Source organism: Gelatiniphilus marinus, from assembly GCF_042684345.1.
Lineage (GTDB): Bacteria > Bacteroidota > Bacteroidia > Flavobacteriales > Flavobacteriaceae > Gelatiniphilus > Gelatiniphilus marinus.
Map to the genome: position 1 here is coordinate 1 of NZ_JBHULK010000009.1, position 42,740 is coordinate 42,740.

Genomic DNA, 42,740 nt, shown 5'->3' on the forward strand with positions numbered 1-42,740 from the left:
GTTTTAAAAAGTCGTCGTTTAATAAATCGTCTTTGTTCATCGTGTATAAAATTTAAATTAATAAAAAAATATCGAGGGTTGCAACCCTCGATATTTTTAAACTTTACACACTTTGTGAGATACTACCATGTTATTGGACTTGACAACGTAGTTTGTTGCAACAAGCCCTGAATTTAATGAGCTAGTATCAGACCTGAAAACCTTTAAATTTGAAGAACCGCCAACAGTAAAAGTTATTGAGTCCACACAGGTTGTAACAATTGAAAAAGTTAAATCTGTTTTCCCACCTTCTTAAAGTTACTCGAGTTTGCAATTCGCTTCAAACTAAACAGAAAAAGCACGAAAAACAACACACTTATAAAACTTAACCACATTTATTCCAATTTCTAAATTCAAAACATTGAATTTAGCAAATATAAAACGATTGGAAACTGAAGATTGATTATAGCAAACATGTCCGTGTTAACGATTAAGGCATACTCAGACTCCGCTCAGTACAGGTTTGTTGGAGCTCGCCGACGCAGGAGGAAGCGACTGCCGAAAGCGCGACCCTTGTGGTAATGCTCTAATCTTTAAACCAACCCGAGTATTTTATATAATTGTTGGCGATTCGGTTTATTTCGCCAGAGATGAGTTCTTGACTAATATCCTTTACTTTTTTTGCTGGAACGCCCGCGTAAATACTGCCGGCTTCTACCCTCGTATTTTGTGTTACAACCGCGCCTGCCGCAATAATGCTGTTGCTTTCTACAATGCAATCGTCCATAATAATACTGCCCATGCCCACCAAAACATTGTTGTGAATGGTGCAACCGTGCACGATGGCATTGTGCCCAATAGAGACGTTATTGCCAATGTTTGTGGGCGATTTTTGATAGGTGGCGTGTATAACCGCGCCGTCTTGCACGTTTACTTTATTGCCCATTTTTATGTAATGGACATCGCCGCGAATTACGGCACTAAACCATACGCTGCATTGGCTGCCCATTACCACATCGCCAACAATGGTAGCGTTTTCGGCAATGTAACAATCGTTTGGTATTTGTGGAGATTTTCCGTTTACTGGTTTTATTATTGGCATGAGTTAGAATGTTTTTTAATTCCCGCGCAGACGGGAATCTCATAAATTGGAACTAAATTTACTAAAAACAAAACGATTTCGAGCAAAGCAAGAAAAAACAATAACAGAAAGAGATCTGTAATAATATTTAAAAGAGATTTCCGCCTTACTGAAACAAGTTCAGCATATGTTGCGGTAATGACAAAAAGGGTTATTTGAAATACGACAATAAGTTTGATTTTTTTGATGCAGAAACCATAATTTCCTTGCCATTGCTAAGTAATACGCTTCCGCCTTTGCCTTTCATGTATTTTACAACTTCGTTTACATTTACTACATACGATTTGTGAACACGAGCAAAACCACTATCCTTTAAAATAGCTTCAAAATATTTTAGTGTTTTACTTACTACTTTCTTTTTATTGGTGTTTATGAAGATTTCGGTGTAATTATCGTCGGCTTTACAATACAAAATATCGGCTGTATTAATAACCTCAAAACCGTTTTGCTGCGGAATTGTGATTTTACCATTTACCGTATTTGTTTTTGGAACTAATACTTGGTTTTGAAGTGCCTCTTCTTTGGTTTTTATTTCGGTAACATAATCGACTGCTTTTATAAGCTCGTCGATTGAAATGGGTTTCATTAAATAATATGAGGCGTGGGCGTTTAATGCGTCTATGGCGTAATGATTGTATGCGGTTACAAATACGGTTTCAAAATTGATGTCGCCTACTTTATCGAGTAAATCAAAGGCATTGCCATAAGGCATTTCTACATCGAGGAACACTAAATCTAAATCGTTGTTTCTAATTAATACCAAGGCTTCTTCAACATTTTCCGCTTCGCCCAAAACCGTAACATTTGGGCAGTATTTTTTGAGGTAATTCTTTAGAATTTTTCTGCTGGTTTCTTCGTCTTCGACTATGATTGAGCTTAGTTTCATACTGTTTTTTTATTATTTTAATTAGATTGACAATTGATAAACTTAATGTCAGTCTGAGCTTGTCGAAGACTTATCTCGTTTATCTGGTTGCCCAAATTTTGAATAATTCTTTGAGAACTCTATCAAATCGTCCCAATTTTCATCAATTAATGCTTTTTTCTTTTTTTGAGACCAACCTTTAATTTGCTTTTCAATTTTAATGGCTTCACTTGGGTTTGTGCATTGTAAATACCATTTTAGCTTAATTGGTCGTCTTGAAAATGTATAACCATCTGCTTTATAACCTGATTTATGTTGATTGATTCTTCGTTCTAAATCATTAGTCATTCCTGTGTAATAGGTACTGTCTGAACAAAGGAGAATATAAACGTAATAGTATTTCATTCTTATTTATGCATTAATTAATCGTGCTTCGACAAGCTCAGCATGACAAAGCGTTTCAATTTGTCTTTATTTATATCGTTTGACTATGATTGCGGTTAGTTTCATGTTTTTAATTTGCCACTAATTATTTTTTATTTTTTTCAACTCTTTGATTTGATTTTTTGTTCTTAAATATTCATTTGCAATGTTAAATCTTTCTTCTTCAACCAATGGCAGTAAATTCAAATCATTTATATATTTTTCTTTATCCTTACTACTCATTATTTTTAATTGTTTTATATATGCTTTTCCTTCCGAGCTATTTTTATAATAAATCAATCGATTAAATAATTCGCAACAAGGGTCGGTTTCTTTCTTGTGCCCTTTATAAAGTAATGGGAAAAGTCCACCCATTTTTTCTAAAACTATTTCGTCGTTCACCAAATATATTTCAATAACGGCATCAACAAATGCATTTTCATCATAATGGCCTTTAATTTTCTGAAATCCATTAGAATCTTTTTCATAATAATTGAAGAAAGTCTCATTTCCATTTTCCATTAAAGTTTTTGTTGATTCTATTTTGGCTGTTTTTTCATACGCCATAATAGTTTTATCAATCTCTTTAACCCAATCCTCACGATTATCTATAATTTCATTTTGACAAGAAACCAATAAAGCAATATATACAAATCCTAATATTTTAATTTTCATCAAATAATGTTTTTTTATTTATGTATAAATTGATTGCGCTTCGACAAGCTCAGCATGACAAAGCGTTTCAATTTGTCTTTATTTATATCGTTCGACTATGATTGCGGTTAGTTCCATGTTGACATTTCTTATTTTCTATTTCTATTATTTATTAGTCACTCGTAATCAAGATCGAATTTAAGCTCCCTCCTTTGGAGGGTTAGGGAGGCTTTTTTAATCCTTTTTAAGCGTTACAATTACTTTAGTTCCCGTATCATCTTCATCTTGAAAATCGGTAACAGAAACATCGACTTTATCTTTGTACATGGCGTTTAAAATGGATACGCGTTTTTTTATGTTCCCCATGCCTTTTGAGTTTTGCTTTTGCTGGTTTTTGGTTTTCAGGGCTTTCGATTTTTGGCGCCCAATGCCATCGTCGGTAATGGTTATTTTAATTTCATCGGGCTTGGTTTGGGCTATTGAAATGTTTAAGTGCCCTTTGGTTTTTTTGTACCGCAGCCCGTGCCAAACCGCATTTTCAATATAAGGTTGCAACAGCATGGGGGGAATTACAAAATCGTTTACATCTATATTTTCATCAACTGTAATGCTGTAATCAAATTTATCTTTAAACCTAAAATGTTCTAATTTGGTGTAAAGTTCCAAAAGCTCAATTTCTTTTTCCAAGGGAATAAAATCTTCTTCACTATTCTCTAAAACGGCGCGCATCAATAATGAAAAATCGGTTAAATATTTGTTTGCCGTCCGCTCGTCGTTTGAAGCGATAAAACTATTTACCGAGTTTAGTGCGTTAAAGATAAAGTGCGGGTTCATTTGGCTGCGCAGGGTTTTTAATGCCAACAAATTGTTTGCCAACCGCTGTTGTTTTATGTAATTGAACATTAAAAACGCGGTAACCAACAGCAATATTACGCCACCGATTAGAGAATAGATGATGAGTTTTTGCCGGCGCGCCTGCTCGATATTAAGTTGGTATTTGCTTTCGGACAAGGCCCTGTCGCTCTCCAAACTTAAAATCCGGTTTTGCTTGTTGACGATGTCTTTACTGAATCGGGCGGCTTGCGAAATTTCCTGCTCTTTTTTAGAATAGACCTTATCGACCAAATCGACGTATTGTTGGTAGGCGACCAATGCTTTATCGAACTCGCCGGCATCGCGATACACTTCAGATAATTTTCTGGTGGCATCTTTCTGGACGATTAAATCTTCTTTGTCGTCGGCTTCTTCAATGCTTTTTTCAAGATAGCTAATGGCTTGCCCAAAATCCTTTTGCAAAGCATAGGCATTGCCAATTTTATAGTTTTGTTTTTGTGGTGTTAAGGCGCTTTCGTTATCGAAAACCGAATCGGTTTCTATTTCGTTTATATCTTCTAAAGCTTGTTTTCTCAATTCAATTTCGCTGGAATAATCGCTTAAATTATTCTGAAAATCGGCGACTTTAATTTTCTCTTCAATGCCTCTTTTTTTGTTTTGGGTTTTAGCCAGTTTTAACGATTCGTTAAAGTAGCCCTTTGCTTTTTGAGACTCCCCTTTGGCATCATAAACCTGAGCTATTTTAGAATTTAAGTCGGTTACCTTTGGGCTTATCAAATGCTTTTTTGCCACGTTTAAACCCTCGGTATAAGCATCAATTGCCGCATTAAAGGTTTTGGTGTTTTGGTGCACATCGCCAAGGCCTTCATAAAGTGTTACCAATTCCCAATTAGAGAGTTCGGTTTTATCGATATCGTTGTAAGTAGCCAGACTTTCCTGGTAGTTTTTATTAAGCTGATAGGCTTTTGCCAATTTAATTTTAACGGTATTATTTGCTCTATTTTGAATGCTTATTCGGTAATTTGAAACGGCCAAATCGTACTGTTTCCAATACAAATACACATCGCCCAAAACCTCGTAGGCTTCGCTATTTTCTTTTACCGATCGGCTATTTTTTAAAGCATCTGCTATAAACTGAATACTCTTTTTGGCGTCTTTTTTTAAATACACTTCGGCAGAATCGATAAGCGATTTAAAGATTTGGACACTTCCTCTCGATTTAAAAAGTTTGCTTTTGTATTCATCCATTTTATTGGGTTGTACCTCAACTTTAATGCGCTCGCTACTTTTTATGGTGTAGTAAACGGTTTCAAAATCTTTGTGCCGAATGGTAAGCTCGTCGCCTTTTTTGGCTTCAATCCTAAACTCGCCCAAAGCATCGGTTGTGGTGTACGCGCCACCGCTAACCTCGATATTTACATCGGGGATGGGTTTATAAGTGTCGCTTTCAATTACAGCACCGCGTACCGTAAAACGTTTTTCTTGGTTTACAGCATCGTTGCGTTGCTGCCCAAACATAAAGCCCGTGCTAAAAACGAGGTATAAAAAGATTAAATATTTTACCAGTACATTCATTTGCAGTTTAATATCGATAAACTTACGCACTTTCTTTGTTATAATAAAATGAGGGTTTTAAAATACCGTTGTTTTTTAAGATGAAAAAGGGACGTTTGCGCATTTATAAGTTTCATTCACTCATTTAAAATACTGCCTCGCTCATTCGTCTTTTTTTAAGAAGAAAGTTGCTTTTAGTTTTGCGCTTATCAAAAAGTCCATCATGGGCATCATTAAATCAAAAAAACGAAAAATATTATGAAAACTTATTTTAAAACACTCCTTTTTGGCATGGCGCTAATTGGTTTTACAGCTTGCAATGCAAACAACAAAAAGACAAACACAGATTTAGCTCAAGCAGAAATAACAGTACAAAAACCCAGTAAACAGTACATTAAGGTGGCACTTTTATTAGATACCAGCAATAGCATGGACGGATTGATAGACCAAGCCAAAGCACAACTTTGGGATATTGTAAACGAGTTATCGTACGCCAAATGCGGCAACAATAAACCCAATTTGCAAATTGCTTTGTACGAATACGGCAACGACAGATTGAATGGCGACGAAGGGTATATTAGGCAGGTTTTAAGCTTTAGCGAAGACCTAGACGAAATTTCAAAAGAGCTATTCTCGTTAACCACAAATGGCGGTGAAGAATATTGCGGACAGGTAATACAAACCTCATTAAACCAATTAAATTGGGGTAAAAATCCTGACGATTTAAAGCTCATTTTTATCGCAGGAAACGAACCTTTCACGCAAGGAAAAATCAATTATAAAGACGCCTCAACAAATGCGAAAGAAAAAGATGTAACTATTAATACTATTTTTTGTGGCGATTACAGACAAGGCATCAATATATCTTGGAAAGATGGTGCAAGTTTAACCAATGGCGATTATATGGCGATAAACCAAAACAATGCCACGGTACATATTGCCTCGCCTTACGATGATGATATTTTAATTTTAAACCAAAAATTGAATAAAACCTATGTGATTTACGGTCAAGCCGGAAGTCAAAAAATGGCGCTTCAAGCCGAACAAGATACCAATGCTAGCTTGTACAGCAAAGCCAATGCAGTAAGCAGAACGGTAAGTAAAAGCTCGCATTTGTATAAAAACAAATCTTGGGATTTAGTAGATGCCGAAGCCGAAGAAGATTTTAAATACAATGATTTAAAAGCGAGTCAATTGCCAGAGGTTTTAAAAGGAAAATCGGAGGCTGAAATTAAAGCTTATGTGGCCAAAAAACGTATTGAGCGAAAGCGTATTCAAAAGCAAATCCAAGATTTGAACAACAAGCGTAAACTGTATGTTTCAAATCATAAAAAAGACACCAAAAACGGCTTGGAAAATGCGATGACCAAAGCCATAAAAGAACAAGCCAAGAGAAAAAAATATAGTTGGGATTAAAAAAAACTCGTCATTACGAAGGAAGTATGACTGAAGTAATCTTATAAATTCAAACTTGTTGTCTTAAAATATGCCGATAAGAATAAACAGATTGCCACGTCGTCCAGACAGCTCCCGATAGCTATCGGGACAGGGCTCCCTGTTAATGACAGTTATTACTTTACTTCAAAATTTAATTTACCGCAGGGCACCTACACTCGTACTTTTTCTTTTTGCAAGCAAAATTAAAGCCCAAGGTTAATTGATGAAACCCACCATTGGTAAAAACCACCGAGTTATTTTGATAGGTGTACGTGTAAGCAAACATAAATTGTTTGTAGTCAATGCCTAAAATAGGCGTGAATTGTTGTAGTCTTTGGCTTTTTACCGTATTGGAATTAATTAAATACTCAGCACCATCAAAACTTTGTCTGTACGATATGCCGCCCCAAACTTTACCAAAATCCATGTTTTTATAAACTTTAGCATTTAAATCTATTGCAGCTTCTTTGGTGCCGTCTTTATACTGGAACATTACCGAAGGCTCGTAGCTCCAATCGCTTCCTAATTTTCCAAACACACCACCAACCGAAAGCAAATAACGCCTTAAATTACTGGTAATTTCAACATCGTTGTTAACGCCGGCATTTTTCAACACGTTTTTAACTGTGGCATGCGCATAATAATCTAAAAAGTGGTACGAAAAGCCCAAATCGATGTTAAAATTGGTTTCGTTTTGCACAATACCATCAATAATAGGATCTGGCCCATCAAACAAAAAGGTGGTTTCGTCTAGCTTATATTGAATAAAACCCGCACTAATGCCAAATGAAAGCATATTTAAGTCGATTTCGTTTCTAGAAAACATAAGATGGTGAGCGTAGGTTGCATAAGCCCCGGTTTGCGAATGATATCCGTTTTTATCGGTAAACAAAATACCGCCAATTGCAGATGGGGTTTCTCCAATTCGCCCGTTTAAACTTAAAGTGGAAAGCCTAGGCGCATCTTCGTGCCCAAACCATTGCTGGCGCGAGGTTAACCTAACCTTAGAGCAATTGGCAATACCCGCCATAGACGGATGGATAAGGTAGTAGTTATCTGTTAAATAATCTGTATATATTGGTAAACCTTCTTGCGAAACTGCGGTGTGCGTTAGCAATACGCCAATGGCAACCATAATGATATTTTTCAATTTCATAAACTTTTTTACCAAGTAGGTTTTTTGGGGGTTTAATACAAACGTTTATATTTTCAATAAATTACATTAACAAATAAAAATACAAAACTCAAATATATGCATATCTTGGTTTTCTTTTAGTATTTTTGTAAAAAAATTAGCTAAAATGAACACTTTCAAGGTTTCTGTGCAAGAAACAGCAAACAATGCCATAGTAAAATTTGAGGTCAACCAGTTTATAACAAAACACCAAAGTTTTGAATTTAACAATATCGACGACGCAAAACCATCCCCGCTGGCCCAACAGTTATTTCATTTGCCATTTGTAAAAAAGGTTTACATGTCTAGCAATTTTGTAGCTATTGAGCGTTATGATATTGTAGAGTGGCCAGATGTACAAAACGAAGTTGCCCAACAAATTGAAACCTATTTAAACGATGGCGGCGTTGTAGTTGAAGATGCCAAAGCCCCAAAAAAAGTACCCGTAACGGTTTATGCCGAAAGCACTCCAAACCCATCGGTAATGAAGTTTGTGGCTAATAAAAAAATAGTAACAGCACTTTTTGAGTTTACCTCGATAGACGATGCTAAACTATCGCCATTGGCCACAGAATTGTTCCATTTTCCGTATGTTAAAAGTGTTTTTATTGACCAGAATTACGTGTCCATTACCAAATACGATAGGGCAGAGTGGCAAGACATCAATATCGAACTGCGCGAGTTTATTAGAAGTTATATTGAAAACGGAAAAGAAGTTGTTTTACCCGAAGCTGTCAATGCTTTAAAAAAATCCAACAACCAGCTCAATAGCCAGATTGAAAACCTAGACGACACTTCAAAAGAAATCGTTAACATTCTAGAGGAATATGTAAAACCAGCCGTAGCGAGCGATGGTGGCAATATTCAGTTTATTTCTTACGATGCTAAAAGCAAAAACGTAAGTGTTATGCTTCAAGGGGCATGCAGCGGTTGCCCATCGTCAACTTACACGCTAAAAAGCGGTATTGAAAATATGCTTAAACAAATGCTTCCGGGAAAAGTCAATACCGTTGAAGCCATAAACGGATAGATGGTTTTTTAAAGGCACCCTGATTAACTACCCTGTTTAAAAAAAAATAAGTATCTTTAAAACAGCGAGTTAACAATAACCTTTAAAAAATAAATTATGTCTGTATTAAAAGTAATCGAGATTTTGTCGAACTCAGAAAAAAGTTGGGAAGACGCCACTAAAAAGGCAGTAAAACACGCCTCAAAGAGTGTAAACAATATCCGTTCGGTATATGTTCAAGACCAAAGTGCCATTGTTAAAGATGGCGAGGTTACAGAATTTAGGGTAAACTTAAAAATCACTTTTGAAGTCAACTAAAAATATCGGCTTTATTTTAAAATTTAAGCGTTCGTAAATAGAACGCTTTTTTATGCTCAATTTTCGCTAACTTTGACACCATGAAGTACACTACAATAGCCCTGTTTTTTATCGTGTTAATAAGCTGTAAAGGACCGAATGCCGAAACCATGAAACATAAACACACAAACAATCTTATAAACGAAACGAGCCCGTATTTACTACAACACGCTCACAATCCGGTAAACTGGAATCCGTGGAATTCAAAAACCCTAACCCAAGCAAAAGAAGAAAACAAACTTATACTAATTAGTGTAGGCTATGCAGCTTGCCATTGGTGCCATGTTATGGAGGACGAAAGTTTTAAAGACAGTTTGGTGGCACAGGTTATGAATAAAAATTTCATAAATATAAAAGTTGATAGAGAAGAACGGCCAGATGTGGACCAAGTTTACATGAATGCCGTACAGCTCATGACGGGCAGTGGCGGCTGGCCACTAAACGTTATTGCATTGCCCGATGGCAGACCCGTTTGGGGCGGTACGTATTTTAAAAAAGAACAATGGATGGATGCTCTGGAGCAAATCTCTAAACTGTATGTTGAAAAACCCGATAAACTATACGAATACGCAGATAAATTAGAACAAGGCATCAAAGCTCTAGATGTGGTTACCTTGAATACCGATGCCCCTGTTTTTGAAAAAAACTATATAGACGAAGCACTAAACCATTGGTCTAAAAACTTTGATGATAATTACGGAGGGATGAATAGAGCACCAAAATTTATGATGCCCAATAATTATCATTTTTTGCTCAGATACGCCTATCAAACCAACGATAAAAAGCTACAAGACCATTTAAACCTAACCTTAACCAAAATTGCTTACGGTGGGGTTTTCGATCAAATTGGTGGTGGTTTTGCTAGGTATTCGGTCGATACGAAATGGCATGTGCCTCACTTCGAAAAAATGCTTTATGATAATGGGCAATTGGTAAGTTTATATGCCGATGCGTATCTAATAACAAAAAACAAACTATATAAAGATGTTGTAACCGAAACGCTGGAGTTTATTAAACGCGACATGACAACAGGCCACGGTGCCTTTTACTCCTCGCTAGACGCCTCCAGCAAAACACCAGAAGGCGAAATTGAAGAAGGTGCATTTTATGTTTGGACCAAAGACGAACTTAAATCGGTTTTGGGCGACGCATTTAAAATTTTCTCTGATTATTACAACATAAACAATTACGGCTTTTGGGAACACGGTAATTATGTGTTAATTAGAAAAGACGACGATGCAACCGTTATTAAAAAACACAACCTATCACTCGACGCTTTAAACAAAAAGAAAAGCGAATGGAAAAACAAGCTTGTAAAAGCACGTAATAAACGCACTAAACCAAGGCTGGACGACAAAACATTAACCTCTTGGAACGCCATAATGCTTAAAGGTTATGTAGATGCTTATCGGGTATTTGGTAATGAAGATTATCTCGCTTCCGCGGAAAAAAACGCCAACTTTATTATAAACAATATGTTACGTGAAGATGGCGGGTTAAACCATACATACAAAGACGGAAAAAGCACCATTAACGGGTATCTTGAAGATTACTCGGCAGCCATAGATGCTTTTTTAACACTTTACGAAAGCACTTTAAACGAAACCTGGTTAACCACTTCTAGAGATTTGGTAAACTATACCTTCGATCACTTTTTTGATGAAAAAAGCAAAATGTTTTATTTTACCTCAAACGAAGACGAATCGTTAGTTTCACGAAGCATCGAATATCGCGATAATGTAATTCCTGCCAGCAATTCCATAATGGCTAAAAACCTGTTTAAGCTATCGCATTATTTTGATAACGAACATTACAGCAAAACAGCAATAAGTATGCTTAATAATGTAAAACCCGAAATGTTGGAATATCCTTCTGGATATTCAAATTGGTTCGATTTAATGCTTAATTATGCACTACCATATTACGAGGTTGCCATTGTTGGCGCAGATGCTAAACAAAAAATAGAAGAATTAAATAAAACGTATCTGCCCAATAAGTTAATTGCTGCAAGTACATCTGAAAATAATATGCCTTTGTTGGAAAACCGCTACAATCCAGATGGCACCTATATTTATGTATGCGTAAATAAAGCCTGTAAACTCCCAGTTACCGAGGTAAATGATGCTATAAAATTTTTAAAAGAATGACACTTTTAACAACCCTTTTAATAGCTTTCGTAGCCTTAGAGCATCTCTGTTTTTTAATATTGGAAATGTTTTTATGGACCACCCCAAAAGGCATTAAAACATTTGGGTTAAAATCTAAGGGTTTTGCCGAAGAAACCAAAGTGTTGGCGGCTAACCAAGGCTTGTACAATGGGTTTTTAGCTGCTGGTTTGGTATATTCCATCATCCAAAAAAGCATAGATACAGCTATTTTATTTTTAGTTTTTGTGACTTTTGCAGGTATTTATGGGTCTTATTCTACAAAGCAAATTAAATTGTTTTATGTGCAAAGTATGCCTGCTATAGTTGCGCTTATTACAATGGTTTTCAACTAAAACAATAAAAAAAATTATGGATTTACAAAACATCGACACAGAAAAGTGGCTAAGGTTAGCTATGGACTACGGGTTAAAAATCTTAGGAGCCATTCTTATCTGGATTATTGGCTCGTGGCTAATTAAAAAAATATTAAAGACATCAAAAAAATTAATGTCTAAAAGAGAATATGATGAGAGTCTTCAAAAATTCTTATTAAATCTTTTAGGTTGGATATTTAAAATTGTTTTAATCGTTGTTGTTTTAGGAACCGTTGGGGTTGAAACCACATCGTTTGCTGCCATTTTAGCGGCCGCAGGTTTAGCCATTGGTTTAGCCTTACAAGGCTCGTTGGGTAATTTTGCTGGTGGTGTTTTAATTATGATTTTTAAGCCGTTTAAAATTGGCGATTTAATTGAGGCACAAGGCGAAATTGGTGTTGTAAAGGAAATTGAGATCTTTACCACAAAATTAACAGGGCTTTCAAATAGGGAAATTATTATTCCGAATGGATCGTTATCAAACGGTAACATTATTAATTACACAACCGAAGGCACACGTAGAGTTGACTTAACTTTTGGTGTTGGTTACGATTCTGATATTAAAAAGACCAAAGCCGTTTTAATGCAAGTTTTAACCTCGCATCCTAAGGTTTTAAAAGATCCTGCACCAACGGTTAACGTATCTGAGTTGGCAGATAGTTCCATTAATTTTGCGGTGCGCCCATGGAGTACAGCCGATGATTATTGGGATGTTTATTTTGGCATTACCGAAGATGTAAAAGAAGCACTAGATAAAGCTGGTATTGAAATTCCTTACCCACATCAAGTTGAAATACATAAAGAAGGTTAAAGCCAATTCTAAAAAGGAGCAGACTTCAAACTCGAAAAATTATTTTCAGACCTGTCTGGTTTTTAAAACCAGACAGGTCTTTTTAAATTTAAGATGAAGACTTCGGCTTTAAAGCCACAAAATCTTTTAAATAATAAGGTTCAAAATAAGCGACATCTTCAAAGTCGTTTTTTTTGTATTTGTTATAAGCTAATAAACTCATTTCGTTTGAAGAAGGCAGTTTGTCTTCAATAAAAATAGCATTTGGATGATTAACAAGTGCCTTTGTTTTTTCAACACCATTACCAATAAAAGATACTTTGTGGGTTTCTAAATATTCCGCGAAAGCGTTATTATCCAAAATTTGGGCTTGGGTTTCTCTAATTTGAATATAATTTGCAGCAAAAGTAGCAGCATATACTTCCATGCGTCTGGCATCTAGCATGGCAACAATTACGCCATCGCCTGTTTTAACTTGATGTGCTAAAGCCTGTAAAGTTGGTACAGAAATTAGTGGTTTGTCCAGAGCAAAACAAAGCCCTTTTGCTGCCGAAACCCCAATGCGCAAACCCGTATAAGATCCTGGGCCTTTGCTAATGGCAATGGCATCTAATTGTTTTGAATTGATGTTGGCTTCTTTTAAAACCTTATCTATAAACAGGTGGAGTTTTTCGGCATGCGAATAGTTATTGTTGTAATCTTCTTTTAAAACAATGGTTTCTCCATTTCGCGAAAGCGATACCGAGCAATTGGTTGTTGCGGTTTCTATATTTAGTATAAGTGTACTCATAAAGTTCTTTTTTGAAATTCAAAAATAAGAATAAATAAAAAAGAAAGACCTGTCAAGTCCCGAAGCTTCGGGATAAAAACCTGACAGGTCTATATTATAAAGTAATCAATAATTTAATCAATTAAAGATTTGCCCATGTAAAAATCTAACACTTTGGTTTTAAAAACAAAATCGTATTTAGCATTTATTAGTGATGATTGTGCATTTATAAATTGCACTCTGGCTTGTTCTAAATCGAATGCCGTGATATTACCTATGTCGTAACGTTCTTTTGAATTATTAAAAGCTAACTCTTGCGATACTAATGATTTTTGAGCTGCATCGTAAGCTTTAAATGCCGCTTGAGCATCGGTATAGGCGCGTTGGATATTTGATTCTAAATCTAATTTTGCTTGGTCTAAACGTAGTTTGCTATTGGCTTGTTGAATTTTAGATTTGGCAACAGCCGTTTTATTTTGAAACCTTGAAAAAATTGGAATATTAACACTTAGGTTGAAACTATGTGATTTTTGATTGTTTAATTGATCTAAAAAGGCAGCTTCGTTTTTTATAATATTAGAATAGAAAGCATTGGTGTTAAAGCCATAACCTAAAGTTACACTTGGTAAAAAACCACTTTTAGATATTTGGGTGTTTAATGCTGCATTTTCAATATTTTTTTCTGCTATTTTTATTTCGCTTCTGTTGTTAAGGGCGTAATTTAAAACAGGTGTAACATTGCTGTACAATAAAGTTTCAGATGGTGTATCTATGTTTATAATTTCTACCTCAAACCCATCAAACGGTACTTGTAGTAACTGCGATAAGGTAAGTAGCGCCAAATTATAGTTGTTTTCTGCTATTGTAACCTGTTGTTCGTCTCTGCTTAATGTGGCTTCGGCATCATATATATTAGCCTTAGGTTGTACGCCGGCATCAACCAAATTTTGCACTTGTTCAAGTTGTTTTTTGCTAAAATCGAACTGCGCTTTTGCTGTTTCTAAATTTTCTTTATTAAAAAGTGTGTTTAAATAGGCATTAACAACGTTTAAAGAAATATCGTCTTTAATTTTACTGAGTTCTAATTTACTTATTTCTAGATTTAAATTGGATTGTTTGTACAGGTTTGTTAGTCTAAATCCATTAAAAATAGTTTGGTTGGCACCAACACCAAATCTGGTGCTATTTGAAGTTCTATCAACAATTACTTGAGTTTCGCCAATATCAATTCGTTGCGTTCCTATGCCTAAGCTATGGCCAGTGCTTGCGCTTACCGATGGTAAAAACTGCCCTTTTGCTGCTAAAATGTCCTGTTCGTTTAAAAGCAGTGAGTTTTCGCTTTGCTTTATCGAAATATTGTTTTCTAGGGCATGGGCTACACATTCTTGCAACGTCCATTTTTTTTGTTGTGCAAATGATGAAGCAGTAATTAGCAACACACAGGCCAGTAAACAGTTTTTCATATTTAAGAAACTAAAATTAATCATTGTCATCTTCGTTATCTTTTGATGCTTTATTCCAAACTTTAATTTTGTCGCCTTCTTTTACGCCTTCGGTTATTTCAACGTTAATGCCATCGGATAAACCAAGGGTTACATTTTCTTTTCTGTATTTATTATCGCCGTCTAATATTTCAACAAAGGGTTTTTCGGTAATCCTGTTGTATTGCAGCAAGGCTTCCCGGATTGCCAAAACGCTATCTTTGGCTTCAATATCGATTTCGGCATTGGCACTGTAACCCGCTCTAATATTGGTGCTTTGTTCAACTTCTACATCGGCTTTTATGGTAAACTGTACGGCACCGTTTTCTTCTTGGCCTTTGGGCGCTACAAAGGTTAGTGTTGCAGGAAATTCTTTGTCGTTTATGGCACCAAGCAATACTTTAATTTTTTTACCTTCTTGTAGTTTGCCAACTTCGGCCTCATCAACTTTCCCTTCAAAAATCATAAGGCTCATATCTGCAATGGTAGCAATGGTTGTTCCGGCATTAAAGTTGTTGCTTTGAATAACTTGATCGCCTTCGCGCACCGGGATCTCTAAAATAGTGCCCGGTATTTGCGCTACGATATTGGTGTTTGCAGTACTGCCGCCCGAAATAGAACCGCGTTTTATAATTTGATAATCGTTTTGTGCTTGCCTTAACGATTCTTGGGCTTGGTTAAACGAGAGGGCACTGTTCTCGAAATCTTGTTGGGAAATTACGCCTTTTTCAAAAAGAGCTTTGTTTCTATCATATAGTGTTTTGGCATTATCAAAAGACAATTTAGATGATGAAATTCTACTTTTTGCACTTACCAAACTTTGCTCGTTGGGTACGACTCTAATTTTTGCTATCAAGTCGCCTTTTTTAACAATATCGCCTTCTTCAACAAGTATCTTATCTACTATTCCGGAGATTTGAGGTTTCAATTCAATCTCTTCTTCTGGATTTAGTTTACCTGTTGCCACCGCTTTGGTGTTTATGGATGTGAAAAAAGGTTCTTCCACTTTAAAATCTTCAATGGATTTTGAGTTGGCGTCTTTAAAGTACTTCAACACGAACGCTAATAGTATAATAACTACTAGTACTAAAATAATTTTTACTGTTTTATTCATTTTTCAGATTGTTTATTCTTCTCTTAATGCTTCAATGGGTTTTATGCTGGTGGCTTTAAATGCGGGTATTAAGCCAATTAAAGTCCCTAATATTACTAATATTATTAGTGCTATAAACACGACTGCAATGGACACGGATGCGTTTACTATGGTGGCCTCGGGGCCTTGTCCAAAAAAGTAGTCTAATAAAATTAAAATCCATCCGCCAGATATTATTCCAAATAAGCCAGCTACTAAGGTTAAAAACACCGCCTCGACCACTATTTGCCTTTTAATCTCGAATGGTGTGGCACCTAAGGCACGCCGCACACCTATTTCTTTGGTGCGTTCTTTTACTGTAATGAGCAGTATGTTGCCAATGGCAAACACGCCGGCTATTAAAGTGGCAATACCCACAAACCATGTTAAAAACTGCATACCCGTTAAAAAACCGGTAACTTTTGCAAATTCTTTGCCGAGGTTAAAACTGCCAAATGCACGCTTATCGTTGGGGTGGATGCTGTTTAGGTTTTTTAGTAACAGTTTGGCGTCGTTTTCTATTTGTTTAATATCGAATTCTGGTTTTCCGGTAATCATCATCCAACCAATTTGGTCGCCTTGGTTGTAGATTTGCTGAAAGGTGGTGAAGGGGATATGAATATCGGATGTTGGCCCCATATTAACATTCCCGTTTTCAAACATGCCCACAACTTTAAAGTTTATGCTGTTGATTTGAATGTATTCGCCAATAACGTTTTCGTCTTTTTCAAAGAGCTGTTTATAGATTTCTTCTGAAATCACCGCTATTTTTTTATTGTCATCTATATCGTTCTGGTTGATAAACCTGCCGTGGATTAGTTTTTTCTTTTGGACTTGATCCAACAACGGATAATCGCCATTAACCCCAAAATTACCTGACAGGAATTTTCTAACTACTTGGGCTTGGTTTTGATTTCTGGGGACGACAAACTCAATACCTTCAACATTTTCTTCAACTTTTTTGGCATCAGATAAAGTTAATCGTACCCTTTTGCCTTCTTGAAAGCCTTTAAAGGGTTTACTGGTACTTTGCCCCCAAACAAATACGCTATTGGTTGCAAAACTGCCAAACAATCTATTAAAAGAATTCTCTAAACCTCTGGCAGAACCCAACAATCCTATTAACAATAAAATGCCCCACCAAACGCCAACCATGGTAAGTATGGACCTTAGTTTGTTTTTGCTAAAGCTATCGAAAACTTCTTGCCACGTATCTCTATCGAATAAAAATTTAAGCATATTTAATCGTTTCTTAGTGCTACAATTGGTTTTATTTTCGATGCTTTTTTTGCTGGTAAATACCCTGCAATTGCGCCTGCCACTATTAATGTAATGGTTGCTCCTATTACAAGGCTATTGCTTACACCTGGGTCTTTTATAAAATAGTCAACCAAATAGGGTTTAACAAGTTCTAAAACACCAACGCCAATTACCAAGCCTACATAGCCGGCTATGGCTGTAATTAAAATAGATTCCAATAAAATTATGGATACTATAGATCTGGGCGAAGCGCCCAAAGCTTTACGTATGCCAATTTCTTTGGTGCGTTCTTTTACAATAAAAATCATAATGTTACTTATACCTACAATGCCAGCAATTAAAGTACCAAAGCCAATAACCAAAATAATTACGGTTAATCCGCCTGTCATGGCATCGACTTGTTTTGTGCCTTCTGCCATATTGCGCACCCTCACTGCTCTTTGGTCGCTTCTTGCAACAGAAAAGCGGTCTTTAAGTTTTCTTGTTAATAGGGTGCTAAAAGCCAATGCTTGGTTATAATCCATCTCTGGGTTATAGGTTAGGTTTATTTGATCGATGTAATCGTTGTTGCCATATAAATGTTGTGCTGTTGTTACGGGCATGTAAATTATGCGTTCTTCGTTATCGCCGCCATCGTCTGTAAAAACGCCCACTACTTTATACTGTATGCCGTTTAGGTTTATGTATTTGCCAATAGCTGTGGTTTTTAAAAATAAATCTTCTTCAACCAATCTGCCAATTACAACTACTTTTGTTCTGTTTTGCAGATCGTTTTGATTGATGTAACGTCCTTCTTTTATTTTGGTTTTTTCTAAAAATTGATGGTCGGGATGTACGGCTCTTAAATTATAACTGTTCTGCTGGTTCCTAAATGAAGCTTGTGCGTTTCTGTAAATCCGTGCTGTAATAAATTCAACTTTATTGCCAAATTCATCTTTTACATAATTAAAGTCTTCGTTTTTAAATTGAATACGTCGTCCTGCCTGCAGGCCTTTGTGTGCTTTTGTGGTTCTGCCCGAACGGATAAAAATGGAGTTATTGGCATCATCTACAAAGGCTTCGGCAAATGTGTTTTTCAATCCGTTTGCAATACCAAAAAGAATGGTAAATAACAAAATGGCAAACGCTACTGTAAACCCAGACAATAAACTCCGGGTTCTGTTTTTATTGATACTTTGAAATATTTCGCGCCAAAGGTCTAAATCAAACATATTGTTCTGCTCTAACCTGATTTACTTTTTTGTCTTCCATAATAACACCATCGCGCAACCTTACAATACGCTTGCACATGTTGGCTATGTCTTCTTCGTGTGTTACCATTAAAATGGTTTTGCCTTCATCGTTTAACTGCTGGATGAAAGCCATAATCTCGTAAGATGTTGTGGTGTCTAAAGCTCCTGTGGGTTCGTCGGCCAATAATAATTTAGGGTTTGCAGCCAAGGCCCTGGCAATGGCGACACGTTGGTTTTGGCCTCCGGAAAGTTCTTTTGGCAAATGTTGTGCCCAATCTGCCAATCCTACTTTTTCTAAATGAAACAAGGCTAATTCTTGGCGTTGTTTGCGTTTCATGCCTTGGTAATATAACGGAAGTGCTACGTTTTCCAGGGCATTTTTGTAATTTATAAGGTTGAAGGACTGAAAAATGAATCCTAAAAATTTATTCCTGTAAACGGCCGCTTTTTTTTCGGTAAGGTCTTTTATTGGTAATCCATCCAATATATATTCGCCTTCATCAGCTTCATCCAACATACCAATAATATTCAACAATGTAGATTTTCCTGAGCCCGAAGAGCCCATTATGGCTACCATTTCTCCGGCTTCTACATTAAGGTCTATGCCTTTTAAAACATGTAAACTGGAATCGCCTATGGGATAAGACTTGTGAAGCTGACTGATTTTTAACATGATTAATTATTTTGATTGACAAAGGTTAAAGCCACTGCGCTTTGCAGTTAGACCAATAATACAAAGAAATGTTACAATATTTGTTAAAAAAAGTTTTTATTGTTTTTTTAACGTCTTGTATTTCTTGTAAATTAAAAAGATTACTGCAAACACTAAAATATAGGGTACAGCCATTAGGTAAACAATACCATCGTTAATACCCTGTGCCGCGGTTTGCCCTTCTTCGGTCTCTAAAACAGCTCTACACATGGCGCATTGGGCGTTTGTTTTAAGAAACAAAAAACAAGAAAAGAGAAAAAAGATGGTTTTACGTTCCATAATTAAGTTTTAAAAGACCCCGATCTTATTGAGGTTAATTCAACTTGACTAATTTGTGTTAGTTTTTCTGTACTTCATAAATTAGAGTTTCATTAATAATACGGCGAAATCATAATATAAACAATAACGCCCGAAACCGCCACATAAAGCCAAAGCGGAAATGTTATTCTTGCTATTTTTTTATGCTTTTCGAAATTGTTTGTAATGGCCCTAACATAGGTAATCAGCACGAAAGGGATGACTACAATGGACAATAAAATATGGGTTAGCAAAATAAAATAATATACATATTTTATGGCACCTTCGCCACCAAATTTTGTGGAGTCGCTGGTTATGTGGTAGGCTATGTACATAAGCAAAAACAGTGCAGAGCACCAAATGGCAGTTGTCATTAAATTTTCGTGAAGCACCCTGTTTTTCTTTTTAATGGCTATAAAAGCGATTACTAAAATAACCGATGTTAAGCCGTTTATGGTTGCATAAATTGGTGGCAAAAAGCTTAAGGGTTCTACATTTGGTATTTTAACACTAAACAATGCAAATACTACAATTGGGATAATTATAGATAATGCAACAATTAATTTATTGTATTTTTTATCGTCTAAAACAGGGTCTTGATTATTCATTTTTCAATGTCATATTATGTGATTCTGAAACTGGTCCAGAATGACTAAAACTTATTCGTTTAGCAATTTTTTAATATCTTCTTTTAGTGCGCTAATTTCTTCTTTTACGCCATCTTCATCTACTTGTTCGGCCTCAGAAACAATGCCTCGGTAATAAATTATGGGGTTGCCGAATTGGTCTTTTCTCGATCTTATAAATCCGTTTTTATCGATTAAGGCAAAATTGCCCGAGTGTTCGAAACCGCCCTCGACTTCGGCGTTTTCGCCGGTATATAAATTAAAACCTTGGTTTGCCAATTTGTAAATGGCGTCTTTGTTACCGGTTAAAAAATGCCAATTGGGGTTGGTTACGCCGTAATGTTCCGCGTAAGCGTTAAGGATTTCTGGCGTATCGTAATCGGGGTTTATTGTGAATGATGCCACACCAAAATCTTTAAAATCTTTGAATGTATTTTGAATTTGAACAAGGTTGGCGTTCATGCGTGGACAAATGGTTGGGCAGGTTGTAAAGAAAAATTCGATAATATATACCTTACCCTCGTAGTCTTTATGGGTAATGGTTTTTCCGTTTTGGTTTGTAAACGAAAATGCGGGTACTTTTTTGGGCTCGCCATTAATTTCTATGAATGTTAAATCTGTGCCCGACACTTTTCTATCGGTTGCAAAGTCGCTCCTGCTTTCGTTACGCGTTACATCGTTATTAGAAATGCGGTCTATTATTATTGGAATAAAAATGATTCCGAAAACAAGTATGATAAAGGAAATCCCGATATACGAATAATTTGTTTTTTTCATTTTCAACTTTTATTTTATTTCCTGTAAGGAGGTAATCTTTATTTTTATACTTTTAGTTTTGTACTTGGGCCGTGCTTGGTGTAACAAAACTGTTTTAATTGGTTTCGGTCTTTAAATTGGTTGCCCGTCGTGTTTCAGAATTAAATTCACCTTTACGCTTTTGCCTGTATTCTGTAAATAAAATACGTAAATCGTCGCTCATTTTATTTTTAATTTCGGCCACCTCAATACAATCGTAAGCGTTTAGACTGTAAATGGGTTTGTTTTTTTCTATTTCGTTTTCTGTTCTGTCGTCCAGCCTTCCGCGTTGATTAAGGTCTTTATCTATAATAAATACGTGGTTTGTTGATAGGTCTTGATTGAGATTTATTTTAGGTTTTAAACTATAAAATAACCGTTGTATATCATTTGGTTCGCCAAAAACAAAATGCCAAAATTTTAAATTTTCGTAAGTGCTTATTTCCCTTTTTAGTTCTTTAACGGCTTGCTCTGTGCCTTTTGGTGCGACAATTACGATTTGAAACTTTTTAAAGCCCTTAAACTTATCGTACACCAATTCCTTTAAATTGGAGCTTGGTATAAGCTTTTCCATGGGTTTGTGGCCTAAAAACCCTAAAACGGTTATGTGGTTTTTTAAAGCGACAGCATTATTGGTATCGGGCAAGAGGCCTTGTATATCGGTTACGTTTTCGTGTACAACATCTAGCGGTTGGTAGTTGTGTGTTGCCGGGTACAAAAACAATAAAAACGTTACCGGAAGAAAGAACAAAACTCCTAATACTGTATAGCGGCTTATTTTCTTGTAATCCATTTAAATGTTTGCGTTATATTTTACCTTGAAAAGGTGTTTAGCAAAAATAAAAAAGGTGGCTCTTAAAACCACCTTAAAACTGTCTTTTAACACATTATTATCGTGCTGGGTTATTAAAAATCTTTTTTCAAGAGGCCTTCTTTAAAAACATCAAAAATATAGCCGCCTTCTTGCAATAAAATAAATGTCATGTATAAAATTAAAATGGTGCCTGTCCAGACTACCATACGCCTTAAGCCTTTGCTTTCGTCGCGCATGTGCATAAAGTCCCAGGTAATGTAATAGGCTTTTACAATGGTTAAAATAATGAATATCCAGTTTAATAATTTCATGTTCATTACTTCTGCCATTAAAACATCTGGTTTGTATATGCCCAATATAACTTCAATAGCCGTTACAATAGATAATAAAATTAATACGCCCCAAATTTTTTGAGTGTTGGTTTTAAACTTAATTAAGCCTCTAAATATTTCTAATTTGTGTGCTTGTGCCATGTTATGTGTTTTAGATTCGCTTGTTTAAAGGAATGAAAAATAAATTCTGAATTAATTATACCAAATAGAAGAATGTAAATACAAACACCCATACTAAATCTACAAAGTGCCAATAAAGGCCTACTTTTTCTACCATTTCGTAGCTTCCTCTACGTTCGTAAGTTCCCAAAACCACGTTAAAAAATATAATAATGTTAAGTATAACGCCAACGGTTACGTGAAAACCATGAAATCCGGTAATAAAAAAGAAGTAGTTTGCAAATAGCGTTGGGCCGTACTCGTTTTGTATTAAGTTGGCGCCTTCTACAACATTTTTGCCTTTGGTTTTCAGTTCATTTATCGAGGCCGCTCTAGAAAGAATGGTTTTATGTCCATTTTCGTCAGAGTATGTTGTTTTAACCAATAGGTTGGGGTTGGCTTCAAAACCTGTTATAACCTCGTTAAGCGTAAAACTTGTTAGTGGTTTTTCATCGCTGTACCACAAGCCGTTTTTCCTTAAATGCTGTTCTCGATTAGTGGGTTGCGCAATGGCAAAATCTTTTAAGGCTACGCGTTTTCCGTCGTTATCAACAAACTGTATAATGTTTCCTCCATGGGTTCCAACAGCGCCATAAGTGCCCTTTATAAATGTGGTCCATTCGTAAGCTTGCGAACTTAAAAATATAATACCGCCAATAACGGTAAGGAACATATACAAGGTTGTTTTTGCTTTATCCATTTTATGGCCTGCATCTACGGCAAGTACCATAGTAACAGAAGACATGATTAGAACAAAGGTCATAAACGCCACAAAAATCATGGGGTAATCGCCATGTATAAAAGGAACGTGGGTGTAAACATCGTCTGCAATAGGCCAGATATCGGCGAATTTGAATCTCGAAAACCCGTAAGCCGCTAAAAACCCTGTAAAGGTTAAAGCATCAGATGCGATAAAAAACCACATCATTAGCTTACCGTAGCTTGCTTTAAGAGGTTGGTTGTCACCGCCCCAAGTTTTTTCATTTGTTTCAGTGTTTGCAACTGTAGTGCCCATATATGTGTTGGTTGTTTATTAGTGTAACAAAAATAATCAATTTATTTTTCTAATAAAATTTACTGCTTTAAAAATCTTTTGGGCGTTCCCTGCGCTTAATTCCTGCAAGGTTAACACTATCGGCTCCGCTCAGTGTGGTAACCCTTGCAGGAATTGCTTCGGTCGGGCTTTCGGTAGTCGCTTCCGCTTCCGATAGCTATCGGAAGCGGCGAGCTCCAACAATACCTCAATCCCTAACGCGCTACCTGTTAAGGTCTTGTAGAACAGCTAATTAAAAACTGTCTTTAAAGGTGTTATCTAACAAAATATAAAAACAAAAAGAGATACACCCACAGTATATCTATAAAATGCCAAAAAGTTGCAGCGAGCTCAAAACCCAGCATATTGCCTGCTTGGTACTTTTGTTTAAAATGATTATAAATTACAAACAACAAACAAATTAGTCCCACGGCAACATGTAAAATATGTACAATGGCAATCAAATAGATGTAAGACATCGTTACATTGCTGGTTGGCCCTGTAAAATTATAGCCTAAATCTATAATTTGCTGAAAACCTATAAACTGGAATAAAATAAATGCTATACCTAAAACCAAGGTAGCCAATAGCCACAAAGTAACGGCTTGCAGTTGGTCTTTTTTTAAGGCTCTTTTGGCCAGAATAAAAGTTAAACTGCTTATTAAAATAACAGCCGTACTTGTTATAAAAGCATTTGGCAAAATAAAATCCTTTAACCAATCGGGTCTGGAGCTGCTTACTATAAAAGCACTTGTCCAACCGGCAAACGACATAATAAGTGATACAATACCAAACCAGAGCATCATTTTTTTGGCTCTATTTTTTTTCTCCTCTAAAGTTCCTTGAGTTAAATCCATGGTTATCTAATAAATTTATCGATTACATAAACAATTTGCACTAGCGAAATATAAGATACACTAACCAGCATTAATTGTTTTGCCGCTTGAACAGTCATTAATTTAAATAAGCGAATGGCATAATACAGCATCCATAATCCTAAAAGGAAAACAATACTCGCCGCCACAACAGACAGTTCTAATTTTCCAGTAAATCCAAACACAGGAATTACAGAAACTATCAAGGTCCAAATGGTGTACATTAGGATTTGTACAGCAGTGCCTTTGTCTTGTTTTCCAGTGGGAAGCATCACAAAACCGCCTTTTTTGTAGTCATCAAATAAAAACCAGCCAATGGCCCAAAAATGGGGGAATTGCCAAAAAAACTGCAATGCAAATAAAGTGCCAGGTTCTATGCCAAAATTATCTGTAGCAGCAACCCAGCCCAACATAAATGGAATAGCCCCAGGAATGGCGCCAACAAATACAGCTAAAGGTGTTTTGGTTTTTAAAGGTGTATAAACACAGGTGTATAAAAATATAGAAATTGCACCAAACATAGCGGTTTGCTTGTTAATGCTATATAATATTATAATGCCTAATAAGGTAAATATAGAGGCTATTATAAACGCGGTATTAACTGCCATTCGGCCTGCGGGAATAGGTCTGTTTTTAGTGCGGTTCATTAGCACATCTAAATCCTTTTCTATAATTTGATTAAAGGCGTTTGAAGCACCAACCATAAAATAACCTCCAAAGGCTAATAAAATTAAAGTCTTAAAATCTACGGTTTCTGCACCCAATAAATACCCAGAAACAGAAGAAAACACCACGCTTAATGCTAATCGCATTTTAGTGATTTCTTTAAAATCCGAAATTAAAGAATGTGTTGCTATTGAAGATTTAGAGTTGCCCAACTTGGTCGTTTTATAACGCGAGTGCAAAGATACCTTATTGCGCTAATTATAGCAATGCTTTTTATGTCTAAAAATTAAAGACGCATAAAGTTATTGGGTAATAGAGGTCTTTGCTACCATGGTAATTTGTATTTTTATGTTGTTACTAATACTTAAAAAAATTAAAAAAATGAAAACACTTAAAGTCATTTGTTCGTTTTTTGCCTTTTCAATTGTTTTTTTTACTTGTGCCCAAAACAACAATGTTGAAATAAAGACCCATAAACTTACCGATAATATTTATATGCTGGTTGGACAAGGCGGTAATATTGGCATCTCGGTTGGGGATGATGGTATTGTTATGATAGATAGCCAGTTTGCGCCATTAACCCCTAAAATTTTGGATGCTATAAAAAGCATAAGCGACAAGCCCATAAAATTTTTAATCAATACCCATTGGCACCACGATCATGTTGGTGGTAACGAAAACATTAAAAACCAGGGTGCTGTTATTGTGGCGCACGATAATGTAAGAAAGCGCAAGAGCGTAGATCAATTTGATAAATACCGCGATGTAAAAAGATCTGCTTCTCCAACAAAGTTGCCGCTGGTTTCGTTTTCTGAAAACATGACGTTTCATATGAATGGTGAAGACATTATGGTTTTCCATGTAGATAATGCACATACTGATGGCGATGCCATGATTTATTTTACCAAAAGCAATGTGCTGCACATGGGAGATACTTATTTTCAGGGCAAGTACCCGTTTATTGATATATCTACAGGTGGTAGCGTAAATGGCTATATCGATGCCGTTAAACAGGCCTTACTACTTGTTGACGACGACACTAAAGTTATTCCGGGCCACCTAAACCTTTCCAATAAAAAAGAATTATCCGATTATCTAACACTCTTGAAAACAATTAAAACCCGTGTTTTGGAAGAAATTAAAAAAGGAAAAACCCAAAAAGAAGTTACAGAAAACACTGCCATAACCAAAGAATATACAGCTTTAAATTATGGCGATTGGTTTATTAACGACGAGCAAATTCGACGTACTTTTTACATTAGCTTAACCCAAAAATAGCTTTATAGCATTTTGGTTGTTGTGTTTTAGGTGTAATGGTTTACACTTGCAACAATGCCAAACGACTGTTTTTTTAGTCTAAAATAACAAACTCGATGCGTCGGTTAGATTGGTGTTCTTCGTCTGAGCAGGATTTTGTTTTACAGTCAATTAGTGGTTTTGTTTCGCCAAAACCTTTTGATGTTAGCCTGTTTTTGGCAATCCCCTTATTAATTAAATAAGCTGCAGCAGATGCGGCTCTTTTGTCTGATAGGCTAAGGTTGTATGCAGTATTGCCCCTAATATCGGTATGTGCATTTATGGCTAACTTAATATGGGGTTTGGCCTTAAGTACTTTTAGAATTTTGTTTAAAGCAATTGTAGATTCTTCTTTAATGCTGTATTTGGCAAAATCGAAATAAATGTTTTCCAATACTATTCTTAATTCGTCATTAACTTTCGCAATAACAGGTTCGGTTGTATTTAGTTCTAAATCTTTGTTGTATGTTGTGTTATAAGCTCTATTAGCCAAAAACTCGAAAGTGTAGTCTTTAAAACCATCTTTTTGGGTATTTAATGTGTAACGCTCAAAAGGCGAAATGTTTTTAAAACTAAAGGCTCCAGAGGCGTCTGTAAGTTGCCTACCAACTTCGGTTTGGTCTTCATCTTTTAAAATAACCAGCGTATTTGGGAGCTTTATTTGGGTTTCTAAATCGATAACTTTTCCTTTAACGGATTGAATAATCTCATCGTTAACCGCCGTATAAATATCAAAACTGCCTTTGCCGTTTGGCTTGTTAGACGAGAGGTAACCTTTGTTTTTAGCAGCCAGAAAATAGGCGATTTCGTCGTAGCTTGTATTTATGGTATTTCCTAGGTTTCTTGGTGCTTTAAACGAATCACTAAGAATTCTACTTACAAACAAATCATAACCACCAAAGTTTTGATGCCCTTTAGACGAAAAATACAAGTACTTCCCATCAATAGAAACCGACGGGTATTTTTCATCAGAGGTAGTGTTTATTGCATGCCCTAAATTTACAGGCGTGCCCAATGTGCCATCGGCATTAACGTTTGCAACATATATGTCGTAGCCTCCAATAGATTCTGGCATGTTCGACGAGAAATAGAGTCTGTCGCCTTTACGGTTTAAAAAAGGTGTTTCGATAGAAACATTGTTTTTGTTTATTGCTAACAATTCTTCATTTACCCAATTGCCGTGAGAGCCTTCTTCTAGCGTTGCTTTATATAGTTTGTATTCAAGCGAATTGTGTTTGCTGCTTCTGGTAAAGTAAACGGTTTTTTGGTCTGGAGAAAAGGTTAGTTGGTCTTCGCTGGCATTGGTGTTTAGTATTCTTGAAAATAATAAAGGCCGGCTTAAAACCCCGTTATCACTAATGTCTAGGCAAAATAAATCTTTAAAGGCCTCGTTTGTATTAGAGTCTATTTTTGTCAATCCGCCTAACTTTTTAGACGAAACCATAATGAGTTTGTTTCTAAAAAAACCAGTGCCAATTTCAGAGTATTTGGTGTTTACTCCGGCATCCAATACCTCAAAGCCAAAACCATTGGCGCCAATATCGTTTGAAGGGTTTATTGTGTTTGGAAAAGTTAAAACGGGCTTACTTGGGCTGCTCAGGTTGCTTGCAATAACGTTTGCCGTATTCTGGCCAAATAAAAAAGCTGAAACAAGACAAACAGCAACGAATAATCTGGTTTTCATTTTGGTGAGGGATTTATGGATTAAGTCAGTATTTAAAAATAAGCCTAAAGCCCTTTCAAAAATAAAATTTACTAGACCAATTGTCATTTAATTCGTTGATAAATTGTTTTTTACTTTTTTTTAAAAGAATTATAATCAAGAATTTAAACTCAGCAGGTCGTCCATATAATCTCGGGTATTAGAGAGCCTGGGTATTTTGTGCTGGCCGCCTAATTTGTTGTTTTGCTTAAGCCAATCGTAAAACAAATGAGGTCTTGCCACATGAATTTTAGGTTTGTTAAGTGTTAAATTGTTGTAGCGCTTAGCTTCGTAATCTGAGTTTGATGCTTTTAATGCATTGTCGAATAGTTCGTTAAAATAGTTGAGGTCTTTTGGCGGTGTTTTAAACTCTATAAGCCACTCGTGAGCTCCTTTTTCTTTGTCTTTCATAAAAATTGGAGCTGCTGTATAATCTACAATTTCGGCTTTGGTACGTTTGCATACTTTTTTTAGGGCGTCTTCTGCATTTTCAATAATAAGTTCTTCGCCAAATACATTAATATGGTGTTTGGTTCTGCCAGAAACTTTTATTCTGTATGGGTTTAGCGAAGTAAACCTAACGGTATCGCCAATTTTGTAGCGCCACAAACCGGCATTGGTTGTAATAACAACGGCATAGTTTTGATTGAGTTTTACTTCGCTTAACGGAATGGCTTTTTCTTTGGAAGAACCGTAAATATCCATAGGGATAAACTCGTAAAAAATGCCATAATCGAGCATCAATAATAATTCTTTTGAATTGTTTTGGTCTTGAATGGCAAAAAAACCTTCTGAGGCATTATAAATCTCGTAATATTTAAAGTTGTTTTTTGGCAGGATTTTTTTGTATTGGTCCACATAAGGCGTAAAGCTAACCCCGCCGTGAAAATAGACTTCTAAATTTGGCCAAATATCAAATAAACTCTGTTTTTCTGTGGTTTCTAAAACAGTATTTAAAAGTACAAGCATCCACGAAGGTACCCCGGCTAAACTGGTTACGTTTTCGTTTATGGTTTCATTAACAATGGCTTGCATTTTAAATTCCCAATCGCTCATTAACGATACTTTGTTGCTTGGTGTGCTGCTAAACTCTGCCCAAAAGGGCATGTTGTCAATTAAAATAGCCGATAAATCGCCAAAAACAGTACCGTTTTCTTTGTACAATTCTTTGCTTCCGCCTAAGCGTAAACTCTTACCGGTAAATAATTGCGAATCTTCGTTATTGTTAAGGTACATGCATAATAGATCTTTCCCTGCAGCGTAATGGCACTCTTCTAAAGATTCTGTACTTACCGGGATAAATTTGCTCTTGGCATTGGTTGTGCCGCTGGATTTTGCAAACCATTTTATGGGACTTGGCCAAAAAATATTGTTTTCGCCACGGCGCGAACGCTCAATTACATCTTGCCAACCTTCGTAGTTTTTTATGGGAACACGCTCTGCATATGTACTGTAATTGGTAATAGATGCATAATCGTATTGCTTACCTATTTCTGTGTCTTTCGCCGTTTTTATTAGACTTAAAAGCAGTTCGTTTTGTACTTCGTTGGGGTATTTTAAAAACAATTCGATTTGATGAAACCGCTTTTTTAAAAACCAAGATGCTATAGAATTTACTAAAGGAATTGGCATATTTATTTTATCTTTAAAATCTTAAAAATAAGACTTTTTTTATGAATTGTGTATCTAAAATTAACATTTGGTTTTTTTAAATAAATGTTTGAAATTTTGATGCGAATTCCCGAAAGTCATTCTATTTTTATTGCATTTAACAACCATTAAAAAATATTAAGCAAATGGCCTATCAAGGTGTTTTAACGAAAATGGAAACCGAGTTTTTACAACCTGTTGAATACTATCTCGTGTTTGAAAACGAATTTTTAAACATGAACCAGTTGTTGCACAAAAGTATTACCATAGAGTTTGTTAAGTATCAATGTTTAAACTGTGGTTTAAATAAACCCATTTATAGGCAAGGGTTTGATAGGCAATGTTTTTTTGAAGTGCCCCAAGCGGCAGATTGGATTATGCGCCCCGAGTTAAGCACCGCACATTTAAACAAAGAAGACCGCGATTTAACGTTCGAAAAAAAAGTACAGCTGCAACCGCACATTGTATATTTGGCAAATTCCAGCAATGTAAAAGTAGGCGTTACCAGAAAGCAGCAAATACCAACACGTTGGATAGACCAAGGCGCGCACGAAGCTATTGAAATTGTAGAAGTGCCCAATAGGTATCTGGCAGGCATAACCGAAGTGGCCCTTAAAGATTATGTGGCCGATAAAACCAATTGGCGAAAAATGCTTAAAAACGATGTGGAAGATGAAGATTTAGTGCAATGGCGCGAGCAATTGAAGCAATATATTCCTGATGAGGCTAAAGACTATTTTATTGAAAATAATACGGAAACCAATATAGAATTTCCTGTTTACAAATATCCTGTAAAGCCCAAAAGCCTCAATATTGTTAAACAACAGCAATACACCGGAAACTTGGTAGGCATAAAAGGTCAGTATTTAATTTTTGAAGACGATACCGTTTTTAATGTTCGTGCCAACGAAGGTTTGGTGGTGCGTATTACCGTAAATTAAAAACCCTATTTACTGTTTACAGAAATAGGGTTTTTGTTTATTTTAATAGGGTTAAAAAAAAGACTAAATCTCTTCGTTATCTCTAATAGATTGTATGTATTGCGCTTTTTGGATTTCGCGACGTCTTTTAACAGAAGGTTTTGTAAAAAACTGACCGTCTCTTAAATTCTGCATCACTTTAATATTTCTGTGCTTTCTCTTGTAGCGTTTTAGAGCTCTTTCGATGTTTTCGCCGTCTTTAACAATAATTTTTAACATAAATATAGTGTATTATTTTTTAGCATTCCCCAAAAAGGGATGCAAAGGTGGGTTATTTTATTGTTAAATCCTAATTTATAGTGTCTTGTTTGTTTTTTTTGTTGCCTAATAGTCCGCCAAGTATATTTTTAACGGCCTTGGTAGTGTTTGTTTTTGTAGAATCTGTTGGAGTTTTGTTACCTCCAATAATATCTCCCAATACATTTTTAACCGTATTGTTTTGTTCTTTTTTAAGCGAGTCGGTTTTGGTTTTATTGTTGCCTATAACATTGCCAATTAGGTCTTTAACCTTGTTTTTGCCTTGGTTTAGCAGTTTTTGTTTTTCAATCTCAATAAGTTGCTTTGTTAGGTTGCTAATGCCACTGGTTAAATCGGTTTTTATGGTCGGATTTGTATAACTACCCCCAATATTGGCCGTAACCGGAATAGCAATGTTTTTAGCTTCTTCGGTATTAATTCTTCCAATTAACTGGTTGATCTCACTACCTAAATATTTTGCGGGTACGTTAAAAATAGCGCTGTAATTTAGGGTTTTATCGAAACCGTGGGAGCCCGAAACGTTAATTACAATATCATCGTATTTTATTTGAAATGGTTTTACGCTTACCTGCCCATTGGCGAATTCCAGTTTGGTTTTTAAATCTTTTAAATCCAATTTTTCAAAGTCTATAAAATTTAGTGCGCCTTCAAGTTTTGTTATCAATTCACTTTGGTTTGCGCCAATTCGAGTGGCTAACAATTCTGCGAAAGCGTTACCAGAAACACTACTTAAATCTGGCGAAAACTCATTGTCTAAATATCCAGTAAGATTAATGTTTGTATTTAGTTTCCCTGCTAATATTTTGGCAATTGGCGCTAAATTTTGAAGCAATTCCAAATTATCGAACGATTGCGCAATATCGAACCCATTGGCACCCAAACTGAAATTAAAAGTAGGTGTTTCGCTTTTTGTTGACACATCGCCGGTAATAGACAGCGCACCATCAAAAATACTAGACGTCATGTTTTTTAAGGTGGCTTGCTGGTCTTTAATTAACAGCGAGCCTTTTACATCCTTTAAATTTAAATTATTGTAAACCACGGTTTTGGCATCGGCATTAATGGTGCAATCTAAAAAGGCGGGGATTTTTAAAGATTCGGTTTTCGATGAGGTTTTGTTTTCAGCGGAAGCTTTGTTTTTAGTCATAAAATCACTCACTTTAAATACGTTGGAATTCACGTTAAAATTCCCTTGCAAGGTGTTGTCGCTCAATAAAAAACCCAGTAGATTTTTAATGGTTCCGGTAGCGTTTAAATCGCTATCGCCCGTTTTGGCTTTAAAATGATTTAACGAAACCGTTCCCGGATTAAAGGTCAGATCTGCTTTTGAAATATGAATGGGGTTTACAATATCTTCCGATGAAAACACAAAATCGGTAATGCTGGCCAAACCGTTATTTTTAATGCGCTGGTAAGCATTGGTTTCAATGGCTTTCATATCAAAAGCCGTGTTGATTTTTCCTTTTAAAATACCGCTCAACGCATTATCCAATTCAATGGGATACACTTTGGTAATGTTGGCTAAATTTAAAACGCCGTCAATATTGGCGTTAACCAACATGTTTTTGGTGATGTTTTTTAAGGTTGCCGACGATTTAAACACATCGTCATCAATTTTAAAATTTAGTTTTTCAATGGCTACAAACGTATCATCTGCATTGCCCGTTGTGTTTTTTATTGATGTGTTTATGGAAATATTGCTCACGCGTTTTGGCAAATCGGGATATTTAAACGAGGCGTTGTTTGATGTGATATTAATGTTAAAACCAGGAATGGTCTCATCCGAATTCAAGCCTTTTATAATGCCGCTTATTTTAAAATCGCCGGTAGTTTGAACATCGTCGATATTCTTGGAATAGGCTTTTGGAATAACCGCCAAGAAATTTTTAAAATCAGATTCCGGGTTTTTAAAAGTGATATCGATCTCCTGTCCGTTTTCCAACAGCTTCACAAAACCTTGAAACTCCAAAGGCAAATCGTTAATAAAACCTTTGTTTTCTTTAAAGGTGTAAATACTGTTGTTTAAATCCAACCCAATTAAAGCATCCAGTTTTACGGGGTTGTTGCTTAAATAGGTGGTGCTATCCATGGTAATGCTCAAATTGGCTTCACTTTTGGTATTTAATTCTGACGCTTCCGCGGAAAAAATACCGTTGCCGGTATGGTTTATTTCAGATACGTGGATGATCATATTTGAAGCTTCATCCAAATACGTTAACGCACTATTGTTGATGCTGTACTCTTCAAGATTAAAGGAAAAACTACTTGATGGCGTTTCGGTTGAAGCTTTTTCGTCTGCTTTGGCAATATCATAATTAACATCGCCAAATTTATTTGTTTTTAAGGTTAATAAAACTTCGTCCGCATCAATGGAATTTACGGTTATAGGGTCTTCGCTCGCCGTTTTAAACAGCTCTTTAATAGGCATGGTAAACGCTATGTTTTTTGCCGTGGCCAAGGTTTCGTCTTTAAAAGGCGCAAAATTGGTAATAACCAAATCGCTTACGCTAACATGGGCTTGCGGGAAGCTACTGATGAAACTTAGGCTAACATCGCTAAACTCTACTTTGGCATTGACGTTCTCGTTTATAAATTGCTTAACCATGTCTTTAATCTGGCCTTGAAACGCAAAAGGAATTGCAATTAAAAGTACAATGATTATTAGTAATGTAATGCCAATAATTTTTAAAGATTTTTTCATAGAAAAATATTTTTTTTGTTTCCGTGAAAACGGAAATCTTTACTTTTTTCGCTTATAAATAGATACGCAAAAATGATGTTAAAAGATGAAACTTACTTTTTATATATGTTAATTTTTTCAGAATTTTTAGAGCAAATCTATCTCTTCATTTACCTTTAAATTAAAACGTTTTCTGAATAAATAAACACCCAAATACAAAAAAGGCGTGTCGCAAGCGGCTACAAAAACCTTAAATAAAAACCCGCTAACCAATAAGCCTTTAAAAAGACTCCAGGGCAAAACCTCGAAAAAGCACAATAGAAAAACAACCGAAAAGGTATCGACAAATTGCGATAACCACGTCGAGAAATTGTTGCGCAGCCAAAGGTATTTGCCACGGGTTAGTTTTTTCCAGAAATGATAAATTTGAATATCTACAAACTGCGCAAATAAATAGGCCGTCATGCTGGCGCCAACGGCTAAAATGGTTCGGCCAAATACTTTTGTAAAAATAGAATCGTTAATGGGCGAATCTGCAAAAGCGGGTACCACATCGGCAACATAAACAATTAATACCGAAAACAAAGAGGCAAAAATACCGGTAACCACTACTTGATTTGCCCGCTTTTTACCGTAAATCTCGCTAATTAAATCGGTGATTAAAAAGGTAATGGGATAGGGTAAAATACCAACCGAGACAATAAAAAGTTTGCTCCCAAAAACCTCAATGTCCAACGGGTGCCAATAAAAAAACTTTTGAAAAATCAAGTTTGAAACCACCAACGATGTTATAAATAGCGCCCCTAAAAGCATGTAAATACGCTGTGCCGCAAGTTTGTCTTTTAATGTCATATAAATTGTGAATAAATAATTTGTTGTCAGTTCGAGTGATGCGACGCAGGAGCATTGTATCGAGAACTTGTCTAATTCAATATACTTATTTAATAGTTTTAAATTTTGATTTATTGGGAGCTAATAATTGTGAATAAATCATTAATGTAAATATAAAGTAAACCATTTACTTTTAGTTAATTTGCTTTCTCAATGAAAAAACCAACTACATTTTATATTGCTTTGGGCAGTAACAAAGGCGATAAATTGAAGAATTTGCAAAGTGCCGTTGACGCTATTTATACCAAAATCGGGCATGTAAAACTTATTTCCAAAGTTTATAAATCGCCCGCTATTGGTTTTTGTACCGAAGCTTTTGTAGAAGATTTCTTGAATTGTTGTTTGGTTTTGGAGTCCGATATGCAGCCCCAAAATGTGCTACGGGAATTATTGGCCATCGAAACCGCTTTGGGGCGTACGGCAAAAAAAGGAACGGGCTACGAAGCCCGAACCATAGATTTGGATATTGTTTTTGCCGAAACCGAAGTTATCGACACAAAAACCTTGAAAGTGCCACACCCCGAAATGGAAAAACGCAGGTTTGTTTTGCTGCCTTTAAATGATATTGCTTCTAAAATAAAGCATCCCGTAATAAATAAAGAAGTATCGGTTTTATTAGATGAATGTGAAGACGAGTCGGTTTTAGAGCCCATTAATATTTGGTTGAAAAACCCGAGCAAGCAATTTAACTTTTCAAAATACAACTACATTGCCATAGAGGGGAATATTGGCGCAGGAAAAACCAGTTTAGCCACTAAAATGGCGCACGATTTTAATGCGAAACTTATTTTGGAACGTTTTGCAGATAATCCGTTTTTGCCTAAATTTTACGAAGATGCACAGCGTTACGCCTTTACTTTGGAGATGAGTTTTTTGGCCGATCGCTACCAGCAAATATCAGACGATTTATCGCAGCTCGATTTGTTTAAAGATTTTATCGTGAGCGATTACGATGTGTTTAAATCGCTTATTTTCGCGAAAATTACTTTGGAAGAAGATGAGTTTATGCTTTACCGAAAGCTTTTTAATTTGATGTACAAAGATTTAAAAAAGCCCGAGTTGTATGTGTATTTATACCAAAACACCGAACGGTTGCAACAAAACATTAAAAAACGCGGACGCGATTACGAGCAAAATATAGGCAATGATTACCTGGAAAAAATAAACACAGGCTATTTAGAATTTTTAAAAACCCAAACCGATTTTAACGTTAAGATTATTGATGTTTCTGAAAGGGATTTTGTTGAAAACAGAGCCGATTATTTGTGGGTATTGGGCGGTATTTGCGGTGGTGCATTTTAGCAGTACATTTTTTTATGTAATTGGCACTGTGCTGTAATTTTGTTTGTAAGTATGTAATTGTTTGCTTGGTAAATATTATTTACAGCTTCTTTTGGTTTCTTAGTTAAAATTTTTGTTTCGTACTTTTCTGCTTTTTAGCATTGGTAAATGCAATCAAGCTACTGTTATATAAAATCTCATTATTCCAATAATGGTAGAATTAAATTCTGTAGTAAATAACAAAGCCAAAGCAAGTGCAAAAATAACCGGTTGATATTTTGTAAAGAAGTTTGTAATAAGGTTTTTTTGTTTTATTGCGTTTAGTTCTCCGTTTTTATCAAAAATTAGATAAAAAACAGGATAAGCCCCTCTTAAAAAATGTGCCGACTTCCAAACACAAGTTTTTGTTTTTATTTCTTTGTTGTATTGTAAAAAAAAGCATCGTTTTTATGGTTTTTCAGAGTATTTCTTTTGGTCTGGGCAATTAATTTTTCGATACATTTTTTATTTGCCACATGGTTGTCTATAATTACAGTAAAGGTGTTTTGTATATGGTTTTGCTATCTGTTTAGTGAGCATATGGTGCAAATAAAGCATGATTAGACCAAGTTTTAAGCTGTTTTTTTTCCGATAAACCGAATCACGCTTGCTAAGCCATTGTGAAAATTTCCTTCGCTTAATTCTACAAGCTTTTCATCGAGTTCGATAATTTCAAAATCCCTAAAGGTTTCTTTTATTTCCTGTTTAGAAAATAGCATTCCCTTATCTCCAGGGCCACCAATTTTAGGATTTTTTTTTCGAAGTTCGAGATTGTTTATGCTAAAACCTTCTAAAATTATATAACCATTTGGTTTAATTAAATCAGCCAAGTCTTTGTGTAATTTTTCTTTTACCTTTTCTGGGAAATGGGCATAAATAAGGGCAAGGGAACCAAAACTGTTTTTTTTGAGGTTTAGTTGGCTTAGTTCTCCAACTCTATAATTAATTTTTACGCCTTCGGTGTGCGCCAATTGCATTGCCTTGGTTTTAGCTTCTTCGCTAATATCAAAAGCCAGAACATCTAATCCGTTTTTTGAGGCGTAAACGGCATTTCGTCCTTCACCTTCGGCAGGTAAAAGTATTTTACCAGAAAGGTTTAGTTTGTTGAGAGCGTCTTTAAAAAATACGTTGGGGCTTTTTCCGTATGCGAAATCTTTTGTTTTGTACCTATCGTTCCAAAATTCCTTCATGTAGTTTTAGGGTTTTCTGCATCATGCATAATGTGTTTGTATGCTTGGTTATGTGATTAATGCACTAAAGTTAGCAAATAAATTACAGATAGAATTTTCAGGGTTTACATTACTATAATTTGTTGATGTTTGAATTAATAGGGGGATAGTAATTTTAAAATCCTTTTTGTTGTAGGCAGTTTTATTTAATTTGTTTTTTTATGAGTTTAATTTGTCCGAGATGATAATAAGTGTGTTCAATCATTGCGTCAATATTACGGTAATATGTCCCATATTGTTTATCTATAAAGTCCGACAATATTTTTTCGTCTGACATTTTTTCAACAAGTTCGATAAATTCTTCTGAGTCAAGGCAAAACTTATTGATTAAATTTTGCCACTCTTGTTCTGATTTTACAGCTGGGTAATCAAAGCTATATTTGTCTCGTATATCAAGTGTTCCTCCCTTAAGAACTTTTTTAACTCCAGCTATATAGTAATCAATATGAAAAGTCAAATCAGCAATAGTGTTAAAATCATCTATTTTTTGAGTTGCTTGTTTCCAATCGAGGTCAATTATTTGTTCTTTGAAATTTGTGCCTAAAACCCATTTTCCTTCAGTAAAGATTTCTTTTAGTCGGCTAGCTAAATATTCGTTTAATTTCATGATAATAAATTTAATTTTTGGTTTTTGATTGCCACCGTGTTGCTGTTAGGCTAGTTAAATTGGCTAGCACTTAGCTTTGCAACTACGCACCAAGTTTGAAATTCTTGTGGAATTTCAAAAGTAGATAAAAACAAGCAATTACTTTGGCCGTTGTTGAGTGTGGATCACATACTTCATCTAAAAATTTTCCGTAACTCAATTTCGTTCTGTTTTAATTGCACCCAATGGTTCTCTTGTATATGAAAAGTAGCGGATTTTTAAGCACTAACTTTTCAGATAGCAATATACTTAATTAGAGGGAAAAGCGGTTCAGAATTGCATCTAAACCGCTATTTTTTATATACGTTGTTACCCACTGGCTTTTTTCGTTCAGTTTGTTTTTCAGCGTTGGCTTTTCCGTAATGTTTTTTTCTCAACCAAAAGGAAACACGAACCAATAAAATCAATGCAGGAACTTCCACTAATGGTCCAATCACACCTGCAAATGCCTGTCCTGAATTAAGTCCGAAAACAGCAATAGCAACAGCAATCGCTAATTCAAAATTATTTCCAGCTGCTGTAAATGCTACTGAAGTTGTTTTGTCATATTCTGCTCCTGTTGCTTTGGTAAAGAAAAATCCAATGATGAACATTAGTGTAAAATAAATAAGTAATGGAATCGCAATAATTACAACGTCCATTGGAATTTCTACAATCAGTTCTCCTTTTAATGAGAACATTACCACAATTGTAAATAACAATGCAATTAAGGTCATTGGCGAAATTGTCGGAATGAACTTTTTTGTGTACCATTCCTCTCCTTTTACTTTTACCAAAAGCAATCTACTCAAAATTCCCATTACAAACGGAATACCTAAATAGATGGCTACACTTTCTGCAATTGTACCGATTGAAATATCTACGATTGCTCCTTCAAACCCAAAGTAGGGTGGAAGAACAGTAATAAATATCCAAGCATAAAAACTGTATGCAAACACTTGAAAAATACTGTTTAATGCTACTAAACCTGCTCCATATTCGCTACTTCCTTCTGCTAGGTCGTTCCACACTAAAACCATCGCAATACAACGAGCCAAACCAATTAAAATGAGTCCAACCATATATTCTGGATAATCTCGTAAAAACGTAATTGCCAAAATGAACATTAAAACAGGACCAATTATCCAATTTAAAACAAGTGAAATAGAAAGGATTTTTGTATTTCTAAATACTTTTGGTAACAGTGCATAGTTAACTTTTGCTAAAGGTGGATACATCATTAAAATCAAACCGATTGCAATCGGAATATTGGTTGTTCCACTACTAAATGAGTTGATAATGTTTGGAAATGTTGGAATAAAATATCCAATTCCAACACCAAAAGCCATTGCCACAAATATCCAAAGTGTCAGATTTCTGTCAAGAAAACTTAATTTTTTTGAAGCCATTTTTTTAAGAATTTATTTGAGAAAAAACGTAAAACAGTTCAGTAGCAATTTGTAGACTTCTTTCCTTGTATTTTTCTGCTTGTTGTGGTGTGTTATCAAATGCTTTTGGGTCTTTAAAGGTTATTGGAATACGTTTTTCTGCACCTGCAATGAAAGGGCAACCACCATCAGCCTGTGAGCAAGTCATAATAGCTGCAAATTCAGATTTTGGGTTGAAATCGTCATCTAACTTTTTTGAAAACCCGATGATTGGATGTTCATTGCCAGCATATTTAATGCTGTAAATTGGGTTTTCGTTTTTTTGAAATGGGTTTTATTTGAAAACCCGAATTTTGCAATGTTTCAGCAACCATAGGAAAAAGTGCTGTTGCCTCTGTACCTCCTGAATAACAAAACACGTTTTTAATATTAAAATAGTTTGCCATTGTTTGAGCCCAAACTTGCGATAAATGACTTCTTCTTGAATTGTGAGTGCAAATGAAATTGATACGGATTTCTTTGTTTTCAGAAACTTTTGACTGAATAAAATCTACTAGCGGTTGTAAAACTTCTTTACGCTCGCTTGTAATTGTTTGAGGATTTAATCCTTTAATTACATTTTCTATTTCTGAAAACAGAATTGGTTTTGTTGTTATCATTTTTATAAGATTTATTCATTTAGCAACATCCAGAACCTGGAGCACAGCTATTTGTAGATTGTGTTTGTAATTCAGTTATTATTACTTTTTGTTTTTCAACAGGAATGCCACATTGGTCTTTAGCTAAACAGTCGGTTTGTTTATTGGTTAACAAGAAATTATGTCCGTCAAATCCAAGTCCGAATTTTCCAATCGTATCTGCTTGATATTCTACTTCAATTTCTAAATCTTCTATGTTTAGAACCTTTTCAGAAAGTTCAATGATATTCAAGAGTTTTTCAGGATGCAATCTATGGTCGTAGTCGTTTGCATTCCAAAGTTGGAAGTTTACAACTTCTTCGTTTCTTACAGTTCCACCACAATCGATAAAATGTTTTGTGATTTTACCAACTTCTGTTACGTGAAAGTGGCTTGGGACTAATTCTCCGTTTGGTAATTGAAAACCAATTGTTTCCAATTCTTTTAATACTGACTTTACTTGTGATAATTTCATAATTGTATTTGTTTATTGCGATTATACGATTAATTAATTCAAATTTTTTTAACAGCAATCTTGTTTTTCTGTTAAGTCTTGATTTAGGAATTCATTCATTATAGTTTTCATTGCTGTCCAATTTTCTGTGTGAATACAGTAACAAACACTGGTTCCTTCTACATTTCCTTTAATTAGACCTAAATGTTTTAGTTCTTTCAAATGCTGTGAGATTGTTGGTTGTGCTAATCCAATTTCGTTTACCAAATCTCCGCAAACACAAGAGTTCATTTTAAACAAATGTTGTAAAATAGCTACTCTTGCAGGATGTCCAAATACTTTCGCAAAAAGAGAAATTTCATTTTGTTGGTCGGTAAACATTTCGGTTTTGGCTAATCCCATTATTTTATTTATTAATTCATTGCAATATTACGATTAATATTTTAATGCCCAAAGTTTTTTTCCGTGGCTGGGCAAAAAACAGCTCTTTTATTTTTTTAAGCGTTGGAATTGAGCGTTGGCAAAAAATAAATGTGCTGTTTGTGCGGCTGGTTTTTAGCTTGTGGGTAACGTCCCGCGCAGCTGCTTCGCGGGACGTTCGGCGGTATGTGCCCGATAGGGCTAAATGCCGCCGAACGTGTTTATATATGGTTTGTTGCGTGAATTTAGCAACTAATTTAGTAAATAATTACAGACAAAGAAAATCCGAGAGGATTTTCGCAAGTAAGCAAGTAGCCAGCAATAAATTATATATTGTGTTGGCAAATCGCTTTTTTTCAGATTATTAATTTAAAAATTCAACATATTATGAAATTCAGATTTAGTTTAAAGTATCTTTTTGTATTTCTTCTTTTTTGTTCGATAATGGGTTCTCTACTCGGTTTTTTCGTTCATTCTTACTTTCGTCAGTCTGCCAAAATTCAAGAGTTAGAACAGTTATTAGAAAACTCAAAAAACTAATTATGATGGTGAAATACATTAATTTTCTCCCTATTTTGGATTCAAAAGTTTTAAGTTTTAATTCCAAGTCAAGTATTTTGTCTTGCTTATTTTCTCTTTCAGCCGACTTTTTCAAAGATTCCAAATATTTAAAATGTCCTCCAATTCTTTTTGCTTCTATTCCTTTTGGCTCAAGTCTTTCAGTAAACTCATTTGGACGATATTTTATATATTCACACTCAATCATAAAATCCATAACATCTTCAACGATATTAGTTTTGTCTTTATTCAAATCTATATTTGATAAGATAGAATTAAAATACATTGCAAGTTCATATTCTAAAGGAAACTCCTTTCCAATAGGAAGTCTAACAATTAATTCGTCAACTACTTTTTCAATTTCGCTTTTCGTCATTTTTCAGAGTGTGATTGGTAAGTGTTTCCCAACGTTTTTGTATATGAGCTGTGGCGTGTCTTGGCACGAACCTCTCCAAATAAAAACTGGCTTTGGAAAATCCGCAGGATTTTCCAAGAGGGGACTGACCAAGCCATAGCTTATATACGGTGTTGGCAACTGGCATTATTCCAGTATTTCTGTTAATTTTTGGTTCAGTTCTTCTCCTCTTAAATTTCTTCCAATTATTTCTCCATTTTCGGCAATTAAAAAATTGTCAGGAATTCCATTGATTCCATAAATTAATGACGCTTCGTTTCCGTCGCCTTTTAAGTCACTTACGTGTTTCCAGTTCAGATTGTCTTTTTCGATTGCCTTTAGCCAACTATTTTTGTCCTCGTCCAAAGAAACTGCGAATATTTCAAATCCTTTTGGTTTAAATTTCTCATAGGTTTTTACAAGATTTGGATTTTCTTTTCGGCAAGGACCACACCAAGAGGACCAAAATTCAAGAAGAACAGTTTTTCCTTTTATATCAGATAATTTTTGGGAATTCCCATTTTGGTCTGCCATTTCAAAATCCGCAAATTGCTCTCCTAATTTTTGGCTCTTTATTTAATTTGATATAATTCGCAATTTTTTGTCCGTATTTAGAATTTTTATTTGGCTCTGAAAATTGTTCAAAAAGTTCAGTCGTTTTCTTTTTTCCGAAAGTTGTGGAATATACGGCAAGCATTTTTGCACTTATAATACTGTTTGGATTGTTCTTAACAAATTCCATTTCCATTTTTAAACGTTCATCTCTTGGCAAAGTGTCCGCAACTCTGTATAAATCTTGGCTTAAATTTTCCGATTCTGAACCTGTTACATTAGCAGTCAAAAAATTTCCATTTGAGGCGTCAAATGTCATAGAATTTTCCTCTAACCATAGAAATCTATACGCAAAATTATCTTTCGTTCGTAAAACTGCTTGAATAGGCGAATAAGGCAATTTAGTTTTAAACTTAAAAGTGTTGTTTTCTATTACTGTAGAATCTTTAAACTCGTCATTTACTAAATAAATAACCATTCCGTTTTCAACGTCCTTTGTTTTTCCGTTTATTGAGAATTCCGTTTTTGGCTGTTCTTTACAGGAAAATATTAATAACGCTAAAATTCCAAATGTTAATTTCTTCATCGATGTTTGTTTTGCTTGTTGCCAACGTGTTCCTTTAGTTTGTAATAAATAACTTTATATAGAAAAAGAGGAGAACTATAACGTGTTTTAGAATTACAGATCCATGACACGTACGAGTCCTCTCTTTCTATAGAGTTGCAAAGAACCATTTGGAATACC

At 35.3% G+C, this 42,740-nt stretch carries 42 protein-coding genes and 1 pseudogene; 9 read left to right on the forward strand and 34 right to left on the reverse strand.

Going from position 1 to position 42,740, the window contains the following annotated elements; translation table 11 throughout:
- Positions 1 to 565 precede the first annotated feature (565 nt).
- The 5 genes from ACFSQS_RS15375 to ACFSQS_RS15395 form a co-directional block, all read right to left on the reverse strand.
- The gene (locus ACFSQS_RS15375) at positions 566 to 1,081 is read right to left on the reverse strand and encodes a gamma carbonic anhydrase family protein (protein WP_388020996.1); all 516 of its coding nucleotides are present in this window, start codon (positions 1,079 to 1,081) and stop codon (positions 566 to 568) included.
- Between the two features lie 190 nt (positions 1,082 to 1,271).
- Positions 1,272 to 2,006: a LytR/AlgR family response regulator transcription factor gene (locus ACFSQS_RS15380; RefSeq protein ID WP_388020998.1), complete on the reverse strand. Its 735-nt coding sequence runs from the start codon at positions 2,004 to 2,006 to the stop codon at positions 1,272 to 1,274.
- A gap of 48 nt (positions 2,007 to 2,054) precedes the next feature.
- Positions 2,055 to 2,390: a GIY-YIG nuclease family protein gene (locus ACFSQS_RS15385; RefSeq protein WP_388021000.1), complete on the reverse strand. Its 336-nt coding sequence runs from the start codon at positions 2,388 to 2,390 to the stop codon at positions 2,055 to 2,057.
- Between the two features lie 120 nt (positions 2,391 to 2,510).
- Positions 2,511 to 3,083, reverse strand: a complete 573-nt coding sequence (locus ACFSQS_RS15390) for a hypothetical protein (protein ID WP_388021002.1) — start codon at positions 3,081 to 3,083, stop codon at positions 2,511 to 2,513.
- 213 nt (positions 3,084 to 3,296) lie between these two features.
- Positions 3,297 to 5,471, reverse strand: a complete 2,175-nt coding sequence (locus tag ACFSQS_RS15395) for a histidine kinase (RefSeq protein ID WP_388021004.1) — start codon at positions 5,469 to 5,471, stop codon at positions 3,297 to 3,299.
- 237 nt (positions 5,472 to 5,708) lie between these two features.
- Here ACFSQS_RS15395 and ACFSQS_RS15400 point away from each other — a divergent pair, with 237 nt between their 5' ends.
- Positions 5,709 to 6,866, forward strand: a complete 1,158-nt coding sequence (locus tag ACFSQS_RS15400) for a vWA domain-containing protein (RefSeq protein ID WP_388021006.1) — start codon at positions 5,709 to 5,711, stop codon at positions 6,864 to 6,866.
- Positions 6,867 to 7,038: 172 nt separating this feature from the next.
- On the opposite strand, the gene ACFSQS_RS15405 is transcribed toward ACFSQS_RS15400, so the two are convergent.
- Positions 7,039 to 8,043: a PorP/SprF family type IX secretion system membrane protein gene (locus ACFSQS_RS15405; protein ID WP_388021008.1), complete on the reverse strand. Its 1,005-nt coding sequence runs from the start codon at positions 8,041 to 8,043 to the stop codon at positions 7,039 to 7,041.
- Between the two features lie 145 nt (positions 8,044 to 8,188).
- On the opposite strand from ACFSQS_RS15405, the gene ACFSQS_RS15410 reads away from it, so the two are divergent.
- The 5 genes from ACFSQS_RS15410 to ACFSQS_RS15430 all read left to right on the forward strand — a co-directional run bounded on the left by ACFSQS_RS15410 (position 8,189) and on the right by ACFSQS_RS15430 (position 12,759).
- Entirely contained in the window at positions 8,189 to 9,091 is a 903-nt protein-coding gene (locus ACFSQS_RS15410) for a NifU family protein (RefSeq protein WP_388021010.1), read from the forward strand.
- 96 nt (positions 9,092 to 9,187) lie between these two features.
- Positions 9,188 to 9,388, forward strand: a complete 201-nt coding sequence (locus ACFSQS_RS15415) for a dodecin family protein (RefSeq protein ID WP_388021012.1) — start codon at positions 9,188 to 9,190, stop codon at positions 9,386 to 9,388.
- Positions 9,389 to 9,468: 80 nt separating this feature from the next.
- Positions 9,469 to 11,574: a thioredoxin domain-containing protein gene (locus ACFSQS_RS15420; protein ID WP_388021014.1), complete on the forward strand. Its 2,106-nt coding sequence runs from the start codon at positions 9,469 to 9,471 to the stop codon at positions 11,572 to 11,574.
- The gene (locus ACFSQS_RS15425; protein ID WP_388021016.1) at positions 11,571 to 11,927 is read left to right on the forward strand and encodes a DUF1304 domain-containing protein; all 357 of its coding nucleotides are present in this window, start codon (positions 11,571 to 11,573) and stop codon (positions 11,925 to 11,927) included. The genes ACFSQS_RS15420 and ACFSQS_RS15425 overlap by 4 nt, the downstream gene beginning before the upstream one ends.
- Positions 11,928 to 11,943: 16 nt before the next feature.
- Positions 11,944 to 12,759, forward strand: a complete 816-nt coding sequence (locus ACFSQS_RS15430; RefSeq protein WP_388021018.1) for a mechanosensitive ion channel family protein — start codon at positions 11,944 to 11,946, stop codon at positions 12,757 to 12,759.
- 88 nt (positions 12,760 to 12,847) lie between these two features.
- Here ACFSQS_RS15430 and tsaB read toward each other — a convergent pair whose 3' ends face one another.
- The 14 genes from tsaB to cyoE all read right to left on the reverse strand — a co-directional run bounded on the left by tsaB (position 12,848) and on the right by cyoE (position 25,133).
- Complete coding sequence (tsaB, locus tag ACFSQS_RS15435) at positions 12,848 to 13,528, reverse strand: tRNA (adenosine(37)-N6)-threonylcarbamoyltransferase complex dimerization subunit type 1 TsaB (RefSeq protein ID WP_388021020.1); 681 nt, start codon at positions 13,526 to 13,528, stop codon at positions 12,848 to 12,850.
- Between the two features lie 113 nt (positions 13,529 to 13,641).
- Positions 13,642 to 14,970: a TolC family protein gene (locus ACFSQS_RS15440; protein ID WP_388021022.1), complete on the reverse strand. Its 1,329-nt coding sequence runs from the start codon at positions 14,968 to 14,970 to the stop codon at positions 13,642 to 13,644.
- 16 nt (positions 14,971 to 14,986) lie between these two features.
- Complete coding sequence (locus ACFSQS_RS15445) at positions 14,987 to 16,102, reverse strand: efflux RND transporter periplasmic adaptor subunit (RefSeq protein WP_388021024.1); 1,116 nt, start codon at positions 16,100 to 16,102, stop codon at positions 14,987 to 14,989.
- Between the two features lie 12 nt (positions 16,103 to 16,114).
- Positions 16,115 to 17,359, reverse strand: a complete 1,245-nt coding sequence (locus tag ACFSQS_RS15450; RefSeq protein WP_388021026.1) for an ABC transporter permease — start codon at positions 17,357 to 17,359, stop codon at positions 16,115 to 16,117.
- A 2-nt stretch (positions 17,360 to 17,361) separates the two neighbouring features.
- Positions 17,362 to 18,591, reverse strand: coding sequence for an ABC transporter permease (locus ACFSQS_RS15455; RefSeq protein WP_388021028.1), 1,230 nt, complete (start codon positions 18,589 to 18,591; stop codon positions 17,362 to 17,364).
- Positions 18,584 to 19,285, reverse strand: a complete 702-nt coding sequence (locus tag ACFSQS_RS15460) for an ABC transporter ATP-binding protein (RefSeq protein ID WP_388021030.1) — start codon at positions 19,283 to 19,285, stop codon at positions 18,584 to 18,586. The genes ACFSQS_RS15455 and ACFSQS_RS15460 overlap by 8 nt, the downstream gene beginning before the upstream one ends.
- 96 nt (positions 19,286 to 19,381) lie before the next feature.
- Positions 19,382 to 19,603, reverse strand: coding sequence for a hypothetical protein (locus tag ACFSQS_RS15465; RefSeq protein WP_388021032.1), 222 nt, complete (start codon positions 19,601 to 19,603; stop codon positions 19,382 to 19,384).
- 92 nt (positions 19,604 to 19,695) lie between these two features.
- The gene (locus tag ACFSQS_RS15470) at positions 19,696 to 20,229 is read right to left on the reverse strand and encodes a DUF420 domain-containing protein (protein WP_388021034.1); all 534 of its coding nucleotides are present in this window, start codon (positions 20,227 to 20,229) and stop codon (positions 19,696 to 19,698) included.
- Between the two features lie 51 nt (positions 20,230 to 20,280).
- Positions 20,281 to 21,024, reverse strand: coding sequence for an SCO family protein (locus ACFSQS_RS15475; protein WP_388021036.1), 744 nt, complete (start codon positions 21,022 to 21,024; stop codon positions 20,281 to 20,283).
- 94 nt (positions 21,025 to 21,118) lie between these two features.
- Complete coding sequence (locus tag ACFSQS_RS15480) at positions 21,119 to 21,835, reverse strand: hypothetical protein (protein ID WP_388021038.1); 717 nt, start codon at positions 21,833 to 21,835, stop codon at positions 21,119 to 21,121.
- A gap of 113 nt (positions 21,836 to 21,948) precedes the next feature.
- Positions 21,949 to 22,329, reverse strand: coding sequence for a cytochrome C oxidase subunit IV family protein (locus ACFSQS_RS15485; RefSeq protein ID WP_388021040.1), 381 nt, complete (start codon positions 22,327 to 22,329; stop codon positions 21,949 to 21,951).
- Positions 22,330 to 22,384: 55 nt separating this feature from the next.
- The gene (locus ACFSQS_RS15490; protein ID WP_388021042.1) at positions 22,385 to 23,362 is read right to left on the reverse strand and encodes a cytochrome c oxidase subunit 3; all 978 of its coding nucleotides are present in this window, start codon (positions 23,360 to 23,362) and stop codon (positions 22,385 to 22,387) included.
- Between the two features lie 293 nt (positions 23,363 to 23,655).
- Positions 23,656 to 24,237 carry a cytochrome c oxidase subunit 3 gene (locus ACFSQS_RS15495; RefSeq protein WP_388021044.1) on the reverse strand — a complete coding sequence of 194 codons (582 nt, stop codon included), beginning with the start codon at positions 24,235 to 24,237 and terminating at the stop codon, positions 23,656 to 23,658.
- Between the two features lie 2 nt (positions 24,238 to 24,239).
- The gene (gene cyoE / locus ACFSQS_RS15500; RefSeq protein WP_388021046.1) at positions 24,240 to 25,133 is read right to left on the reverse strand and encodes a heme o synthase; all 894 of its coding nucleotides are present in this window, start codon (positions 25,131 to 25,133) and stop codon (positions 24,240 to 24,242) included.
- 169 nt (positions 25,134 to 25,302) lie between these two features.
- On the opposite strand from cyoE, the gene ACFSQS_RS15505 reads away from it, so the two are divergent.
- A complete protein-coding gene (locus ACFSQS_RS15505; RefSeq protein ID WP_388021048.1) occupies positions 25,303 to 26,199 on the forward strand; it encodes an MBL fold metallo-hydrolase in 897 nt (298 codons plus the stop codon).
- 73 nt (positions 26,200 to 26,272) lie between these two features.
- Here the strand turns inward: ACFSQS_RS15505 and ACFSQS_RS15510 are convergent, their stop codons facing one another.
- Positions 26,273 to 27,901 carry an OmpA family protein gene (locus ACFSQS_RS15510; RefSeq protein ID WP_388021050.1) on the reverse strand — a complete coding sequence of 543 codons (1,629 nt, stop codon included), beginning with the start codon at positions 27,899 to 27,901 and terminating at the stop codon, positions 26,273 to 26,275.
- A gap of 135 nt (positions 27,902 to 28,036) precedes the next feature.
- Positions 28,037 to 29,551 carry a GH3 auxin-responsive promoter family protein gene (locus ACFSQS_RS15515; protein WP_388021052.1) on the reverse strand — a complete coding sequence of 505 codons (1,515 nt, stop codon included), beginning with the start codon at positions 29,549 to 29,551 and terminating at the stop codon, positions 28,037 to 28,039.
- 164 nt (positions 29,552 to 29,715) lie between these two features.
- On the opposite strand from ACFSQS_RS15515, the gene ACFSQS_RS15520 reads away from it, so the two are divergent.
- Positions 29,716 to 30,510: a DUF2797 domain-containing protein gene (locus ACFSQS_RS15520; protein WP_388021054.1), complete on the forward strand. Its 795-nt coding sequence runs from the start codon at positions 29,716 to 29,718 to the stop codon at positions 30,508 to 30,510.
- A gap of 63 nt (positions 30,511 to 30,573) precedes the next feature.
- Here ACFSQS_RS15520 and rpsU read toward each other — a convergent pair whose 3' ends face one another.
- From rpsU to ACFSQS_RS15535, 3 genes are all read right to left on the reverse strand, one after another.
- The gene (gene rpsU, locus ACFSQS_RS15525; protein WP_388021056.1) at positions 30,574 to 30,768 is read right to left on the reverse strand and encodes a 30S ribosomal protein S21; all 195 of its coding nucleotides are present in this window, start codon (positions 30,766 to 30,768) and stop codon (positions 30,574 to 30,576) included.
- A gap of 70 nt (positions 30,769 to 30,838) precedes the next feature.
- Entirely contained in the window at positions 30,839 to 33,508 is a 2,670-nt protein-coding gene (locus ACFSQS_RS15530; protein WP_388021058.1) for an AsmA-like C-terminal region-containing protein, read from the reverse strand.
- Between the two features lie 126 nt (positions 33,509 to 33,634).
- Positions 33,635 to 34,339 (reverse strand): queuosine precursor transporter, encoded by a 705-nt coding sequence (locus tag ACFSQS_RS15535; RefSeq protein WP_311937372.1) that lies wholly within the window; start codon positions 34,337 to 34,339, stop codon positions 33,635 to 33,637.
- 192 nt (positions 34,340 to 34,531) lie between these two features.
- Here ACFSQS_RS15535 and folK point away from each other — a divergent pair, with 192 nt between their 5' ends.
- Positions 34,532 to 35,680, forward strand: coding sequence for a 2-amino-4-hydroxy-6-hydroxymethyldihydropteridine diphosphokinase (folK, locus tag ACFSQS_RS15540; protein WP_388021061.1), 1,149 nt, complete (start codon positions 34,532 to 34,534; stop codon positions 35,678 to 35,680).
- Between the two features lie 590 nt (positions 35,681 to 36,270).
- On the opposite strand, the gene ACFSQS_RS15545 is transcribed toward folK, so the two are convergent.
- The 9 genes and pseudogenes from ACFSQS_RS15545 to ACFSQS_RS15585 all read right to left on the reverse strand — a co-directional run bounded on the left by ACFSQS_RS15545 (position 36,271) and on the right by ACFSQS_RS15585 (position 42,581).
- Positions 36,271 to 36,888, reverse strand: coding sequence for a class I SAM-dependent methyltransferase (locus ACFSQS_RS15545; protein ID WP_388021063.1), 618 nt, complete (start codon positions 36,886 to 36,888; stop codon positions 36,271 to 36,273).
- A 181-nt stretch (positions 36,889 to 37,069) separates the two neighbouring features.
- Positions 37,070 to 37,534, reverse strand: coding sequence for a DUF1572 domain-containing protein (locus ACFSQS_RS15550; protein ID WP_388021065.1), 465 nt, complete (start codon positions 37,532 to 37,534; stop codon positions 37,070 to 37,072).
- Between the two features lie 329 nt (positions 37,535 to 37,863).
- A complete protein-coding gene (gene arsB / locus ACFSQS_RS15555) occupies positions 37,864 to 38,961 on the reverse strand; it encodes an ACR3 family arsenite efflux transporter (RefSeq protein ID WP_388021067.1) in 1,098 nt (365 codons plus the stop codon).
- A 4-nt stretch (positions 38,962 to 38,965) separates the two neighbouring features.
- Positions 38,966 to 39,599: pseudogene (locus tag ACFSQS_RS15560) on the reverse strand (arsenate-mycothiol transferase ArsC).
- 19 nt (positions 39,600 to 39,618) lie between these two features.
- Positions 39,619 to 40,092 carry a DUF6428 family protein gene (locus ACFSQS_RS15565; protein WP_388021069.1) on the reverse strand — a complete coding sequence of 158 codons (474 nt, stop codon included), beginning with the start codon at positions 40,090 to 40,092 and terminating at the stop codon, positions 39,619 to 39,621.
- Positions 40,093 to 40,140: 48 nt separating this feature from the next.
- Complete coding sequence (locus ACFSQS_RS15570) at positions 40,141 to 40,473, reverse strand: ArsR/SmtB family transcription factor (protein ID WP_388021071.1); 333 nt, start codon at positions 40,471 to 40,473, stop codon at positions 40,141 to 40,143.
- Between the two features lie 418 nt (positions 40,474 to 40,891).
- Positions 40,892 to 41,425 (reverse strand): hypothetical protein, encoded by a 534-nt coding sequence (locus ACFSQS_RS15575; RefSeq protein ID WP_388021073.1) that lies wholly within the window; start codon positions 41,423 to 41,425, stop codon positions 40,892 to 40,894.
- A 165-nt stretch (positions 41,426 to 41,590) separates the two neighbouring features.
- Positions 41,591 to 41,977 carry a peroxiredoxin family protein gene (locus tag ACFSQS_RS15580; RefSeq protein WP_388021075.1) on the reverse strand — a complete coding sequence of 129 codons (387 nt, stop codon included), beginning with the start codon at positions 41,975 to 41,977 and terminating at the stop codon, positions 41,591 to 41,593.
- 1 nt (position 41,978) lies between these two features.
- Entirely contained in the window at positions 41,979 to 42,581 is a 603-nt protein-coding gene (locus ACFSQS_RS15585) for a DUF4369 domain-containing protein (RefSeq protein ID WP_388021077.1), read from the reverse strand.
- Positions 42,582 to 42,740 lie beyond the last annotated feature (159 nt).

Excerpts from the sequence above, each read along its gene's own strand:
- ACFSQS_RS15490 (WP_388021042.1), bottom strand. The coding sequence starts at position 23,362 with ATGGGCACTACAGTTGCAAACACTGAAACAAATGAAAAAACTTGGGGC.
- ACFSQS_RS15415 (WP_388021012.1), top strand. The coding sequence starts at position 9,188 with ATGTCTGTATTAAAAGTAATCGAGATTTTGTCGAACTCAGAAAAAAGT.
- ACFSQS_RS15565 (WP_388021069.1), bottom strand. The coding sequence starts at position 40,092 with ATGAAATTATCACAAGTAAAGTCAGTATTAAAAGAATTGGAAACAATT.
- ACFSQS_RS15420 (WP_388021014.1), top strand. The coding sequence starts at position 9,469 with ATGAAGTACACTACAATAGCCCTGTTTTTTATCGTGTTAATAAGCTGT.
- ACFSQS_RS15410 (WP_388021010.1), top strand. The coding sequence starts at position 8,189 with ATGAACACTTTCAAGGTTTCTGTGCAAGAAACAGCAAACAATGCCATA.
- ACFSQS_RS15480 (WP_388021038.1), bottom strand. The coding sequence starts at position 21,835 with ATGGATTACAAGAAAATAAGCCGCTATACAGTATTAGGAGTTTTGTTC.
- ACFSQS_RS15440 (WP_388021022.1), bottom strand. The coding sequence starts at position 14,970 with ATGAAAAACTGTTTACTGGCCTGTGTGTTGCTAATTACTGCTTCATCA.
- ACFSQS_RS15475 (WP_388021036.1), bottom strand. The coding sequence starts at position 21,024 with ATGAAAAAAACAAATTATTCGTATATCGGGATTTCCTTTATCATACTT.
- ACFSQS_RS15460 (WP_388021030.1), bottom strand. The coding sequence starts at position 19,285 with ATGTTAAAAATCAGTCAGCTTCACAAGTCTTATCCCATAGGCGATTCC.
- ACFSQS_RS15400 (WP_388021006.1), top strand. The coding sequence starts at position 5,709 with ATGAAAACTTATTTTAAAACACTCCTTTTTGGCATGGCGCTAATTGGT.
- ACFSQS_RS15405 (WP_388021008.1), bottom strand. The coding sequence starts at position 8,043 with ATGAAATTGAAAAATATCATTATGGTTGCCATTGGCGTATTGCTAACG.
- ACFSQS_RS15580 (WP_388021075.1), bottom strand. The coding sequence starts at position 41,977 with ATGGCAGACCAAAATGGGAATTCCCAAAAATTATCTGATATAAAAGGA.
- ACFSQS_RS15380 (WP_388020998.1), bottom strand. The coding sequence starts at position 2,006 with ATGAAACTAAGCTCAATCATAGTCGAAGACGAAGAAACCAGCAGAAAA.
- ACFSQS_RS15550 (WP_388021065.1), bottom strand. The coding sequence starts at position 37,534 with ATGAAATTAAACGAATATTTAGCTAGCCGACTAAAAGAAATCTTTACT.
- ACFSQS_RS15455 (WP_388021028.1), bottom strand. The coding sequence starts at position 18,591 with ATGTTTGATTTAGACCTTTGGCGCGAAATATTTCAAAGTATCAATAAA.
- ACFSQS_RS15430 (WP_388021018.1), top strand. The coding sequence starts at position 11,944 with ATGGATTTACAAAACATCGACACAGAAAAGTGGCTAAGGTTAGCTATG.
- ACFSQS_RS15385 (WP_388021000.1), bottom strand. The coding sequence starts at position 2,390 with ATGAAATACTATTACGTTTATATTCTCCTTTGTTCAGACAGTACCTAT.
- ACFSQS_RS15470 (WP_388021034.1), bottom strand. The coding sequence starts at position 20,229 with ATGAATAATCAAGACCCTGTTTTAGACGATAAAAAATACAATAAATTA.
- ACFSQS_RS15585 (WP_388021077.1), bottom strand. The coding sequence starts at position 42,581 with ATGAAGAAATTAACATTTGGAATTTTAGCGTTATTAATATTTTCCTGT.
- ACFSQS_RS15545 (WP_388021063.1), bottom strand. The coding sequence starts at position 36,888 with ATGAAGGAATTTTGGAACGATAGGTACAAAACAAAAGATTTCGCATAC.
- ACFSQS_RS15575 (WP_388021073.1), bottom strand. The coding sequence starts at position 41,425 with ATGACGAAAAGCGAAATTGAAAAAGTAGTTGACGAATTAATTGTTAGA.
- ACFSQS_RS15530 (WP_388021058.1), bottom strand. The coding sequence starts at position 33,508 with ATGAAAAAATCTTTAAAAATTATTGGCATTACATTACTAATAATCATT.
- ACFSQS_RS15465 (WP_388021032.1), bottom strand. The coding sequence starts at position 19,603 with ATGGAACGTAAAACCATCTTTTTTCTCTTTTCTTGTTTTTTGTTTCTT.
- ACFSQS_RS15510 (WP_388021050.1), bottom strand. The coding sequence starts at position 27,901 with ATGAAAACCAGATTATTCGTTGCTGTTTGTCTTGTTTCAGCTTTTTTA.
- ACFSQS_RS15495 (WP_388021044.1), bottom strand. The coding sequence starts at position 24,237 with ATGGATTTAACTCAAGGAACTTTAGAGGAGAAAAAAAATAGAGCCAAA.
- ACFSQS_RS15570 (WP_388021071.1), bottom strand. The coding sequence starts at position 40,473 with ATGGGATTAGCCAAAACCGAAATGTTTACCGACCAACAAAATGAAATT.
- ACFSQS_RS15535 (WP_311937372.1), bottom strand. The coding sequence starts at position 34,339 with ATGACATTAAAAGACAAACTTGCGGCACAGCGTATTTACATGCTTTTA.
- folK (WP_388021061.1), top strand. The coding sequence starts at position 34,532 with ATGAAAAAACCAACTACATTTTATATTGCTTTGGGCAGTAACAAAGGC.
- ACFSQS_RS15505 (WP_388021048.1), top strand. The coding sequence starts at position 25,303 with ATGAAAACACTTAAAGTCATTTGTTCGTTTTTTGCCTTTTCAATTGTT.
- ACFSQS_RS15425 (WP_388021016.1), top strand. The coding sequence starts at position 11,571 with ATGACACTTTTAACAACCCTTTTAATAGCTTTCGTAGCCTTAGAGCAT.
- ACFSQS_RS15375 (WP_388020996.1), bottom strand. The coding sequence starts at position 1,081 with ATGCCAATAATAAAACCAGTAAACGGAAAATCTCCACAAATACCAAAC.
- tsaB (WP_388021020.1), bottom strand. The coding sequence starts at position 13,528 with ATGAGTACACTTATACTAAATATAGAAACCGCAACAACCAATTGCTCG.
- ACFSQS_RS15485 (WP_388021040.1), bottom strand. The coding sequence starts at position 22,329 with ATGGCACAAGCACACAAATTAGAAATATTTAGAGGCTTAATTAAGTTT.
- rpsU (WP_388021056.1), bottom strand. The coding sequence starts at position 30,768 with ATGTTAAAAATTATTGTTAAAGACGGCGAAAACATCGAAAGAGCTCTA.
- ACFSQS_RS15520 (WP_388021054.1), top strand. The coding sequence starts at position 29,716 with ATGGCCTATCAAGGTGTTTTAACGAAAATGGAAACCGAGTTTTTACAA.
- ACFSQS_RS15390 (WP_388021002.1), bottom strand. The coding sequence starts at position 3,083 with ATGAAAATTAAAATATTAGGATTTGTATATATTGCTTTATTGGTTTCT.
- ACFSQS_RS15445 (WP_388021024.1), bottom strand. The coding sequence starts at position 16,102 with ATGAATAAAACAGTAAAAATTATTTTAGTACTAGTAGTTATTATACTA.
- arsB (WP_388021067.1), bottom strand. The coding sequence starts at position 38,961 with ATGGCTTCAAAAAAATTAAGTTTTCTTGACAGAAATCTGACACTTTGG.
- ACFSQS_RS15450 (WP_388021026.1), bottom strand. The coding sequence starts at position 17,359 with ATGCTTAAATTTTTATTCGATAGAGATACGTGGCAAGAAGTTTTCGAT.
- ACFSQS_RS15395 (WP_388021004.1), bottom strand. The coding sequence starts at position 5,471 with ATGAATGTACTGGTAAAATATTTAATCTTTTTATACCTCGTTTTTAGC.
- ACFSQS_RS15515 (WP_388021052.1), bottom strand. The coding sequence starts at position 29,551 with ATGCCAATTCCTTTAGTAAATTCTATAGCATCTTGGTTTTTAAAAAAG.